This window comes from Deltaproteobacteria bacterium (assembly GCA_016218975.1).
In the GTDB taxonomy this organism is placed as follows: Bacteria; Desulfobacterota; Deferrimicrobia; order Deferrimicrobiales; family Deferrimicrobiaceae; genus JAENIX01.
The window spans coordinates 1-46721 of record JACRCO010000078.1 but is presented as its reverse complement, the minus strand read 5'-3'; the positions used below and the strand labels follow the sequence as shown (position 1 = coordinate 46721).

Genomic DNA, 46721 nt, shown 5'->3' with positions numbered 1-46721 from the left:
CTTCAGGAACGTACGGTCCGAGACGTTGACGATCCTGATCCCCTGCACCTGACGAACCGCCGTGATGATCTCCTGCGCATGATCGATCCCACGCGCCCGCACCGTGATGTCCCGCGTCACCGTGCCTTTCCCGTGACCGGATAGGTCCACCGCGCCGATGTCGCCGCCTACTTCGCCGATGGCGGTCGTCACCTTTCCCAACATTCCCGGCTTGTTCTGGATCTCAACGCGGATCGTGATGCTGTAGCTTTCACTGGGCGACAGAATGGTTGCCATGATATCCTCCCTTTGCCCTGGAAGAGCGGGGACCTGATGTAAGCGGATATTTTAGTGAATCCCTCGTTCTCAACACAAGGAAATTCCCCCGGCGTCGAAACCCTGCCTTGCGGGAAGAACATTTCGCCGGTTTAATGGAATCCTGGCTATATGCAATTGATTCCAATAATCTGTTATAGTTAGTAAGAGCATGCAACCATGATAATGCTTTCATCGAGATACGGGGAACTTCATGCATAACCTCACTTCCGTGGAGGAGAGAACATCGTGGATTCGATGAACGTCGGGAAAAACATCAAGAGCATGCGCAAAAAGAAGGGGCTGACCCTTCAGGAGTTAGCCGAGAAAAGCGGCATCTCCGCAACGGCCATCAGCGCCATCGAGCGGAACGTCTCGTCGCCGACGGTCAACACGCTGGCTTCCATCGGCCAGGCTCTTGGGGAGTCGCTATCCACTCTCCTTGGCGAAAGCGAGCTTTCGTACATCGTGACTCGCGCGGACAAGAGGGTGCGGCTTGCGTCCGAAGTTAGAAACGCGGATTTCCTCAGCCTGGCTTCGGGTCTCCCCGGCCAGCGATTCCTGCCGATGCTGAGCGTCCTGAAGACCGGCTCGTCCAGCGGAGAGGACTACATCACGCATCGAGGAGAGGAATTCTTCCTCGTCGTGAAGGGTGCGCTGGACGTCGAATTGAACGGGGAAATGGTGCGGCTCGAGGAGGGCGACAGCCTTTACTTCCGCGGAAACACGCCGTACCGGTGGCACAATGCCGCGGACAAGGAAACGCAGATACTTATCGTGACGGCCTCCTGAACCCGGCGGGAGGGCACGCGGCACGCCCCTGTTTCACTCCGTTTTTGGGGCAGACCGCCTCCAGACCGCATTCCGCACATTTCGGTTTTCGTGCAACGCAGATACGCCGTCCGTGCCATCCGAGGCGTGTCGCAAATTCCCACCGGTTTCTCTCGGGCACTTTTCCGGAAAGATCCTGTTCGATCTTCACCGGATCCTTCGACGCCGTCAGGCCGAGGCGGAACGAAACCCTTGCGACATGCGTATCCACCGGCAGCGCAGGAACTCCGAAACAGGCGCCGAGAATGATCGACGCCGTCTTGCGGCCCACGCCCGGCAGGGCGGTCAGGGCCTCCATCGTCCCCGGAACTTCCCCCCCGTGCCGCTCGACGATGGCGGCGGCGATCCCGCGGATCGCCTTTGCCTTGTTCCGGTAGAACCCCGTCGGGCGGACGGCTTCCTCCACCTCATCCTGCGGAGCGGCCGCGAGTGCGCGCGGATCCGGGTACCTGCGGAACAGTCCGGGGCTCACCCGGTTTACGCGCTCGTCGGTGCATTGGGCTGCGAGCACCGTGGCGACGAGAAGCCGGAACGGCCCACTGAAGTCGAGCACGATCGCGGCATCGGGATACGCGCGCGCAAGAAAATCGAGCACGAAATGAACCGGAGCGGGAGGACTGCGCGTCGGCAACTCAAACGCTCCTTCTGAAGACGATCACCTCGTATCCCTGGACATCCACCTCGAACGTAACGCCGAGAACGGTGCACGAGAACAATTTTTCGGTACCCATTTCATCATCGCCGGGGGTGATCGCGAACGCCCCCTCTCCGTCCAGCCAGGAAAGCATGGCATGCACCTCCGGAAACGTCATGTCGAACGGGGTGATGATGTTGTAAACTTTTCCTTCGTGGACAATGGGGTAAACGTCGAAATCTTCCGCATCCATGGGGAACCCCTTCGGGGCATTAGCGCTTTACGGCGCCGGTCGGTTTAGTATACGCTGTTAATCCGCATCTCTCACCAGGCGCGCCGCGAAACGGCGACGCCGGAGGTTTTTTCGTCTTGCTCATCCACGACATTCTCGCCCGGAACGCCCGCATCCATCCGGAAAGGGTCGCCCTCGCCGCGGAAGAGGAAAACGTCACTTACCGGGAGCTTGCGGCGCGGGTGGGCCGGCGCTCCGCGGATCTGAAGGCCATGGGGATCGGAAAAGGTGACCGGGTAGCCGTCCTGATGCGCAATTCACCCCTCTATGTCGAACTTCTCTACGCTATCCCCCGTACCGGCGCGGCGATGCTTCCGCTCAACGAGCAGATGATCGCCCGGGAACTCTCGGCGATCCTTCTGCACGCCGACGTCAAGGCCCTTCTGTATTCCGAGGAATTCAAGGCCGTGGCGGACCGGATAAGGGAAGTCTCGCCGTCCCTGACCTGGTTCGTCCCGGTGGGAACGCAGCCACGGGGTTCAGTCCCGGCGGAAACGGAACAGCCGCCGGACCCGCGAACGGCAGACGAACCGCCCCTTTCGGAATTCGACATCGCAATGGTCATATATACCGGCGGCATCTCCGGGACTCCGCGAGGAGCGATGCTTACACACCGGAACCTGATGGCGGCATCCGCATCCGCGGCGCTGGAGCTCGGCCTTTCCCGGAACGACGTTTACCTGTCCTGCACGCCGCTTCCGTTCATGACGGGAACAGGGCGGCTGCTGCGGTTCCAGTACATGGGAGGGACGATCGTCATCCTGCGGGATTTCGACCCCGGGGAGGTGCTTCGGACGATCGAGCACCGCAAGATCACACACCTTCTGCTCACTCCTTCCATGATGGCGCGCATACTGGACTTTCCCGCCGCGCCGGAATTCAATCTCGCGACCCTTCGCATGGTCCTCTACGGAGGAACGTGGATCCCCATTGATCTCCAGAAGCGCGCCATCCGGTTCTTCCGTTGCAGGCTGGTGCAGTCCTACGGGCTGGTGGAATCGGCCGGCGTCCTGACGTTCCTCCATGCCGAAGACCATTCGCTCGAAGAAGGCTCGCCGTACATGCGGACGCTTATGTCGGTGGGCAAGGAGGCCATTGGGGTCGAGGTCCGTGTCGTCGACGAATCCGGGAAGCCGGTCGGCCCCCATCGGATCGGCGAAATCACCGCGCGAGGCCCCAACGTCTTCGAGGGATATTTCCGCGATCCGGGGTACACCGTCTTCGCATTGCGGGCCGGATGGCTTTACACCGGCGACATGGCCTCCGTGGACGAGGATGGATACATCTACATCGTCGACCGGAAGCGCGACGCGCTTTCCGTAGGAGGAATCTGGGTCTATCCGCGGGAAATCGAGGATATCCTATCGGAGCATCCCGATGTGAAAGAGGCAGCGGTCATCGGGCGTCCGGATTATCTCCTGGGAGAAGTTCCCGTGGCCGTCGTCGCCCTGAAGGAAGGGGCAAGGGCGAACGCCGACGCCATCCTTTCCCATTGCAGGGAAAACATGGCAGCATTCAAGGTTCCCCATTCGGTCGATTTCATGGCTTCGCTGCCCAGGAACAGCCAGGGAAAGGTATTGAAAATGAAGCTGAAGGACAAGACCGAAGTTTCCGGACCTACTCGCCGAATACCTCCGCGGTGAACGAGAACAGTTCGGCCCCTTTTTCCCATTCGTCGGCAGGAAGCCCCGCTTTCCGACAGGTGTGGGAAAGGAACTCCTTCCTGTCCCATCCGTATTCCGAAGCCACCTGCGGCAACAGCAACCCGCGCCTCGCTCCCTTTCGGACCAAAAGCCCGTGGACGCCGACCGCCACTTCTTCCGCACGCACGGGGATGAGCGGCGTCAGCACGGATATCTCGATCCTTATGTCTTCCACCTCTCCCGGCCGGACCGGCGAGAACCTCGGGTCCTCGGTGGCGGCCGCCACCGCGCACTCCTGAACCGTCCTGTAAAGCGGGCCTGTCGCCTCGGTGTAGCCGATGCACCCGCGCAGCCGCCCTTCGCGCGTCAGGGTGACGAAGGCCGCCCCGGGCTCCGCAAGCTTCTGCGATTCGGGGCGTTCCTTCGGGACTTTCCCCTCCTTGACGTACGAAGCCGCCGCACGGCGGGCGATCGCCAGCAGTTCCAGGCGTTCCTCTTTCGTCAGATAGGGAGCCATCAGCCCGATCGGGCGAAGATGGCGTCCACGTGGCCGTCGGGCAGGATCAGGTCGTTCAGGTCGCCAAGAATCTCTATCTTTCCCTGAACTCCGAGGAAAACCGGGACGATATCGGGATCGAACTGGCTTCCAGAGCACCTCAGGATTTCGGCGTTCGCCGTTTCCAGGGAGAGAGCCTTACGGTAGGCACGGGTCGAGGTCATGGAGTCGAAGGTGTCGGCAATCGCCATGATGCGGGATTCGAGAGGAATATCCTTTCCCTTGAGATGTCCAGGATACCCTTTGCCGTCGTACCGCTCGTGGTGATGCAGGATCGCGGGAAGAAGCGGGCGGAAATTAGGGATCGGCTCGAGAATCTTCGTAGCCACTTCGGGATGAAGGATGATCTCCTTGAATTCCTCTTCCGTCAGCTTGCCGGGCTTGTTGAGCACGGCCTCGCGGACACCGATCTTACCCAGGTCGTGGAGGATGGCGGCCTGGTGGAGCACGTCGATCTGCCCGGACGCCAGCCGCATCTCCTTTCCGATCGCGACGGAGTACATCGTCACACGCTGGGAATGGCCTCGCGTATAGAAATCCTTGGCTTCCAGCGCCTTGATGAGGGAATCGATCGACCTGATGTACATCTGGTTGATGAGGTCGGTCTGCTCCTTTACCTTCTTTTCCAGGTTAACCTGGTAGTCCTGGAGCTCCCTCTCGAGGGCTTTCTTGCGGATGGAGTTCTCGATAGTGATAAGAAGAACATCGAAGTTGAAGGGCTTGGTTATGTAGTCGCAGGCGCCTATCTTCAAGGCGGAAACTGCGGTATCGAGCTCGGCATGCGCCGACATGACAATTCCGGCCACCTCGGGGAATCTCGTGGTGGCTTCCCTGAGGAGTGAGATCCCGTCCATTTCCGGCATGCGGATATCGGTCAGGAGAACCGTGTAATCGCTCGCGGCCAACCGTGACAGCGCTTCCCTTCCGTTGCATGCCTCGTCCACGGAATACCCTGCTATTTCAAGCCGTTCGCGAACCAGCGTGCGGATGAATTCCTCGTCGTCAACGACGAGGACGGTAACCCCTTCCGGATCGTGGCCGAGCGAAGGACTTCCCATGTGCGCAAGTGTACTCATCAAGAACCTGTTCGGAAACCGCCGATCAAATATTTAATCTTTTTTTTCAACTATTCACCGGATCATACATTGAACCGGACGTGAAATATCTCCCCGTCCCTTAAGATGTACTCTTTCCCCTCAAGTCTCCATTTTCCTTCGGCTTTCGCTTTCGCCATCGATCCGCACCGCAGGAAGTCCTCACTGGCTATGACTTCCGCGCGGATGAATCCCTTTTCGAGGTCCGAGTGTATCCTCCCCGCGGCCATCAGGGCCGTCGATCCCTTCGGGATGTTCCACGCCCGGACCTCGTCTTCGCCCACCGTCAGAAAACTTATGTAATTCATGGCCTCGAACGCGCCGCGCACCAGCCGGTCCCTAGCGCTTTCCGCAATCCCCATTTCCTTCAGGAAGTCCGCCTGTTCCGCCGGGGAAAGCTGGGCAATTTCCTCCTCGATCTTCGCCGAAAGGCGCAGGAGCGGGATGCCGCGTTCCCCTGCGACCCCGTCGAGTTCCGGGTATGCTTCGACGGACAGCTCATTCTCCCCGACGTTCAAAACGAGGATGACGGGAAGCATGCTCGCTAACCGGAATCCCGAAAGCACCCGTTTTTCCTCCGCGGAAAAGGCAACTTGCCGAAGGGGGACCTCCTTCTCGAGAACCGCTATCGCCTTGTGGAGCGTCGTCCATTCGATATCGCGCCTGGCTTCCTTCGCCATCCGCTCTATCCGCTTCTGGGCGATCAGGTAGTCCGACAGCGCAAGTTCGGAGTCGATCGCCCGGAATTCCCTGACAGGATCGAGCCCCGCCGGAGGCGCGGGGTGGAAGTCGTCGGAAAACCCCCGTACGACCACTGCCAGAACGTCCGATCCCTTGATATTCGCAAGGGTGTCAGGCGGGAGCAGTTCCCCTTCTTTCGTATCGATGTCCTCGAATGTTATCGTAATATGCGTCACTTTCCTGGGATGAAAAACCCCCGCGAGCCGGTCCACACGGTCGTCGGGAACCCGTATCGTGCAAAGCCCCGCCGACTGCCCCCGGGAAGGGGCCTCCCCTCCGCTGGCCAGCGCCCGGAAAAGAGTGCTTTTGCCCGACCCGTCCCGCCCGAAGATTCCCACTTTCATCGCCGGTTACACCTCCTGGCCCGCATTTCTCACCGGGGCTCGTCCGGTATCCCGTCGAACATGTCGATTTCCGGCAGGTTCACGCGAGGAAGACGGGACTTCGCGAGCACGAATGTTTCCCTGCGCGCGAACTCGCGGTATCCCTCCCGGGCAAGAATCCTCGCGGAATCCTTCGACTGGGTTCGGTGGCATCCGAACGCTTCGATTTTCGTATCTACATAGGACGAAGTGTCGACGACGGTGGTGATCTCTTTCCGCGGAACGCCCGCGAACGGTACGTTCCAATGTTCCAATATCTCCCTTTCGACCTCGATCCGGTACAACTTCGCGGACGCCCACGCAGTAACTCCGTTCACGAGCTGTCCGGGAAACCGCGAAGGGTCCGCCGCCGCATCGAACGCCTCCGCCGCCGCCCGCGACATCGCCATGTGGTCGGGATGGCGGGACACGCCTTCCGGACCGAAACCGACGACCACATGGGGCCGCACCCGGCGTATCTGCTCGACGCATTTCTCCACGAGGCAGTCCAGTGGTGTTTGGACGAGCCGCCCATCCTCGAAGCCCAGGAAAGCGACTTTCCGTATTCCGAGAACCCCTGCTGCGCACATCAGCTCCGCGGCGCGTACTTCTCCCAGGTGCTCCCTGTCGGTGAGAGGAGGATCCCCCGCCATTCCCGCCTGCCCCTTCGTGGCCACCGCAAGATATACGGCAACCCCCTCGGCCGAATATTTCGCGATGGTGCCTCCCGGCCCGAATGTTTCATCGTCGGGATGGGCCAGCAGGAAGAGCATCTTTCGTTTCAATTTCCGGACGCCTCTGAAGCGATTATTCACGATCGTAAATTTTAAACATAACACAAAGGAACCGAACGGAAGTATCATTGGGGCGAACGCCTGGAGGTCCCCATGAAGCCGATACCCCGCTGCGCCGGATTGCCGGCCGCAGTCCTCATCCTCCTCCTGCTGTGCTCCGCCGCCCTCGCGAATCCGGACATCGCCATCCTCGTCGACGGCCTCCCGCTCGACGCCAAGGGGCTCGCCGTCAAGGACGAGGTGTTCATACCGGCCTGGATCCTGGAAAACTACGCCCATACGAAGGTCAAGTGGACGCGGGGCGGCAACGTGCTCGAAATCCTGACCGCGCCGCAGGGAGAAGCCATCCCCCGGCAGGAAGGAATAATCCTCCTCAGGATCGGGGTCTACCTGAAACCGGAAGGATACGTCCGCGGCAAGGATACCCGCCTGTACCTGCTGAACGTAGACCCAAAGGAATTCACCTTCGCGGATGGAAAAACGCCGGGAGAGCGGGCGCACGAAGCGACGGTCGACCGCATCGGGATCTCGTCACGCCCCGTGCGGGACTATCTCCGGCTCTCTCCGACCGATCGGTTCGCACCCAAGGGATGGACGTTCGTTTCCATGATGCCCAGGGAGGAGGTCATCGAGCTGGCGGCCACCGTGGACCGTTACGAGCAGATGTACAGGACACTCTATTACGACCTGATCACCAACCTCGTCATCGGCAAGGAACAGGCCGTCCGCAGCGCCGTCGGGCTCGACGACTCACTCAAGGGAATAAAGATAGAAAACGTCCCCGTCCGGGAGGACGGGTCGGCGGAAGTGAAGCTGGGAAACGGCATGTACTTCCTGTACGCCCGCATGCTGCACGGGAACGTGCAGATCGTGTGGGACCTTCCGGTGGCGGTTCGCGGGGGAACCACCACTGTCGAGCTGTCTAACCGGAATGCCGCGCTGGCGCAGTGAGCCGCCGCCTTTTCCCTCCGCGGCCGGTATTTACGAGTTGTACCCCGCCTCCCCGTGCTGCGACAGGTCCAGGCCCATGATTTCGTGTTCATCCGCCACGCGAAGCCCCATGGTCTTGTCGAGAACCTTGAACAGGCCGTAACTCACCGCAAACGAGTAGACGAGGATCACGCCTGCGGCCAACGCCTGCACGGCCAATTGCCTGGGATTTCCGTACAGAAGCCCGTTGGCCCCTGCGGAGTTGACCGCGGTAGTGGCGAACACTCCGGTGGCCAGGGTCCCGAGTGTCCCGCCGACGCAATGGACGCCGACCACGTCCAGCGAATCGTCGTAGCCAAGTTTCCCCTTCATCATCACCGCCCAGTAGCACACGACTCCCGCCACGGCGCCGATGGCGACGGCGGAGGCCGGCACTACGAAACCGGAGGCAGGGGTAATCGTGCCGAGGCCCGCGATGCATCCGGAGGCCGCGCCGAGTACGGTCGGCTTGCCACGGTGGATCCACTCGGCGAAAACCCAGGTCAGGGTCGCGGCCGCGGCGGCCATATGGGTATTCACGAACGCGCTCGTGGAGAGGTTCCCCGCCGCAAGGGCGCTCCCCGCGTTGAATCCGAACCAGCCGAACCAGAGGATCGCGGCGCCGAGCACCGTCATCGGCAGGTTGTGCGGGGCAAGGATTTCGAGTCCGTATCCGCGGCGCTTTCCGACCGCGAGCGCCGCCGCGAGAGCGCTGACACCCGCGGTGATGTGGACGACGGTCCCGCCGGCGAAATCGAGCACCCCGAGGTTGCGCAGCCATCCGCCGGTCCCCCACACCCAGTGGGCCACCGGGTTGTACACAAGAAGCGACCACAGGAGGGCGAACACTAAATACGTGGAGAACTTGAACCGTTCCGCGAACGCTCCCGTGATCAGGGCGGGGGTGATGACCGCGAACATCATCTGGTAGATCATGAACGCCTGGTGGGGGACCGTTGCCGCGTAGTCCTTGAACGGGTCGAGCCCGACGCCGTTCAGCGCGAACCACGAAAGGTCTCCTATGACGCCTCCGCGGTCAGGCCCGAAGGAAAAGCTGTAGCCGACGAGCATCCACTCGATACTGATCAGCCCGAGAACGATGAACGATTGCATGACGGTGGCCAGGATGTTCTTCTGCCGGACCATTCCGCCGTAAAAGAGCGCCAATCCGGGGGTCATGAGCATGACGAGCGCTGCGGAGACGAGCAGCCAGGCGGTGTCGCCGGTGTTCATACCTTAATCCTCCTCCGGGCGAGGTGAAGTGGGGCCGATTCGAGGAGAATTGGCAATCCCCATGCCGGGTACGAAATCTTCGATAATGAAGGACATTCGCGGAAGGACGAGACAAGATGAGCTACATAAACGTCGATCGTGAAACGTTTATGAAGTAATAACTACATAATGGGGGCGCCGGGAAAAACCCGGCGTCCCCCCTCCGATAAGGAATGGTCGGCCCCATCACCTCCACGGAGGACCTTGCCCCGCATTTCCCTCCGGACGGTCGCCGCGCCGGCGGATACGGGAACTTAAACCTTATTTCTCACCAGTTGTATCCCGATTCCCCGTGCATGGACACGTCGAGGCCCTGTATCTCGTCCTCCTTGGAAACCCGGAGCCCCATGGTCATGTCGAGCAATTTCAGAAGCCCGAAACTTACCGCGAAGGAGTACACCAATGTCACGGCGACCGCCAACGCCTGGATGGCGAGCAACTTCGGGTTTCCGTACAGAAGCCCGTTCGCCCCCGCCGCGTTGACGGCGGTCGTGGCGAACAGTCCGGTGCACAGCGCTCCGAGCGTGCCTCCAACGCAGTGCACGCCGACTACGTCCAGGGAATCGTCATATCCCAACTTTCCCTTCATCATCACGGCCCCGTAACAGACGGCGCCCGCCAGGAGCCCGATGGCGAGAGCGCCCATCGGCTGCACGAACCCCGCGGCAGGAGTGATCCCGACCAGACCGGCGACGCAACCGGATGCGGCGCCGAGCACCGTCGGCTTCCCGCGGTGCATCCACTCGGCAAATACCCAGGAAAGCGTCGCCGTCGCCGCAGCCGTATGGGTGTTGACGAAGGCGCTGGTGGAAAGGTCGCCCGCCGCGAGAGCGCTCCCCGCGTTGAACCCGAACCAGCCGAACCAGAGGATCGCGGCGCCGAGCACCGTCATCGGCAGGTTGTGCGGCGCCATGTTGTCGACGCCGAACCCCTTCCGCTTCCCGATGACGAGAGCCGCCGCGAGAGCGCTGACGCCTGAGGTGATGTGGACGACGGTCCCTCCGGCGAAATCAAGAGCGCCCAGGTTGCGGATCCATCCGCCGATTCCCCACACCCAGTGCGCCACCGGATTGTAGACGAGCAGCGCCCAGAGAAGCGTGAACACGAGAAAGGTGGAAAACTTGAAACGCTCCGCGAAAGCCCCGGTGATCAGCGCGGGGGTGATGACCGCGAACATCATCTGGTAGATCATGAACGCCTGGTGTGGAACCGTGGCGGCGTAATCCTTGAACGGGGTGAGCCCGACGCCGTTCAGGGCGAACCAGGAAAGGTCGCCGATGACGCCGCCGTGGTCCGGCCCGAAGGAGAAGCTGTAGCCGACGAGGATCCACTCGACGCTTATCACCCCGAGGATGATGAAGGACTGCATGATCGTACCGAGGATGTTCTTCCTGCGGACCATTCCGCCGTAGAAGAGCGCCAACCCGGGCGTCATGAGCATCACGAGCGCCGCCGATACGAGCAGCCACGCCGTGTCGCCGGTATTCATTTGGTTACCTCCCTGGTGACAGGTGATGTTGCCGACGGAACGACGAAACGGCAACCGCCGTGCCAACCGCGATCCCGTGTTATTCAATATGTTTTCCCGAAAGCGCCGAAAACGTACGCACACATTTGTCGCTATACTGACATTATCGTCTCCCGATGAACTTACCGAAGGGCCGCCTTCCCCCGATGGGATGGCAAGGACGCATGCCGTGTTTCGCGGCTGATTCCGTGCGGGAAGGGTGCGGCCCGCGCCCGATTTTCCTTGGTTCGGGAGTTTCCCATGCATTACAATTTCAGAACGACCTATGACTGCCGTTTCTCCCCACAAGGAGTCGAGATGACCGAATCGTTCTGCTCGTCCTGCATACGGGGCGCGAGAAGCGTCATTTCTCTGACGAGGGAATCCCTGTCCCATCAGACCGCACGGCGGGGAGGAAACGCCTCCCTCGGTTATCCGGACACCGCGTACGAACTTCCCGTCGCGTTCGGCCTGACGGATTTGAAGACGACCACGCTTGCGGACGGCGGGAAGGTCCTCGATCGTGCGGAAGGGCTCCTTCGGAATTCCCCGACGCTCGAGAACGCCCTGGAGGCCGGGGCCGCCACACTGCTGGCCGCCGACGTGCTTGGGGCGCTTTCGCACAAGGACGGGAACCCGTTCGCGCCGCCTTCGGTCGGCTTCGTCCCCGACTCGATCCTGCGCAAACTCGGCATCTTCATGGTCGACGGCACGGTGCCGGGAGTCGCGGTGGTCATCGGCAGGGCTTCGGAGCCGGCGGCGGCCGCCGCCATGGTCCGGCAGTTCCAGGAAATCGGGCTCCTCGTCTTCCTGGCGGGAGATGTGGCGCAACAGATGAACAAGGCGGGCGTGAAGCTCGGTGACGACTTCAAGACGTTTCCGCTCGGTCCGCTCCCCGCCGTCATTCACGCCGTCAACTTCGCCGTCCGGGCGGGACTGACCTTCGGCGGCATCGGGCGCGGCCAGTCCTCGGCGATGTACAACTACCTCTCCCAGCGGGTAAAGGCGTTCGTCTGCGCGCTGGGTCCCATGGACGATATCGGGCTCGCCGTTATCGCCGGGGCGATGAAGGCCGGATTTCCCGTCATCACCGACACGAATCTCCCGGAGTTTCCCGGCGCCCTGCTGCGGCGCCCCGCAGGGGAAGAGATGGTCCGGGTCGGCATGGAGGTCCGCGGGATAAAGGCGAAGATCGTGAAGATCCCTATCCCCATCGCGTTCGGCCCCGCGTACGAGGGGGAACGAATCCGCAAAAGCGACACGTATGCGGAATTCGGCGGGGGTCGCGGCCCCGCCTACGAGTTGGTCGTCTCCGCCCCGATGTCGGAAGTTCGCGACAAGGAGATATCCGTCGTCGGCCCCGACATCTCCGATCTTCCGAAGGGCGGGACGCTCCCTCTCGGGATCGTCGTCACTGTCGCCGGAAACCGCATGCAGAAGGACTTCGAATCCGTGCTGGAGCGACGCATACACCGGATCGTCAATTACGGTGAAGGCACGATGCACGTGGCCCAACGGGACACCACGTGGATCCGGATCTCCTGCGAAGCGAAGGACAAGGGATTCAGCCTCGCGGACCTTGGGATGATGCTCTACGCGAAGATGCACGCCGACTTCGAGAACATCGTCGACCGGGTGTCAGTGGCGATCCACACCCTCGATGAGGACGTTAGGAATGGAATGGCGTTCGCCAGGACCGTTTACGCGGAGCGCGACGCGCGTGCGAAGACGCTGACCGACGACGCCGTCGAGGAGTTCTACTCCTGCACCCTTTGCCAGTCGTTCGCTCCGAACCACGTCTGCATCGTCGCCCCCGAGCGGCTGGGGCTGTGCGGAGCGATAAACTGGCTCGACGGGAAAGCGGGATACGAAATCACACCGACGGGGCCTAACCAGCCCGTGAAGAAAGGAGCGGTCCTCGATCCCGTGAAAGGCGCGTGGGACGGGGTGAACGCATTCGTAAGGGAGCACTCGCGCAACACCGTTCCGGGCTTCAACCTCTACTCGATCATGGACGCCCCCATGACTTCCTGCGGCTGCTTCGAGTGCATCCTTGCTGTGATCCCCGAAGCGAACGGAGTGATGGCGGTCAACCGGGAGTTCGAAGGGGCGGAGACACCGTGCGGGATGGGGTTTTCGACGCTGGCGGGATCGGTCGGAGGGGGCGCCCAGACCCCCGGCTTCATGGGGGTGGGAAAGCATTATCTTCTCAGCAGGCGGTTCCTTGCCGCGGAGGGAGGCCTCGCACGCGTCGTATGGATGACGAAGGAGATGAAGGAATACCTGGGGGCCGATCTTGCGGCCCGGGCGGCCGAGATCGGCATGCCGGACCTGGTCGACAGGATCGCCGACGAGACGGTCGCAGTCACACCGGAAGAACTTGTGAAGCACCTCAAGAAAGTGGGGCACCCGGCTCTCTCCATGCCGCCGCTGCTATGACCGTACCGTCGCCCAGGCAGTCCTTTCCGGGTCGGATCCTCCCCGTGACGCTGCCCGCCGGCGAAGGCGGAACGCCCGTGACCGTGGGCGGACAGAACGCGCTCCACCTCGCGCCCGAAGGGGAGAAACCCAACGGGGCCGCCTTCGGGATGGAGGTGCGTACCGGCGGGGGCGATCTGCCTTCCTCCCTCGCCAAGGCATACGAGGGCGGGATCACGGACCCCGCCGCATTCGCGAAGCGCTGCGCGGAAGACTGGAAGGCGCAGTTCATATTCCTCGCGCTGGACGGCTGCCATCCCGACTGCGGCGGACAACCGGCGGAAGAAGGGGCGCGGATCGTACGCGAAGTCCTTTCCGCCGTCTCCTGCCCCGTAATAGTGGGAGGCTGCGGCGAAGAGGGAACCGACGCCGCGCTCTTCCCCGCAATCGCCGAAGCCGCGACACGCCCCGTCTTCCTTTCTTACGCCGACGAAAAGAATTACCGGCTGGTGGGCGGCGCCGCCCTTGCGTACGGCCACGGGGTCGTCGCCTGGTCCCCGATCGACATCAACATGGCGAAACAGGCTAATCTTCTCCTGTCGGATATCGGCGTCCCTCCTGAAAGGATCCTGATCGACCCGCTTACGGGCGGACTCGGATACGGACTGGAATACACATACTCGATCGTGGAACGGATCCGGCTCGCGGGGCTTTCCGGCGACGCCATGCTGGCCCGGCCCGTTCTGTGCCACCTTGGAGACGCCTGGAAGGCGAGGGAGGCGGTCGATGCGTCCGAGGTCACATGGGGCGATGCGGTCGTGCGCGGACGCAGGTGGGAAGAAGCGACGGGGTGGGCATGCCTCGCCGCGGGGGCGGACCTCCTGGTATTCCGGCATCCCGACAACGTCCAGGCATTCCGGGAGGCGGCATGGCGCTGACCGCGCTTGACATCTACAAGCTGCTCCCGAAGACCAACTGCAAGGAATGCGGCTTCCCCACCTGCCTCGCGTTCGCCATGCAGATGGCGGCGGGAAAGGCGGGGATCGACAAGTGCCCTCCCGCGTCCGGCGAGGCGAAAGCGGCGCTCGGCGCGGCCACCGCGCCGCCCCTGCCGCGCGTGGTCGTCGGGACGGAGGATCGCGCGGTCACGCTGGGAGACGAGGTGGTGCTGTTCCGGCACGAAAAGACCTTCTACCACCCGACCGCGATCGCAGTATCCGTCTCCGACGCGCTCGGCGGCGAAGCGCTCGAGGAAAGGCTTCGCGCGGTTTCAGCTCTCACTTTCGAGCGCGTGGGCCAGGTACTCGCGGTAGACATGGTCGCCGTGCGCTTCGACTCCGGAGACCCGGAAAAGTTCGCGAAGACCGCCGCGACGGCGTTGTCGCGATGCGGAAAGCCGCTCGTTCTTTCGGGGACGTGCGCGGCGCTTTCGGCCGCGGTCCGCGAGGTCGGCGAGTCTCGCCCGCTTCTGAGGCCGCCCGCCGGGGACGCGGCCGAAGGCGCAGCGCTCGCCGTCTCGGCGAAGCTCCCCCTCGCCGTGAGCGCCCGGGGGATCGATGGGCTCGAGGGCGCCCTCGCCGCGGCGCGCGCGGCCGGTGTGATGGAACTCGTCGCGGATCCCATGCCCGGGGACGTCGCAAGCGCCGTCGCAGACTCGGTTTTCATTCGAAGGCTGGCCATCGCTCACCGCGCGCGGGAGATCGCCTATCCCACGGCGTTCGACCTCGGACGTGGTTTTCCCCGGCCGTTCGAGGCCGCCTGCCTTCTCATCGCGAAATACGGCTCGCTCCTCGTGCTCGATACCGCGGACCCGTCCGACATCTTCCCGCTCCTGACGCTGCGCCAGAACCTGTACACGGACCCGCAGAGGCCGATCCAGGTGGAACCGGGGATCTATCCCATCGGGAAGGCTTCCCCTGCCTCTCCCGTGCTCGTCACCACCAACTTTTCCCTGACGTATTTCACGGTCCGCAGCGACGTGGAGGCGTCGAAGACGCCGGCGTACCTCTTGATAGCCGAGTGCGACGGGATGTCGGTGCTAACGGCCTGGGCCGCGGGGAAATTCACCTCCGAGAGCATCGCGGGACTGCTTGCCGACAGCGGCATCGCGGCGAAGGTGGAACACCGCACTCTCATCCTTCCCGGGATGGTGGCCCGTCTCTCCGGAAAGCTCGAGGAACTTTCGAAATGGCGCGTCCTCGTCGGACCACAGGAGTCCTCCTCGTTATCCTCATACCTCCGGCGGCTTCCCCCGGCGGCGTTCGCTCCGTCCAATGGGTGACACCGGGAAAGGAACGATACGGTTTCTCCCGGAAGGAGCAACCGCATCGCTGTCCCCGGGAGACACCGTCCTTTCCCACGCAATGCGCACCGGCGTGCCGATCCTTTCGCCGTGCGGCGGAGAGGGGCGCTGTGGAAAGTGCCGCGTCGCAGTTTCGGGAAGCGCAAGCGGCGGCGACGATCCCGGCGTCCTTTCCCATGATGACCTGCGCGCAGGGATACGCCTCGCCTGCCGTTGCGTGCCGCTCGAAGGCGATGTGGACGTCACCGTATTGCCGGAAAGCCGCCCCGCCCGGCTGACCGCGTACATCGAGGGGAAGGACACGGCGGGCGACGGCCCGTTCCTGCCCCTGCACGTCGTCCCGCGGAAAGGCAATCCGCTCGGCGTGGCGCTGGACGCCGGGACCAGCACGCTTGCGGGCGCGCTGATCGACCTGCGCAACGGCGCAGTGCTCTCCAGGGGCGCGGCCGACAACCCGCAGATGGCCTGCGGAGAGGACCTGATTTCACGGATCGTATTCGAAGAGGAGAAGGCCGAAGGGTTTTCCATTCTCCGCAGGCTCCTCATCGCAGGGGTCGACCGGTTGATTTCCGGCCTCCTGCGCTCTTCCCCCGTAGATGGGGAGATCATGGAGGTGGTCTCCGCCGGTAACACGGTCATATCCCACTTTCTCTACGGCCTGTCCCCCTCCCCCGTCCGACGGCCGCCCCACCGCCCGGTGCTAAAGGAGTACCCGTCGAAGACGGGCCTGGAGCTGGGATTCGAATCGGCCCCCTCCGCACGCTTCCGGCTCTTTCCCTCGATAGGCGGATTCGTCGGCGGGGACATAGTAGCGGGGATCCTCGCGTCGGGGATGCACCGTGAGGATGCGATGTCGCTCTTCTACGACGTTGGGACGAACGGCGAGGTGGCGCTCGGGAACAGGGAATTCCGGATATCCTGCTCCTCTTCCGCCGGGCCTGCATTCGAAGGGGGAGAAGTCGCCTGCGGGATGAGGGCGTATCCGGGAGCGATCGATTCCGTCCGCATCGATCCCGCGACGTTCGAGGTGGAATGTACGGTGATCGGCGGCAGGAAACCCGCGGGCATCTGCGGTTCCGGGGTCCTCGACCTGTGCGCCGAGTTGTTCAGGACCGGGCTCGTCGACCGCGCCGGCCGATTCGTGCACCGCGAGGGCGCACCCTTCCGCGAAACGGAACGCGGGAAAGCGTTCGTCGTAGCGGGACCGGACGAGAGCGCCACCGCCTCCGAGATCGCCTTCACCGCGTCCGACCTGAAAAGCGTCGTCCGCACCAAGGCCGCCCTGTGCGCCGCCGCAGACGCGCTCTGCCGGGCGGTGGGCCTTTCGAGAGACAAGGTCGAGAGGGTATTCATCGCGGGAGGGTTCGGCAATTTCCTCGATCTTCGTTCGGCGCTCACGCTCGGCGTCTTTCCGCCATTCCCGCTCGGCAAGTTCGTCCTTCTCGGGAACGCGTCGCTGGCAGGCGCGATCGGCGCCATTCGCAACCGGAAGCGGTGGGAGGAAGCATTGGCGGTCTGCTCCTCGACCGACTACCACGACCTTTCCGCCGACCACGCCTTCATGGATCTCTATCAGCGAGCCCTGTTCATTCCGCATACGGACGCCGAAAGCTACCGCGCGACACTTCCCCCGGAGACCGGCTCGTGAGCGGCGGCCTTTCGCCTTTTCTTCCCACGGGCGTCGGCAGCCTGCCGCACGCCGACCCGGAAACCGCCGTGCGGCTGGTCCTTTCGGCATTCCGCGACGTCCCCTGCTGGCCGCAGCTTCCCCGCCGGACATTCCTCGAATCCATGTACATCCAATATGCGGCCGGCCTGCCCGGGGCGGTCATCGACGGGGACAAGCTTTTCGTGGAGGTCGGGGAGAAGGTCCTTGCCGAAGCCGAGTCCTTTTACGAGCGGTTCCTCGGCGAAGACGCCTCATCCTTCGCAATCCCGGCGGAACGGGCGGCAGGTCTCCATGCGCTCCTTGCATCCGGAGCAGGACGGTATTCCGCCGTCAAAGGACAGGTAACGGGCCCCCTCTCCTTCGGTTTGATGGTCACGGACCGGGACAAGAAGCCCCTTTTCTACGATCCCGTCGGCCGCGATATCCTCGTGAAGCATCTTCTGCGCGTCGCCCAGTGGCAGGTTTCTGCGCTCTCGCGCCTCTCTTCCGAAGTCATCATGGTGCTCGACGAACCGTATCTCGCCTCGGTGGGATCTTCCCTCCTTTCCCTCGGGAGGGAAGAAGTGGTCGGATGCCTGAACGAGATCTTCGACGGCCTGCCCGGAACGCGGTGCGGGATACACTGTTGCGCGAACACCGACTGGGGGCTCGTCCTCTCGTCCCGGACGCAATACCTGTCTTTCGATGCGTACGGGTTCGCGGACTCGCTGCTGCTGTACCCGAAAGAGGTGAAGGCATTCCTCGACCGTGGGGGTAAGCTCGCCTTCGGGATCGTCCCCACTTCCCCGGAAGGGATACGCTCGGAAACTCCCGTCACGCTGGCGGACAGGATGGATGCGATTTTCGGCAATTTCGAGGCGCGGGGGATCGGCCGCGGTGATGTCGTCCGCGCAGCGGTCATCACTCCCGCCTGCGGGCTGGGCACTCTGCCGGAAGAGGATGCCGAAAGGGCGGTCATGCTGACCTGCGAACTATCCCGCCTGCTTCGGCGGCGTTTCGCGGGAATAACGGAATGAGCCTCCTGATCGCCGTCGCGGGAAAGGGAGGAACGGGGAAGACCACCTGCTCCGCCCTTCTTCTGCGCGCGCTGCTCGCATCGGGAGTCCGCCCGCTGCTGGCGGTGGACGCCGACCCCAACGCCAATCTTCACCTCCTACTCGGAATCCCGCCGCCTAAAGGGCTCGGCTCCATCAGGGAAGAACTGCTGGATTCCCCCGGCGGCGCGACTTCCAAGGAGGAACGGCTCGAGGCGATGGTCCAGCAAAGGGTCTCGGAGGGAAAGGACGTCGACCTCATATCGATGGGACGGGGAGAGGGACCGGGCTGTTACTGCTTCGTGAACAACCTGCTTCGCAGGTCGCTTGCGCGCCTTGCGGGCGGATACGCCGCTGTGGTCGTGGACAACGAGGCGGGGATGGAACATCTCTCCCGGCGCAACCTCCGGAGCATCGACCACCTCGTCCTGGTCGCCGACCCTTCTCCGCGGGGATTGGCCGCTGCGTGCGCGGTCCTGGAATTGGCTTCCGATCTCTCCCTTCCCGTCGGGAAAGCCTGGCTGCTTCTCAACCGGCCGTATGCCGCAGGCGCATCCGGGAAACCATCGGCCTTTCCCGCGCCGCTGCTCGCCGAGATCCCGCATGATCCGTCGCTTCCCGGCTGGGAGGACGCAGGCCGTTCCTTCCTCGACCTCCCGGACTCCTCGCCCGCCGCAGCCGCCGTAGCCGGCGCGATCCGCGGTCTGCTCGCCGGCAGGACGAATTGAAGATCCTGTTCTCGGTGCAAGGCCGGTACGGCGAGCGAATTGCGGAAAATGTCCGCGCATACGGTCCGGCGAATTGGGAGATCCGCGTGCTCACGCTTCCCGCGAGGCTTCCGATCGTGATCGACGATCCGGAAGAGTTCCTTCCGGCAACCCTGCCGGCGGCGGACCTGCTTGTTTCCCTCCACGAAAAGCCGGGCGCGGCGGAGCTCATACCGGACATCGCCGGGCGGTGCGGCGCCAAGGCTGTCCTTGCCGCGGTGGACGACCGGTCGTCATGCCCGGCGGGGCTGGAAAACCAGGTACGGAAGCGGCTCTCCGCCATGGGCGTCGCCGCCGCCTTTCCGCGTCCCCTCTGCGGGTTCGACGGCGGACCGGATCCGCTGCTGCGGGAATTCTCCGCGAAGTTCGGGCGGCCGAAGTTCCGTATCCTGAGGGACGGCGAACGCGTCGGGTCCGTCGAGGTGCTGCGGGACGCTCCCTGCGGCTCCGCGAAGTTCGTCGCCTCCATCCTCGGCGGCACGCGTGTCGCGGAGGCGCCCGATACAGGTGCGCTGCGCCACCACCATCATCCCTGCCTTGCGTCGATGGAGATCGACCCCGACCTCCAGGACACGATCATGCACCTGTCGGGATACATCGTCCGCGCCGCGATCAAGTCGGCGTTGAAAGAGTAGCGGAAGGAAAAATTAGCCTAGGACGAACGGTCGAGGACGTCCCGCACGATGCGGGTCAGCTTGTCGGCGCGGTACGGTTTCGGCAGGAAAGCGGACGCGCGTGACGTCTCCCTTGACGGGTGCCCGCTGGACATTATGACCTTGGCTCCCGGGTTCATCCCGCGGATCCGCTCCAGGACCTCGCTCCCCGACAGGTACGGCATCGAAAGGTCCAGGATCGTGAGGTCGATCCGGTCGCGGTGCGCGGAATACAGGTCGGCGGCCTCCTGGCCGTCCGCCGCGACCAGCACCGAATAACCGTGCACCTCGAGAACCTGCCGGCCGAGCGTGCGAATCATCTCCTCGTCGTCCACGAGAAGGATCGTCTCCTTGCCCATTTTTTCCCTGGCGACTTCCCCCGCCCGGGATTTTTCCTCCTCCGCCCCTGCTTCCGCCCGCGGCAGGTACGCGTGGAACGTGGTCCCCTTGCCCGGCCGGCTTTCGAGGTTTACCCAACCCTCGTGCTGCTTGACGATTCCGTACACGGTGGAAAGACCGAGTCCGGTGCCCCTCCCCAGCTTTTTGGTCGTGAAGAACGGCTCGAACACCCGGCGCTGCGTCGCCTCGTCCATTCCCGCCCCGTTGTCCGAAATAGACACGACGACGTAGTCGCCCTTGCGCGCGTAAGGGTACTGGCGGCAATACTCGTCGCCCACCGTGAAGTTACTCGTGACTATCCGGATCCTGTATCCGCCGTCGGGCGGTTCCCCGGACTGCTTCCCTTCCGCCCGCTCCATGATCGCGTCCCTGGCGTTCACGCAGAGGTTCATCAGGACCTGGTGCGCCTGGTTGGGGTCGGCCATCGCGAGCCATAAGCCATCCGCGGCGCAGATATCCATTTCTATTCGCCGGTCGATCGTCTGTGCGACGAGATCCGCAACCTCACGGCCCACCTTCCCGAGATCGATCGCCCTCCTTTCCGAGGGGGACCGCCGTGAAAAGTCGAGAAGCTGCCGGACCATATTCGCCGCCCGCTCCGACGCCTTGATCGATTCCTGCACCGGAATCGCCGCGAGCGACTCCGGCGGCACGACTTTCGCGGCAAGATCGAGGTTGCCCATGATTCCCGTGAGGATATTGTTGAAGTCGTGCGCGATGCCTCCCGCGAGCGTCCCCACCGCCTCCATCTTCTGCATCTGTATGATCTGCCGTTCGAGGCGGCGGCTTTCCGTGACGTCGGTGCCCGTGGCGACGACCGAAATCGCGTTTCCCTCCGGGTTCCTCAAGAGGGCATGATTCCAGACGACCAGCCGCTCCTCCCCGGCGGTGGTCACGAGAGGAAATTCCACGTTCTGCGAAACCTCGCCTTCGACGATCCGGTCGAAGTTCCTTCGGTAGGCCGCCCGGCACGAGCCGGAAATCAGGAGGCCCGCCATCTCCTGGCCGGAGACCTGGCTCCACGCGTAGCCCGTCATCTCTTCGAACTGACGATTTATCAGGACGATTTCGCCCCGGGGATTCATCTGGGCGATGAGGACCCCGGCGATGTCGAGCATCTTCTCGGAGAAGTCACGCTGCCTTCGCAGGTCCTCCAGGACCAATTTCCTGCCGGTGATGTCCCTCAGGATTATCATGCCGAGCGGACCGTCGTACTTCGGAAAGAAGTTCGATTTCCTGTTGGTCCTTGCCAGCCACGTAACGGCGAGTTCGCCGAAGAATACGGAACCGTCCTTCCTGGCTATCTCCGCTTCCCCCTTGAACCTTCCTCCCTCCCCGGTGCCGCATCGCAGGACGCCGGAATGTTCCGGGCAAGCCTCCGGCTCCTTCAGGATGATAGCCGGATCCGCCCCGACCAGTTCCTCCCCATCCGGATAGGCAAGCATGGACGACGCGGAAGGATTAACCCGCACGATCCGCCCCCCCCTCACAAGGATCACCCCGTCCCTTTGCGTCCTCAATAGATCGTCGTAGGCGCTTTTCGCAGCTACGAAGAATTCGTGCCTCCTCGCGCTCTGGATCGCCTGGCCGACGCGGTACGCAAGCGCGAGGAACCCTTCGATTTCCAGGCCGGAGAACGCGGACCGCGAGTCCGCATAAACGGTCAGAGCCAGAGCCGGCTGCCCGCCGGATTCGATGCGGACGGAAACGGCCCTGTGTATGCCGCCTTCCGACAGAGCGCTTTTCCACTCGGCCATCCCCGGATCGGCATCAACCCGGTTGACGACGCATGGCTTGCCGGTCCGCAGCGCCGTTCCGGTGACGCCTTGACCCTTTGGGGTGTCGTCCCAGCGGATCCCCGCTTCGAAAAGGAAGGCCTCGCCCTTTCCGGCGGATTTCACTATCCGCACGCTGCCGTCGGGCTCTCCGGAGCCGATCCAGGCGAGACGATACCCTTTCTGCCGGCACAACACCTCGCACACGACGGACATGATCCGGTTCTCGTCGAGAATTCCTACCAGGGAACGGTCGACTTCGGAAAGCAGCATGAATCTTCCTTCAAGCCGCTCCTTAAGGAGGAACCACCGTTCCGTCAGCGCGAATCCGCAGACCAGCAGGAGGGCTACGAGAAGGGAGATGGTTTCGATTCCCGAATCGAGAATGGCCTGGTCCGGGTCGTAATATCCCGCGAACAGCGTGGAAAGCCGAAGTCCGCCGAGGATGATCAATGCAACGGAAACCAGCAGCCAGGGGCGGCCCAGCCGCCGATGGTAAACGAACCGGACGGAGAGGAACGCCGCAAGGAACTGAAGCGCGGCGGAAATGGCAAGAATGGCGGCCAAAAAACCTCCGGGAAGCCACCCCCGGCTTCCCAATACTTGATCGCTATTATTCCACTATTTAATTGACGCCCGCGACAATTAATTGCCTTTCCGTATTCCCCGGCGGCCAGTAAATATATGCAAAACAATCGGTTTTTTTGCAGGCAAAACACGTAGATGGATATGCGGTCGAATCGGGTGCGATCCGGAATTATCGAAAAACGGGAATTATTTCCGGTTGGTATATTCGGATGAACCGAATCGCGGAGTCGGGTATTCTTAGGATGAAACGGCGCAATGGAGGAAACGATGGGACGACTTGTTCATACTTCCCGCATCTCGATCACGCGCGAAAAGGGCCCGACCCGGAAGGCCGTGATCGAAGGCTTCGCGGAGCCTGTGTACTACGGCGTACACGGAGGCATCAAGCATTTCTACAAGGTCGAGCCGGAAAAGGAGCACGCTGCCACGCTGGATCACATCGTCGGCGCCGTCGGCGGCTGAATGATGGGCACGCTGGCCACGGTGCTGGCCGGTAAAAAGATCCCCACATTCGGCGACCGGTACCGTGCGGACGTCGAGGGAGACATCGAGGACGTCGACGGCGTCCTGAGGATAACTAAAATCCGGGTAAAGTACACCATGATGGTCCCCAAGGGAAAAACCGGGGAAGCCCGCGATGCGCTGGCGACATATATTACGGCCTGTCCGGGCGCCATGAGCGTAAAGGGCGCCATCGAGCTGAGCGACACCGCGGAAATCGCCGAACTTCCGGAATAAGCGGCTCGTCGCGGAGCCCCGCATAGAGCCGGCGCCGATAAGGAGAACAATCGTATGAAAGCCGCAGTATGCGAATCGTTCGGAAAACCGCTGGTCATGTCGGAGCTGCCCGTTCCGGATCCGGGCCCGGACGAAGCGCTGATCCGGGTGGCCGCCTGCGGGGTATGCCACAGCGATCTCCATCTCGTCGATGGAGACTGGAAGGACTGGGGGACGCCCCTGCCAATCGTGCCCGGCCACGAGGTGACGGGAATCGTGGAGAGGACGGGCGCAGGCGTGAAAGGCCTCTCGCCGGGCGACAGGGTGGGTGTGCCGTGGATGCAGTACGCCTGCGGCGATTGTCCCCCGTGCCGCGCCGGAGCGGAAATGCTCTGCGCGGTCCAGAGAAGCACCGGCGTCACCGTGAACGGCGGCTATGCCGAATACGTCACGGCGCCGGCGGCTTTCACGCACATGATACCCGAAGGGCTCGACCTCGTGGACGCGGCGCCGCTTCTTTGCGCAGGCATCACGGTTTTCGCGCCGTTGCGCCGGGCGGGCAACCTTGCGGGGAAAACCGTCGCGGTCGCGGGGATCGGCGGCCTGGGACACCTGGGCATACGGATGGCGTCGGCCATGGGAGCGACGGTCGTGGCGATTCTGCGGGGTGAGGAGAAATACGGCCTCGCGCGCAAGATGGGCGCCCGGGAGATTGTCGACACCGAAAAGGAAAAAATCGGGAAACGCCTCTCCGCAATGGGAGGAGCGGACCTTATCCTGCTGACGGGAATATCCGCAAAGCTGTTCGAGCAATGCATCCCGGGCATCGGGCCAAACGGAACGCTGGTGGTTCTGGCAGCCATCGCGGAAAAAGCGTCGCTGATCCCCGCCGGGCTCATTACGGGGCAAAAAAATATCTGCGGCTCCGTCATCGGCACGCGGGACGACATGGATGCCATGCTGCGATTCGCCGCCGATCACGGAATCGCCCCCATGGTGGAGCGCCATCCTCTCGATAATGCCAACGAGGTCCTGCAAAAACTGCGCGTGGGGAAAGTGCGCCTTAGGGCAGTCCTGATTCCTTAGTGCTTCACTTCATAAATACGGTAACGCACAGAGAGCGTCGATGCGCCGCGCCGGCAAGGCGCGCGACTGAGGCATACCGTTGAGTATGGTGAAGGAGCGCAACGAAGCAGGCCTCCCCTTTACACCCTCACTTGACGATCTTCCATGTTCCGTCCGGCTGCCTGCACGCCGTTCCGTATGCCTGGTGCTCCTCGCCTCCGATGATGACCGTCTGCTGATACTCCCTGCAATACCGCCCTTCGGCCGTCCTGTACGTCTTCTTCGGAGTGATCGAGCCTGAATGCCCGCTGTCCGGATTTCTCCACGAGCCGGGCTCGTCGGTCCTGTTATGCTCAAGGCTGTACTGCGCGGTCCTCTCCATCTCGACGCGGTCCGCCCTGTCGAGGGAACTGCCGATTTCCCGGCCGATCAGCGCGCCTGCCATCGTGCCGACGGCGACCCCGAGAAGCCTTCCCCTCCCGCTGCCGATCTGCGAGCCCACCAGCGCTCCCGTGGCGCCGCCGATGAGGGTTCCTCCCGTTTCCTTGGGCCCCATGGTGTTTGCGCATCCCCCAAGCGCCAAGGCCAATATGATCGGTGCGATAACGGCTATTTTCATTCTCATGCCTCCTCGCTGCATCTTCCTTTATTAATGCGAAACCTGCCCCCTTCGATGCGAAATCCCCTCAAAGGGATACGCATTCCGAATGACGATTATTCGGATATCGCTCCGAATATCGTTCAGGCGGCGGATTTCTCCATATCCCGGGTGTATCTTCCGTAACGCGCCTCACCGTTGCAACGCGCACGGTGCAGGAAGGCTCGCTGCGCTTTGGCGGCGTTTGCGGGGTCCCCCTTCCATGCACTGAGGACCGGGTCCTGAAGCGCCCTGCCGAAGGAGAAGCTGAGCTCCCAGGGGTGGTTTCCGAGGGTGTTCATCAGGCTCAAGTGTTCCGTTGCAGCTTCCGGGCTCTGTCCGCCCGACAGGAAGACGATGCCCGGAACGGGAGGCGGAACGTGGGGCCGCAGCCAGCTCGCGGTGGCGAGGGCGACCTCCTTCGCGCCGGCCTGCACCGGGCACTCCTTGCCCGACAGGACCATGTTCGGCTTGAGGAGGATCGCTTCCAGGCTGACGTGGTGCTCGGCCAGTTCGATGAACAACATGGCAAGCGTCGCGGCGGTCGCCTCACCGCACCGCTCTATGGTGTGAGGACCGTCCATGAGCACTTCGGGCTCGACGATCGGAATGAGACCGCCCCCCTGGCACAATGCGGCGTAACGCGCAAGCGCATGCGCGTTCGCCTTCAGGCAGGCCATGGTCGGGATGCCGTCGCCTATGGAAATTACGGCGCGCCATTTGGCGAAGCGGGCGCCGAGGGAACGGTATTCCGCGAGCCGTTCCCGCAAGCCGTCCAGCCCTTCCGTAATTTTCTCTCCTGGAAAACCGGCAAGCGGCTTCGCCCCCAGGTCTACCTTGATCCCGGGAATAATCCCCCTTCGTTCAAGCAGTTTCGGGAAGGGCAACCCGTGCCGGGTCTTTTGCCGGATCGTTTCGTCGAAAAGGATCACGCCGCTGATGAATTCCTCGATCGCCGGAGTCGTAAAAAGGAGTTCCCGGTATGCCCTCCGATTTTCCTCCGTGGATGCGACTCCCACGCTTTTAAACCGTTTCTCGATGGTCGGAGCGCTTTCGTCCGCGGCCAGGATTCCCTTGCCTGGGGCGACGAGGGATCGTGCGACGTTTTCCAGTTCTCTGTCCGGCATCGTTACGCACCTCCCGGCAATTGAATTCGTTTTTAGATTCCGCAAGATCGAATTATGTTTCACCTCATGGACAGCTAATTGCATTATTTTACATCATACTGCCGAAACAAAATATTATTTAACGGGGGGGGGTGAGCAAGTTGAATTCGCAATACATACTTTTGGAGCCGCAATTCCCCACCTGGTTTAATATGCAATCGCTTTCAGATGAACAGGCCCGCGGCTGCCTACTGTTTTATGCGGCTTTCTCCCGGATTTTCATCATTGCTACCCTGTAGAGTTCCTCGGTTTCGTACCAATCTTCGGCGTGCACGTCGTTCACGTGCCGCATAATCATCTCCATAACCGAGTCTTCCGTATCTCCGTGGACGACGAAATCGCAATCCATCCCGATCTCCCTGCAATTTATCGATATGAACATATCGTTTCTCCGGCCGTCGTTTTCCGCAGGCGTTGAACACTGCCCGCACGTTTTCTTGTGATGCGGATCGATCCCCGTGCGGTTCCGCATGGAAAAAATCCGTCCTGAACCTACCGGAATACAACAAGGGTGGAAATGCGGGCCAGTCTATATGCCTTCGAGCAGTTCCATCAGGCGGGAGACGTCCAGCGGTTTCACGAGGAAGGCAAGCGGCTTCAATTCCTTCGCCGCATTCACCGTTTCCTCGTCGTTGTAGCCTGTCATGAAAATCACGGGGATGCCGAGGCGGCCGATGATCTCCTTCGCCGCCCCGAGCCCGTCGATGGAGCCGTGGATGCTGATATCCATCAGGATGACGTCGGGCCTATGGGCTTCCGCCGCGCGTATGGCGTCTTCCCCGCTCGTCACCATGTCCGTCACCCGGAAGCCCCATCGCGGAAGCGTTTCGGAGAGAGCCATCGCGTTTATGATCTCGTCCTCGACGATAAGGATGCTCTTGGCCAAGATTCATTTCCTTTCCTGTTGTTCGAATCCGCCGAAAAGGAAGACGAATTCCGTTACGGGTTCCCGCCGGAGCTCCATCTTCCCCCGAAGTTGCCGCACCGCAAGGTTGTACACCAGCTTCAATCCGAGCGAATCGACCCGGGCCGGGTCGAGGCCGGGCGGCAAACCCGGCCCGTCGTCCCTGTAAATCAACTCCACGCCCCCGCGGCCCCGTTTAAAGGACAGGAAAATGGTTCCCGGTTCACCATGCGGAAAGGCATGTTTCAGCGAATTGGAAACCAGTTCGTTGATGACCAGTCCGCAAGGCAGGGCGTGGTCGAGGGCAAACCTGAGATCGTCGAGGTCCAGTTCGGTCTTCACGGGCCCGCCGCTCCCCTGGTGGGCAAGCAGCAGGGAGCCGGCAAGGTCCCGCACGTAATCTTTCATGTTAAGCGAGGAGACGTTCCCGGACCGGTAGAGCTTTTCGTGCACGAGGGCCATGGCCCGGATCCTGTCCTGCGTGTCCGCCAGCGCGGCAAGCAATATCTTGTCCGACGACGCCGCGGCCTGGAGGCTGATGAGGCTCGCGACGACCTGCATGTTGTTCTTCGTCCGGTGCGCGAGTTCCTTCAGAAGGATTTCCTTTTCCTCCAGCGACGACCGAAGCGCCTCCTCCATCCTCTTGCGCTCGGTTATTTCGCGGGCGACGTGCACCGCGCCGACGACATGTCCCTGCCTGTCGATCACCGGCGTAGTGCTGACAACGAAGTCTCCCCCGAGACGGGGTTCATGCACTTCGGCGACGTGCTCCCGACCATCCTGGCAGGTCATTATATGAGGACATACGGTGGGCGGCTCGCCGACGCCGTGGACGGCCTCGTAGCAATTCTTTCCGACGCATTGTTCCGGCCTCAACCCGAGCCTGTCCGCCATGGCTTTATTCACGCGGACTATCCTGTGCCGGCAATCAAGGAGCGCAATAAGATCGGGAACCGTGTTGAAAGTCTGTTCCCAGTCTTCCGTCGCACGGCGCAGCGCCTCCTCAGCCCGCTTGTGCATAAGGGACTGGGAGATCGCCGCGGCGAGGGCTTCCAGCGCTTCCATATGCTCCGTGTTATAACCCCCTTCGCGGTTCCCCACACACACCATCCCGACGGTGCTTCCGCCGTGGATCAATGGCACACCGAGGAAGGCCGTCAGACCGGGATGCCCCTCCGGGATGCCGATGCTGTCCGGGTGAGACGCCGGCTCGTTCGTGAAAAAGCTTTTTCCGTGGATAATCACCCTTCCGTACAGGCCGTGGACCTTGAAGTCCCAAGGTGGCATGCGGTGCCCGGTTTTATCCCGCATCCTGCATACTTCCCATCCCGGGTCGCTTATGGCGAGGTCGTGCAGAAGTCCGTCCGGGCCGATCTCGCCGATGAAACCGAACCTGCTCCCGGTCACATCTTCCGCGACGGACAGGCACTTGCGCCCGAACTCCTCCTCCGTCGACGGGACCATGGTTTCGTGGAAGATCCTATTGATCCCGTTAAGGGCCCGGTTCCGGAGCCCGATGGCGCTCTCGACAAGTTTTCGACCGGTTACGTCGCTGAACGTTACTGCGAAATACCCCTTGTGCGGGCTGAAGGCGGAGACGTCGTACCACCGCTTCAGCGCTTCCGAATAGCTTTCGAACCGGACCGGATCGCCGGTCATGGCGACATTTCCGAATTTTTCGATCCAGCCGACAGGCTCCTTTTCGATGCCCGGGATTACTTCCGTGGCACGTTTGCCGAGGACGTCTTCCGCATCGAGGCCGGTCATCTTTTCGAAGTTGTCGTTGACCTGGAGAATCACGCAATCCGCCGGCTTCCCACGGGAATCAAGGACGATCCGGCAATAGGCGAATCCTTCTGACATGTTGCTGAAAAGTGATGCGAGCTTTTCCTCGCTCCGTTTCAGATCATCCTTCGCGGTCCGGGCTTCCGAGCTCTCGATGACCTCCCATCTTCCTGCGTCCCTGACCAACGCGAACCTGTGGTTCTTGACCGCCTCCATGAGACCCAGCGCGTCGAACGAACCCCTGGGATACGCAAACACCGCGATCACGTTGTTCCCGGAAATGACATCCGTACCGCAAGGATTGAAAAATTTGCCGCCATCCTTGCGGGGAAGGAAATCGCACGCGAGCCGGAGGCCCTCGAACCCCGCGGCGATCGCCTTGTCGAGCCCGGAAATGACGACTTTGCCGGACTTTCCTCCCCTCGCCTGCCACCGGCGGAACGGAACGATCGCCATCTGCCCCGCGGCTTCACGAGCGCCGAAATCGGGAACGGCTTTCGCCAGCGCTTTTCTCATATCCGATTCGCGCAGCGCCCCGGAGGCGACCCAGACGCATGACTCGTTGTTTTCCAGGCCCGCACTGAAGTAAGGGACGAGGACGTCCAGAAGATCCTTCTTTGTACGATAGAACTGGCAGAAGTGGCTCCCCCAGGGCAGGTAGCCTGCGGACGGAATCCCTGTTTTCCGGCGGTCCGGATTGGGGGAATGCACGGGTTATTTCCGTCGTCGGGTCAGGCCCGGGGGATCTGTCCGAACGCCGGCCGGTTGACGACCTGCCACCTGCCTTCGTTGATGGCCAGCGCGAACTCGTGGTTTTTGACGACGTCGATGATCTCGGCCGGCCCGCATTTTTTAAGGGAGTAAGTGCAAAGAACCAGCAGTTTCGTGCCGCCTATTACGTTGTTGATCTCCGCCTCGTAGGTTGCGAAGTCGTCCCAGTCTTTCTTGTTGTCGAGCCAGTAGGGGTTGCCGCTCACCCTCATTCCGGAAAAACCCGCCGCCAACGCCTCGTCATGTTTCTCCATCCACATGCGGAGCGTCCGCTTGAGGTCGAAGCTGCCCCCCTTCAAATACCAATCAGTATAGGGAAAGACTTCTATCTGGCGCCTGGCAAGGTATTTTCCGAAGTCGGGCACGTTTTTCTTCAAAGCTCTCAATACGTCATCGGTGGTGAAAAACTCCGACGTCACCCAGACGCAGAACTCGTTGTTTTCAAGTCCCGCCCTGAAATACGGGACAAGAACGTCCGTGAAATCCTTCCTTGTGCTGTAGAACTGGCAGAAATGGCTGCCCCACGGCAGATCTCCGACCACGGAAATTCCGGAATCCCTTTTTTTCGCTGGAGACATCAACGGGCACCTCCCGGCTGGAGGGCTTAACGGGCACTTTTTTCGCCCACCATTGGAATGGCTTGAGTATACCCGCACGGCATTATGAATGAAACGGGAAATCCGCACCCATGCGTTATTTTGCAACGCTTGCAGGCATCAGCCTGCCGCCAGGTTCCGCCGCGGCGGATACGGCATTTCCCACTCCGTCACGCCCGGTCGGGCTTCCCCGCGTGGTAATCGCTTGTGACTCGTTGACAAGCGGCTTCTCAATGGATATATAAAGCGAGTTTCGCCTTCTTGCCTCAGTTCCTGTCGATACGAATTCGCAGTAAAAGCAGCGGCATCCCGGAAGTCACAACGATAAGGAGGAACCATGAAAGGCACCAGGATCGTGTGGATTTTGGCTGCAGTGCTGGCGCTTGCCGCCGGCATCGCGGTGAACCCGTGGGAAGCGACCGCCGCCGACAAGCCGGCGGGGTTGACACAGGAGGATTGCATAAAGTGCCATTCCGGTCCGCCCGCGGACGTCGCGGCCGCAGGCGAAAAGCACAAAACGGACGTAAGCTGCCTCGATTGCCACGCAGGCCACCGCCCTGCAAGCAGAAACAACATCCCCAGGTGCAGCCAATGCCACGAGGGGAAACCACACTACCAGTTGAAGGCGTGCCTTGAGTGCCACAAGAACCCTCACCGCCCCTTGAATATCTCGCTCGGGTCGAAGGTCACCGAGCCGTGCCTGACCTGCCACGCTGACCAGATCAAGCAGCTCAAGGGGACGCCGAGCAGGCACACATCGCTGTTCTGCACGACATGCCACGATGTCCACCGCAAGGTCCCCGAGTGCGTCAAGTGCCACAAGCCGCACTCCGCCGAGATGGCGCAGGCCGATTGCAAGAAATGCCACAAGGCGCACAACCCGAAGACGGTGACGTACGGCGTCGAAGTCCCGAACAAGGATTGCGGCGCATGCCACAAGAAGGCGATCGGGCTTTTGGCGGCATCGCAGGCCAAGCACAGGAACGTCGCCTGCGTGCGGTGCCATTCGGACAAGCACAAGAACGTCCCGACATGCGACAAGTGCCATCCGCAGAAGCATCCGGCCGCGATCATGAAGAAGTTCCCCAAGTGCGGGACCTGCCATTCCGTAGCCCACGACCTGAACCACTGGCCGGAGTCGGCCGGGGCGGTGAAGGAAAAGCAACCTGCGAAGAAGGCGCCCGCAAAGAAGAAAAGGTAACGACGATAGGCAAAACCTGTTGGCGGAACGGCCCGGGGGGAATCCCCCCGGGCCGTTTCAGGGCCGGATGACGGAGGTGGCCGGGAACGAGCCTACTGCACCTTCACGAACATCGTCTTCGGGGCTCCGCAGACGGGGCAATTTTCCGGCGCGTGCCCGTACACGGTATTCCCGCAGACATCGCAGACGAAGATGTCCGTGGAGGCGAGGTCCTTCCCTTTTTTAAGGCTCTCAAGCGCTTCCGAATAAAGGTCGTAATGAATCTTCTCCACGGCCAGCGCGTTCCGGAAGGAAGCCGCGGCTCCGGAGATCTTTTCCGCCTCCGCCTCTTTCAGGAACGCGGGATACATCTCCTTGAATTCATACCCCTCGCCGTTGATGGCGGCCTTAAGGTTCTCCGCGGTGTCCTTAACTCCGTTCATGACCCGAAAATGGGCGTGGGCATGCACCGTTTCCGCTGCCGCCGCTGCGCGGAACAACCTTGCGATCTGGGGATATCCGTCGGCATCCGCCTTCTTTGCGAAGGCCAGGTACATCCGGTTGGCCTGACTTTCGCCGGCAAAAGCATCTTTCAGATTTTTTTCGGTCGCCATACGCTTCTCCTTTTCGATGGAAGTAAGTTCGCCCTTCTCCTTCGCGAGCCCAAAGCCGAACTTATACTTTCAACTTTTTAATTCAGACATTCGTATTTATTAATAAAAAAGGAGTCGTCAAGCGACCGGGGCTTCCACTCGGTTCCACAGCTCTGCCGTCGCCACGCTATTCGATGCAAGGATACGCCGGGAAGGTTCAAAACGGACCTAAGCACCACACCTGGCTCTTAACCGAAGAACTTATGGCGGTCGCGACGATTTGCAGCCATACCCGCCTCCACCGCCTCGCTACGAACCCCGGTGAAAAATGCGTGCTATGGGGGACACTTGGCGCAGACGGAACGGAAGAGGGACGTGCTCAGGTACCTGTCTCCGCGATCAGGCATGAGGACGACTATCGTGCCGTCGCCGATACTCTTCGCAGCTTCCATCGCCCCGGCCACGGCTGCACCGCTCGACATGCCGACGAAGAGTCCCTCCTCGACCGCAAGGCGGCGCGACATCTCGAATGCCGGTTCGTCGTCCACGACGATCTTGCCGGACAGGTTCTCCTCACGATAGATGGGGGGGACGATCGCTTCCTTCATGTTTTTCAGACCTTGTATCTTGTGGCCCAGGCGGGGTTCGACGCCGATCACCAGGGCCTGCGGCTTTTTCTCTTTCAGGAACCGGGCTACGCCCATAAGCGTCCCCCCGGTTCCCATGCCTGCCACGAAACAATCGGCATCTCCATCGGTTTGGGCAAGAACCTCGGGACCCGTCGTCTCGTAGTGGGCTCGCACGTTATCGGGGTTGGCGTACTGGTTCGGCATGTAATATCGCTCAGGGTTATCCTGCAGGATACGGTGCGCAAGGCGGATGGCGCCGTCGGTCCCCTCTTCCGCCGGCGACAGTACAAGGTCCGCCCCGTAAGCCGAAAGCACCGCCCGTCGTTCGACGCTTACGCAGGCTGGCATAGCGAGCTTGACGCGGTATCCCTTCGCCGCGCCGAACATTGCGATGGCGATCCCCGTGTTCCCGGAAGTGGGCTCCAGGATCGTTTTCGCATGCGTAAGCTCGCCGCGCGCCTCGGCCCCGGTAAGCATGTACAGGGCCGGCCGATCTTTGACCGATCCGCCCGGATTGTTCCCCTCGAGCTTCGCCAGTATGCGCACCCGCGGGTTCCGGTTGATCGATTTCAATTCCACCAGCGGCGTCGACCCAACGGCGGAGCGAAGGTCGTGGCGGCTCATTTGCTTGACGGTCGTCTGCATTATCCGCCTCTCCAAAGCATGAAAGTGAGCTAATGATACACAAAGTTGCGCATTACGGCGAGATGAACCCCGGCAGTTGGCCGGGTTCCCTTCCGGCCCTGAATCCGTTTTCTGCGGATTTGTATCACAAGTACATATGGGATGGTTTTTAAAATCAGTCGAACCGGGCGTACATGGTGCTCATGGAGGAATGCCCGCGGGGTTCGGCGGCGAGGGAAGCAACGGCGAGGCGAACCAGGCTTCGAACCGGCGTCCGGGGCCGGCGGAGAGCGGCGGGCGCGCCGGCTGGCTGTATACTTTGAATTCTTTTCTGGAGCGCGCGTTCACCGAGGCGGACCGGGCTACCGGTTGTTGACCCCCCTGAGTTTGGGCGGGCGGTCTGCCCGCCAAACTCAAGGGTCCGACTTACTGATGTTTCCCCATCCCCATCGGGGACATGACGATATCTTTTTTCGTGCTATCCACGATCGCGAAAAGTTCCTTCTGCTCCTGCTCCGGCACCTTGAACTTGTACAGGACCGCCTTGAAATCGACCAGCATCGACTGCCATTCCTTCTCGGATATATTGAGATGCTGGTGGGATTCCTTCATCCCCCGGCCCGTGTACTTTTCGGGGCCGCCGGCCGTCTGGCATACAAGGGAAGTTACATGGTACTTGAGGTAGGACCTGGGAACCCGGTCCCTCGCTTCCTTGATCTTCGGATTGGCGTTAAGCACGTCGTCAACGTACAGGAGTTCCAGGAATTCGTCGACGACCGGGGCTATGTTATAAACCCCGCCAAGCCGATCATACAGGGATTTTTGGGTTTTTTCCCCGGCAAGCGTGGATTTCGGATTCAACAGGGTGACCATCAACATGGCCGACAAGAGGATTCCGAGCCGAAAGATCCTGAACCTACGCATTTTCGCCTCCTTTCATGCCGCGAAAGCCGCAGCGTTCTTCGCGTTGGTGATCGATAAACGATTGCCGATTCATGCCATGCGGAAACCCGGATCCCGCCGCTTGGCGACGACGGCGCCGATGGCTCGCGCGACACGCTCACCGGCCGGCGCGAGACGTTCGACGGTGATGGCTCCCGCCTCGCGACGAACCGTGGTGAGAAACGCGGGCTAGTCGTACTCGTCGTGGCGGCGGAACCAGAGGCCGCCGGTCTCGTTGCGCCCCTTGGGAGCACGGTCGAGCCACTGGTACATGCCCCAGAGGCCGTCCAATCCGCGCGCATACGCGGAATAGGTGTGATAGACGACGCCGTCCTCGAGCGCGAACGCGCTCATGCCGGGAGTCTCCCGGATGTACGTTGCCCAGTCCGTGCCGACTGTCGCCGCGAGCTTCGTTCCTTCATCAGTCACCGTCTCGCTCGTCTCGATCTCGATCTCGCGTGAGCTGACTCCGCCCTTGCGGTAGTTGTATTCGATGTTTCCCGCGCGCTGCTGCTCTTCCGTGAACGAGACGCTGAAGTCGTAATTGAAATCGCTGCCTCCCGAGGAGGCCCATGGGAAGCCCCATCCCATCCGACGCTTATACGCCTGCAGCGTCGCAAGCGGAGCACGCGACACCGCCCAGAGCATAACGTCATGGTTGGCAAGGTGGACGACGAACCCGTTGAAGCCGTCCGCGACCGCCGAGCAGGACGGACACCCCGCCGTGTAGTCGGGCCCGAACATGAAGTGGTAGACGATGAGCTGCGAGCGCCCTCGGAAGAGGTCCGCCAGCGAGGCGCTCCCCTCGTCGGTCTCGAATCGATACTCCTTGTCGACCCGAACCCACGGCAGCTCCTGCCGCCGCCGCGCCAGCTCGTCGCTGCGGCGCGTGAGTTCCTTCTCCGCCGTGAGCAGCTCCAGCCTCGCCACGAGCCACTCCTTACGTGTCCCGGTCATGTGTGTCGTCGCTTTTATCTTCCTTGCGGGATCCCCCATGATTCATTCTCCTTTCAGGTCGCCTGCAAACGCGCATTCCGTTAACTCGATTCGAGTGAACCCCCGAGTTCTGTCGGTTATTGCCTGTTTCTTTAGATGGCGTGGACAAGGCGGTGAATTCAGTAAATCTCAAGAGATTGCGGCACCCGATTCTCCCGCTTCCTCCTTTCTCCGGCAAAGAGCATCTCGTCGTTGCGGGACGCCATCCAAACGCTTACTGGAGGGCGATATGGATGCAATTCCAGAAAGGATTCTCACGATCAACCTGATCTTCAGCACCGCGGTCTTTTACATCGGCGCCCGGATCTATGTTCTGCCGAAGGTCGGAGAATTGAGTCCGCGGGCGATCCTGATCCCGATCCTTATACTGCATTCCCTGCGGCACCTCGGCCTGATGTTCCTGGCCAGGGGCGCCACCTACCCGGGTATGCCCCTGCAGTTCGCATATCCCGCGGCGATCGGCGATCTTTTCACCGCCGTCCTGGCGTTTGTCGGCATATTCGCGGTTGCGGGAAATCGCGAGGGCAGCCGGTTTCTGGTCTGGCTGTTCAATATCGTCGGAACGACCGACCTGCTTCTTGCGATCACCCTGGCCACGATCTACGGGGCGCCCGCTTTCATGGGCGCGGCCTACTGGATACCGGCGTTCTGGGTGCCGGCACTCCTCGTCAGCCACTACGTCGTGTTCGTCGTGATGCTGGCCGGGCGGCGGGCGCAGATCCACGAAGCGTTCAGACGGCGGATCGATGCTTCGGGTTCGCCGCGGGTTCCGCGAGCCGGGGCCGCCTGATCGACCTCGGGACTTGGCTCAGCGCTCGCCGGGCACGACCGTGTCGGCCGCGTCGCATATCGCATGGCACTCGATCATGCAGATCGCGTGGACCAACTCGCCGTTCTCGACATCTTGCCGACGGAGGAGGTTTGGGAACGCGCCGATGCCAGGCTCGCGCTGAACTTCTGGCCCTGGTCGTTACTAGCCCAGCCCGAACCGCTTCCGGAACGCATCCTGGTGGCCGTCCCCGAAGCCATCGTCGACGACGCCCTCGGGGGATGGGGCACTCCTTCGTCCATATTCCCTCCAGAGGTCCGTGAGGCTTATGTAAGACTTCCTCAGGATCCGGACCATGCACACGCAATTTGCGAGGGGTATCGGGCCGCAGCGACCATCGACCGCGAGCACGACAGGGCAGTGCGCGTGAGTGGCCGGCGCATTATTTGCCCTATTCTGGCGATCTGGAGCGATCGTGGAGCGATAGACAACTGGTACACCGAGGAGGGTGGCCCCGTCGCGATTTGGAGCGCGTGGGGCAACAATGTCCGGGGTCACTCGATTGATGCCGGTCATTTTTTCCCGGAAGAAGCCCCCGAACAAACCGTCGAAGCTCTCGAGCGTTTCTTCGGCTCCGCGGGATTCGGTCGATCAAAGGCATAAATCGATAATTTATGGCCGGGATAGGTCGAAGCGATCTTCGAGCTCCGGCGACGTATAGGGAGGGCTCCATTTCCTGTCCGTCTTAAAACTTTTCGCGAGCCATATTTGAGCCAGTCGGCCCGTTATTACCGTCCCGGTGGTCAGGTGGATCCTCGCCAATCCCTTCGGGTCATCTGTGAGAGAGGCCTCTTTCTCAAGGTAAGCAAGTGCGGCCTTCATCAATCCCGCATTCAGACATTCGTCGACCAGGCCGCGCAGTATGCCGCGTATCTGCCCCGGATCTTCCACTTTCGAGACGATTTTCTGGTAGATCGTGTCCGCATCTTCGATGGAGACGCAACGCCCATCCTGGAAAACATAGCCGTTCACGTTCTCCGGGATCTCGTCGGCCATCTGGCTCTCCTTCCTGCCCAGCGCGGAGTCGCCCGTCCGCTCCCACGCACCCTGAACCCCAGGCAGCCCCCATCGGACGCGCCCGGTCGCGCACGTCAACTCTCCCCGACAACGGTCTCCATGAACTCCCGGGGGGTCAGGATTTTCAGGCCCTTTGGCAACGCAGACACTCGTGCCGGCACGACCGCGAGAAGGTCCTTGTCGCCGGTGATCAGAAAGTGTGCTCCGACAACCACGCAAAGCGAAAGATAGGCGTCATCCTTGGGATCTCGGCAGATCGCCACGTTTCTTTCGGGCTCCGCCATTCGGCAGAGGGTTTGGAAGCGCTTCCATAAAGCCGACAAGGTCTTCGTCTTATCGACCCCCAGTTTCGAAGACAAACGCTCGATCGTCCCCCCTATCTCCGCTACAATGGGCGGGGAAAGATAGACCTCCCCGACCGAGAACGCCTTGCCCACGGCGGTCAGAGGCGTCCCGCCGAAGGCCGCTGAGACAAGGACGTTGGCGTCGACGACGATCCTAACCATGGACGGCTTTTTGGGCTGCCTGGAGCGCCCGTAACGCTTCCTCCTTCGACACACCCGCCTCTTTCAGTACCATCCCGATCTCGAGGAGCAGATCCTCGGGGGAACCCTTCCTCACTGGCACGACCCGAGCGATCGGCTTGCCATGCCGGGTAACTACGACTTCTTCCTTCTTCCCGAGCAAGCCGGTCAATTTCTCTTTGAACTCCCTCACCCCCACGAACTTCAAACTTGCGGGTCTCGGCATAATGTTCCCTCCCTTGTGGACACATTCATGGTCCATATTCACATGAACCAGGCGAAAAGGCAACACGCGCCGTTGTGGACGCATGGGACCAGAGGTGATTCGGAAGGTTCAGTTGTCGGATGTCGACGCTACGGCAGATTTGGAGGTCGAAATAAAAAAGGGACCCAGGACCGCAGTAAGGCGACCGGGGGCCGGACATCCCCCACCACCCCTTCCGTTTCAACACCCGACGTGTGCATGGGTTACGGGTTGCATCACATCACGCGGCGTATATACTGACCGAGAAAGACCGCCGAAACCGGCGTTGCGCGAAGTCGTACTGACGTGCAGCGTGCTGAACCGGAGGTCTCCTGCAAAGCGGCGACCGTAACAAGATTGTCTGGACACCTGACGAGCACATCCTTCCGATGCACAGCGTGCAACGAGGCTCGCGTATCGGCGGCGCATTTATCGTGTTGTTCTCGCTTGCCTGGTGCGGAGCACTTTACGCCAGCATCATCATGGGCGCCATCAAGAAGGGGGTGAATACCCCCATGACCCTCTTTCTGCTGGTTTTCTCCCTGCCGGGACTGGTGTTTCTTTACGCGGGGCTCTCTTCGCTGTTCGGTCGTACCGTGGTCACCTTGAGCAGCGACACCGTGGAGGTGTTACGCAAGGGAGTGGGACGTTCACGCTGCTGGAAGGAACCGCTGAAAGCCTTCACCGGTGTGCTCCGCCGCGCCGTCCGCCACCAGTCCAATGACGGTCCGGACTACACCGAATATCAGCTTCTGCTCGCGCACAGCAACCCGCAGAAAGAGGTGCGGCTGTTCAACTCGCTTTCCTCGGCGGGTTGGGATTCTGCCTGGCACAGCTTTGCCGACCTGCTGAGATTGCCTCTGTTGGATGAGTCCGAACTGGGGATCTACCAGGTGGGGGGCAAAGCGCCCGTGCGCAAGACCTCTACCCCGGAAGGTGCGAGCATGGTCCGGGTGGATGCTCGCGGCATCGAGGTGCGCCCCGAATACGGCGGCTACCGATTCCGGTTCAGCAACGCCTGGACCGCCTGGCGCGGCGCTCTGGGGATGCTGATCGCCGGCGGGACCGCAGCTATCGCCCGGATGATGCAGCCGCAGTATCCGAACGACACCCTGCTGGTGGTATTGACCTGGGTGATGATCGGTTTCGTGTTGATCTCCTTCGGCTCGCTGCTGAGCTTGCTACGCGGCCACGAGGAACTGACCGTTACCCGCGACCGGGTCGAATACCGCCGGTGGTCCGGCCGCAACGACCGGTACAGGTCGGCGACAATGTACCTGCCGACGGCGGAGATCCGGTCGGTTACGGTCAAATCCGACCCGCTGGTCCGGGGCACACTGGCGGCAGTGATCATCGAGGGTACGGGCGATTCGATACGGCTTGCCTCCTGGAAGGCCTTCCGGGTCAAACTGGAGCTTATGCGCGGCATCGCCGCCGCCTTGGGCGAGGTGACCGGCAAGGGGGCAGGCGCCTTCCAGCCTGATATCGTGCTGCCCGGCCTGCGGCAGACCCAACGGCACTCGGCCGTGCTCCTGATCGGCGCCATTGCTGCCTTCTTCGCAGCGATGGTTCCACTGATGTGGCTGGCCTTTCATGACCGCCCGACGGAGCAAGTACCGCGCCGGGCCGCCGATGTGGCTGGCGTGAAGCCCCCACGCGACCGATCTGTGAGCACCGAGAGCAGTCCCGAAGGCGCGGAGACGATCCGGCTGGAGATGAAGAGTCTCCAGCCGCAGCAGAACCGGGTCGCAACCCGCTCCGAGAATGCCCCTCTGCCCCTCTCCAGCACATCAACGGCAGGGCTCCGCAATCTGCCGGAGGATCATGGTGAGGTTTGGTATGGCAAGCTGTCTTTGGGAGAGGAACCGCAACACTTCCCCATTGTGCTGGCCGCCGGTGCACCGGCGCGATTGTGGCTGGATCGCAACCGCAATGGAGATCTTTCCGATGACGGGCCACCGATTCAAAGTCGTGGCACCAGCGTCTTTGCCGCGGAGGTGCAGGCAACCGTCGCGCCGATCGAGAAGCCGTTGTCGCTGTGGCTCTATACCAATGATCGGCTTTGGAAGGAGCGGCAGCTCACTTTCTACAACCGCACCCAGCTGGTGGGCCGGCCGATCGTCGGAGGGCGCGAGTTCCTGGTGGTGGTCGCCGAACGTGGCCGCCACGACGGCAACTTCAGTAACGACGGTATCTATGTGGATATTAATCGTGACGGCAAGATCGATCCGTCCAGCGAGTACGTCCCCCCCGGAGGGGGCGTGTCGCTGCTGGGACGCCGCTACCGATTTGAAGTGCGCTGATGGCTTGGTCGAGGGAAAGGAAGCGGATATGAGAATAAAACGCACAAAGGATGCTTTTATTCAGCAAAAAACAGGTCTTTTTGGATTTTATCTACAATTTGTTTTTGTAGCATTTGTTTGCCTGGGATTCTCCTCATGTAAGGAAGGTAGTCCTTCGGCAGAGATTCATTTTTCCCCTGACGGATCAACCATAGCATACACGTACGCCGACCGGATTGGCCTGCCTTTACCACCGGAAGTGCCGACCATCTATTCTACTGTTTATCTGCAATGGTGTCCTTCGGATCAGATAAAATTATGCCAGTCTATGAAAATCGATTCGTACGGTAAATCGTTTGGTTCGTTTGTGCAAAATAAATTCGGGCTGTTGTTCTCTCCAGATTCCAGGCACATCGCCGTTAAAAGTCCGCGCTATCTGGAGGTTGTAGATCTTGAAAGTCAAATACGCCATCGCCTTACAAGCCCCGACGAGCTTGTCACGTCCATGGGGTGGCTCGGCAACAAAGAAATGGTATATGTCATCCATAAAAAAACCGGAACCGAAAAACACGGTGTCGACAGTACCCGACAAATCTTGCGTCATACCGTTGGAGAATCACCGGGAAAACGTCTGTTGCTCCATGAACAACTCGACTATCGCGGGAATTATCATGAATATGTATCACCGACCGGTGAATACGTTGTTTTCATGTCTCAGGGCTATTCGAATGGGGTTTTTTGTCTCCTGAACGTACAAACCGGGAAGGTGGAAACTTTCAGTGAGAAAAAGTCCCAATGCCAAGCAGTTTCATGGAAGCCGGACGGAACCTGCGTTTTCTGTTTAAGCAGCAAGAAAGCGATGCTGCTGTATCCAAAAGAAGGCCGGATAAAAGATCTCAGTGACGATTATGACAATGCCTTCCGCCGGCATTTGGAATTTGCACCGGAAATCGCCCCCCGGTGGACCCCGGATGGCAGGTTTATTGTTATCAATTCAACCAAGATGGGAGGATCCCTGGTTTGTCCTGATCCGTGGCGCGTGGTTCCCATAGGAAAACTGCTGGTGGGATATCTGGAGGAGAAGGAGAACCAGCGGGTTTACAGCGATCCTCCCGACAGCTACCCCTTACTTTATGTTCAACCGTATCCGGGTTGGGTAAGGATCTGGCTCTGTTTCATCACGGATAAAAAACCCACCATGCGCGGGGAGACGGTCGTGCTGGAACGAACGAATTATCTGGTGGATTATGAAGGACAGCGATTCATGCCCATGAAACCTTCGTTCAGCCCAGGCCGGGCATGGACGATTAAACCCGACGGTAAAAAGAAGGTCTATTTCAACGATATGATCCCCAGGGCTCTATCCCTGGAAGAAGAACCCGTTCATTTTCCCGGAAATAATTAGTTGTCCCAGACATTCATGCAACCACCGGTTCAACGAAAAAAGGGAACCGGCGTGAGGACATAACCAGGGACATTCCTGCACTTTCTTATTCCGGGATGCGGGAGAGGAGCCTCCTTTCCTGCATATCTACGCAATCTTCACCAGAAGACGTTTCCCCAATGCCGCGGCCACCTTCTCAAGGGTTGAGAGCTTGATATCCTCGGCGTGATTTTCAATCCTGGAGATTGCCGTCTTCTTGGTTCTCAGGCGGGTGGCCAGCTCCTCCTGACTGAGCCCCGCCGCTTCGCGCGCCTCCCGCAGCGTCCCGCCTATCTTAAAACGCGCGTATCCCTCATCGAATCCTTCGGCGAACTCCCGGTCACGCTTCTTCCGCTCTGCGACGTATTTCTTCAGGTCACTCATGGCGCTTGTGCCTCCTGAAATAATCCCGCTTGCAGGTCTCCGCCTCCTCGATTTCCTTCGCGGGTGTCTTCCGGGTCTTCTTCACGAACCCATGCGTGAGCACCAGGACAGAGCCGGCGGCGTGGAAACAGATGATCCGGTACTCGTTGGAACCGAACTGCATCCTGCACTCCCAAATGTCGTCCGAACCAACCAGCTTCTTGAAGTAGGTCGCGTGCAGGATGCCAGCTCTTCCACCAGCATGAGGACCCACAAGACTTTCTGGGCAACCTTGCCGGGAAGGGAATCGAGGAATTCCTTGACCGGCGTCTTGCCGTCTTCCGCTTGATAGAACCGGACGATCTTGCCTATAGGGAGAGGTTAACCTACATGTTAACCATAGTCAACGGCCGAGTAGGATAGCGAGAGGAAAAAAGTTCCGCGAGCCATAAATGAGCCAGTCGGGCCGATATTACTAATAAAGGGAACCTGGCGCGAAGCCATCATCGGGGACATTCCTGCACTTTCTTATTCCGGGATGCGGGAGAGGAGTGTCCCCGGCCGGCGATGGTGCCGAAGGGGGGACTTGAACTCCCACGGGTTTCCCCACCAACCCCTCAAGCCGCCCTAATCCTTTGGTAAACATAAATATCTTGGCTTATCGCATAGTTACAGCCGTGCCAAAATTACACATTCGGTAAATTCAGGGAGATGTCCGTAAGCTTCCCGGGAAAATGGGCACAAATGAGCCACTCGAGTCGCGCGGGATCACACCGCGAACAGTACCGACACGTGTCCAATTTTGCGAGCGGAGTCGCGCGAGCGAATGACGATGTCGACATCCCGGTCGAGCAAGGTGATAAACCGAACGAGCCGCTCGGACGAAAAACGACTCAGCTTGTAGTTCCTCAGGTCAGAGACATGCGGCTGCGGAATGCCGAATCGCGTCGCGACCGCGGCCTGACCAAGAGGATGTTCGTCGATCAATTCGTTCAGGCGAACCGCGAGCTGCACACGTAGCTTCCGGTCCTCAGAATCGGCAAAGCCGAGGTCCTAAAAAACGTTCCCAGCGCCTGCCGCGACCGTTTCACGCTTTCTTCCCGGCATACCTCACCTCGTAGTCTTCCGCGGCCGCCCGAAGTCGACTGTGAATGCGGTCTTGATCGACTCGGGCCGCGCGAATCCCGGATGGAGACTTCTTCTGGAAGCGGTGCAACACATAGCCCGCTTCCGCGAATCGGACCGTCTGGCTGCCCGGTCACTGTTGGTACCGAATCGATCCGCGGGGCAACAAGACGGGGGTGGATGCGCAATTCCATCCGCCGCTGGAGCGGCTGGCCTTTCTAAAAAAATGACAATCTGGAGGCCGATCTGCCGGAGATCCGGCCCGAGCCGCTGCCGGCTGTGATCCGGGTGCTGACGACTTGCGTCATGGTGGAAGAGGTGTACCCGCGCTTTCCTCCTGCGCCAGATAGGCGAGTCCCCACGCGCACATTGCGTCCATCACCGGAAGGAAGCGGATCCCGATCGGCGTCAGCGAGTACTCCACCTTGGGAGGCACGACCGGGTAGACCTCACGATGCACCAGACCGTCGCGCTCCAGCTCGCGGACCTGCTGGGTGAGGGTAGCCTGGGCGATATGCGGCAGCGCGCGTTGCAGTTCGTGGAAGCGTTTCGTCCCCTGGCCGAGGTGATAGAGGACGAGGATCTTCCACTTGCCGCCGATCATGTTCTGGGTGGTGACGACGGGGCAGCGGATGTGTTTCGAGGTATTGCGGGCCACGTCCTTCCTCCACGGTATGGTTTTTATTGGTATATAACATTTATATTCGTACTTGTCATTTTCGTACCGTCGATTACCCTCGTATCGGGTCACCAATTCGCGGTTCATACCAGCCAGGGAGGTACCAATTGAAAATCGTCGGAATCGTCGGGAGTCCCCGTCGGGGCGGAAACACGGAGACGCTGGCCGGCGCGGTGCTCGCCGGTGCGGCCGCCGCCGGAGCGGATACGGAAACCATCCGGCTGACCGACCTCGCGATCAAGGGATGCCAAGCCTGCATGTACTGCCGCAGCCATGAGGAGTGCGCCACTCGGGACGGCATGCAGGACGTGTATCGCGCCATCGAGGCGGCGGACAAGGTCGTGATCGGCTCCCCCGTCTACATGTTCCAAATGTCGTCGCAGACGAAGGCGTTCATGGACCGCCTCTATCGCTACCTGAACAACGATTTCACGTCGCGAGTGCGCAAGGAGACGGTGCTTGTCTTCGCGCAAGGCGACCCGGGCCTGGAGGCCTTCCGTCCGTACTTCGACCACGTCTCCAACGCGTACTCCCTTCTCGGTTTCCCTGTCGTGGCCACCGTGGTCGGAGGCGGGACGAACGAGGCGGGCGGCATCGCCAAGGATTCGGAAACCATGGGGCGGGCCCGTGCGGCCGGAGCGGCGTTGGCCGGCACCCATTGATGTAGAACGGGAGTCCGTATAAACTTCCACCGATGTACTGCCGCAGCCCCAGCCGAGTTCCGCTTGATCTCCCGGCATAGTCCTGTCCATCGGCATATCCTTCTTGATCGCCGCGTTCTCGCGCGATTCAGCGACGTCTGCGAGAAGCAGTTCTCCAGCCTCGTGTCCAATCGGGATCGGATCGCCCGGTATCTCTCGGAGGTACTCGAAGGGAAGGATTGAGTTTCCAACCCAGCACTGGAAGTGCAGGCCCCGGGCCCCAGGATCCCACCCGCCAGGGGCTGCCGTCCTCGTCAGACAACCTAGGTTACGCCGATATCCCCTTGCCGCCAGTCACCGCAATTCCGGCAATTTCCAACTGATTAACTTATAGTTACCTTCCCTCTTGGCTTGATCTTAACCTACGGTTTACACCCTGCCCGCGTTTAGACGGATCGACTCAAGGCCAGACGAAGGAGGAAACGATGTCGAATGAGGGACAGGGCCGACGATCGGGTTGCTCGGCAGGCGAGTGGAGCGACGTGGACATCGAAAACCGGCTGCTCCACGTCCGCTCGAAGGAAACGTGGAACCCTAAGACTGATAATTCCGCGAGGACCATTCCGCTGTGCGCCCCCGCATTGGAGGCGTTGCAGATGGCGCGGGAGCGGGCAGAAAAGAAGAAAGTGAAGAACTCGCTCGTCTTTCCTGGGAGGAAAGAGGGGCCGTTGACCGATATTCGGGACAGCCTGAACGGTGCCTGCAAACGCGCCGGCGTCCCGCACATCCGCGTCCACGGACTTCGGCATACCTTCGGGTCACAAATGGCCATGGCCGGAGCGGACCCTTTTGTCATCATGAAGGCGATGGGGCACGCGGATATCAAGACGACTATGATTTACGTGTCACTCGGAAAGAGCCACATCCGGGATCAAGTGGAGAAACTGAACACGATCCCGATTCCAAAGAGTGACTATGTCTCCGGTAAAACCTGTTCTCAGAATCGGTCGCCCAGATAACCGGGGAGATAGCTTAGGTCTGTTCTCCCACCAATTATTGGTTCTCCGGGGTTTTTAAGTCAGATCTACAGGCTGACGACCACCGAGATCCACGACTCCTCCATGTCGAAGGAAGCCAATAAGCCATCGGCACGGCCGCCTTATCAATCCGGGGATACGCGATGCCTGATTGGTGTTGACCCGCGGAAGACGTATCTATTCGCTCGCTGAGGAGCATCCCGTGGTACATCCAGAAAGAGGTCAGCAAAATGCATCGCAATGACTCCGTTTGTTCTTGACGGAGCTGTACTATCAACGACTACGAATCCCAGGCACTTGCGATTGGCCATGTCTGCCTGGTTGAGCAAATCCGGCGAGCTAATCTCACTCACCCAGACGTATTTCGGGTAGTCGAGGACCAATAGTTTCTCGCCAGCCTGTCGCCGAATGTGTCCCAGCCTCATACCCAATTGGATTTCTTGTTGCAGCATCACCGATCGCATCAGGTATGTACGGTATTCTCGTTGTTTAAGCCAAGGGCTGAATTCCGGTCGCATTTGCGGAAGGAGATCACCGAGTGTCTCACCTGACTTCGTAACAGGTTCCTTAAGGACACCGTCTATGCATTCCGTCGCCATCAGCTCCGCCTCTTCGCCTTTTAGCGTCACTTCCGGAGGGGCAACGGTGATGACAGTTCGAACGTCGAAAAATGACAATTTGTCGACGTCCTTGGCGAACAACAGCATCTCCTGATACGGACCGTTGGCGTCGTTGTTGATAAAGAAAGATGGAATCCGCTGAATAGCGACAGTAGCACTGGTCGCAGTATGGTCATATGTGTGCCCGATCGCGACGACGGCATGGTTCGAAGTACCAAGAATTACAGGAAGACCGCTTTCGATATACCGGTACGCGATGTCGGCAAGCTTGGCAGTTCTCCGAAGGTCCTTTGAAGCTACTTCTTCTGCATCGCTACCCGAATTGATAGGGAAGGCAGGATCGACATGGCGTGAGCAAGGGTCGACGTTCTCGCGCATATACATTACCGCAGGGAAACCCATGCCTTGAAGCGCGTCTAAAATTTGGATTGGCGTTAGTCCGCTTTCAGCTGGGAGGGGACGTCCCATAGCCATATTGGCCTTTGCGAGAGCGTTAATTTCGGATGGGAGAAATTCGCGGCAGTTGAACTGTTGGCTCATATAACGCGCCAGCATCCACAGCGATGCCTGTGCACATGCTCCGACTTGGGTATCCTGTGGAGTTGACCCGCTTTCGTGGACACTATAATCCTTTGAGGAGGAGGTGTCCGTCATGCCGAAATCACGCCCGCCGTATCCCCCGGAATTCAAGCGTCGGATGGTCGAATTGGTCCGCGCCGGGAGAACCCCCGAGGAACT

General features: G+C 60.8%; 45 protein-coding genes and 3 pseudogenes. 20 read left to right on the top strand and 28 right to left on the bottom strand.

Annotated features, from left to right (window positions below):
* Window positions 1–276, bottom strand: a 276-nt coding sequence (locus tag HY896_11660; GenBank protein MBI5577004.1) for an ACT domain-containing protein, incomplete at its 3' end; no start/stop codon positions are given.
* 267 nt (window positions 277–543) lie between these two features.
* Between HY896_11660 and HY896_11655 the strand changes: the two genes are divergently transcribed.
* A complete protein-coding gene (locus HY896_11655) occupies window positions 544–1086 on the top strand; it encodes a cupin domain-containing protein (protein ID MBI5577003.1) in 543 nt (180 codons plus the stop codon).
* Here HY896_11655 and nth read toward each other — a convergent pair.
* Together nth and HY896_11645 are read right to left on the bottom strand one after the other, a co-directional pair.
* Complete coding sequence (gene nth, locus HY896_11650) at window positions 1067–1756, bottom strand: endonuclease III (protein ID MBI5577002.1); 690 nt, start codon at window positions 1754–1756, stop codon at window positions 1067–1069. The two genes, HY896_11655 and nth, sit on opposite strands and share 20 nt — an antisense overlap.
* A 1-nt stretch (window position 1757) precedes the next feature.
* Window positions 1758–2012 carry a hypothetical protein gene (locus HY896_11645; protein ID MBI5577001.1) on the bottom strand — a complete coding sequence of 85 codons (255 nt, stop codon included), beginning with the start codon at window positions 2010–2012 and terminating at the stop codon, window positions 1758–1760.
* Window positions 2013–2128: 116 nt separating this feature from the next.
* On the opposite strand from HY896_11645, the gene HY896_11640 reads away from it, so the two are divergent.
* Window positions 2129–3694, top strand: a complete 1566-nt coding sequence (locus tag HY896_11640) for an AMP-binding protein (protein ID MBI5577000.1) — start codon at window positions 2129–2131, stop codon at window positions 3692–3694.
* Here HY896_11640 and amrA read toward each other — a convergent pair.
* The 4 genes from amrA to HY896_11620 all read right to left on the bottom strand — a co-directional run bounded on the left by amrA (window position 3669) and on the right by HY896_11620 (window position 7232).
* A complete protein-coding gene (amrA, locus tag HY896_11635) occupies window positions 3669–4211 on the bottom strand; it encodes an AmmeMemoRadiSam system protein A (protein MBI5576999.1) in 543 nt (180 codons plus the stop codon). The genes HY896_11640 and amrA overlap by 26 nt on opposite strands.
* Complete coding sequence (locus HY896_11630) at window positions 4211–5326, bottom strand: response regulator (GenBank protein MBI5576998.1); 1116 nt, start codon at window positions 5324–5326, stop codon at window positions 4211–4213. Before HY896_11630 ends, amrA begins: the two co-directional genes overlap by 1 nt.
* 62 nt (window positions 5327–5388) lie before the next feature.
* Window positions 5389–6429, bottom strand: coding sequence for a redox-regulated ATPase YchF (gene ychF / locus HY896_11625; GenBank protein MBI5576997.1), 1041 nt, complete (start codon window positions 6427–6429; stop codon window positions 5389–5391).
* Window positions 6430–6458: 29 nt separating this feature from the next.
* Window positions 6459–7232, bottom strand: a complete 774-nt coding sequence (locus HY896_11620) for a PIG-L family deacetylase (GenBank protein ID MBI5576996.1) — start codon at window positions 7230–7232, stop codon at window positions 6459–6461.
* A gap of 102 nt (window positions 7233–7334) precedes the next feature.
* Here HY896_11620 and HY896_11615 point away from each other — a divergent pair, with 102 nt between their 5' ends.
* Window positions 7335–8192: a hypothetical protein gene (locus HY896_11615; GenBank protein ID MBI5576995.1), complete on the top strand. Its 858-nt coding sequence runs from the start codon at window positions 7335–7337 to the stop codon at window positions 8190–8192.
* A 30-nt stretch (window positions 8193–8222) separates the two neighbouring features.
* On the opposite strand, the gene HY896_11610 is transcribed toward HY896_11615, so the two are convergent.
* Window positions 8223–9443 (bottom strand): ammonium transporter, encoded by a 1221-nt coding sequence (locus tag HY896_11610; GenBank protein ID MBI5576994.1) that lies wholly within the window; start codon window positions 9441–9443, stop codon window positions 8223–8225.
* 307 nt (window positions 9444–9750) lie between these two features.
* Entirely contained in the window at window positions 9751–10971 is a 1221-nt protein-coding gene (locus tag HY896_11605) for an ammonium transporter (protein ID MBI5576993.1), read from the bottom strand.
* A 304-nt stretch (window positions 10972–11275) separates the two neighbouring features.
* Here HY896_11605 and cdhC point away from each other — a divergent pair.
* The 7 genes and pseudogenes from cdhC (at window position 11276) to HY896_11570 (ending at window position 19814) form a co-directional block, all read left to right on the top strand.
* Window positions 11276–13428: pseudogene (gene cdhC, locus HY896_11600) on the top strand (CO dehydrogenase/CO-methylating acetyl-CoA synthase complex subunit beta).
* Window positions 13425–14345: an acetyl-CoA decarbonylase/synthase complex subunit delta gene (locus tag HY896_11595; GenBank protein MBI5576992.1), complete on the top strand. Its 921-nt coding sequence runs from the start codon at window positions 13425–13427 to the stop codon at window positions 14343–14345. The pseudogene cdhC and the gene HY896_11595 overlap by 4 nt, the downstream one beginning before the upstream one ends.
* Window positions 14336–15688, top strand: a complete 1353-nt coding sequence (locus HY896_11590) for an acetyl-CoA decarbonylase/synthase complex subunit gamma (protein ID MBI5576991.1) — start codon at window positions 14336–14338, stop codon at window positions 15686–15688. The genes HY896_11595 and HY896_11590 overlap by 10 nt, the downstream gene beginning before the upstream one ends.
* A complete protein-coding gene (locus HY896_11585) occupies window positions 15681–17357 on the top strand; it encodes a DUF4445 domain-containing protein (protein ID MBI5576990.1) in 1677 nt (558 codons plus the stop codon). Before HY896_11590 ends, HY896_11585 begins: the two co-directional genes overlap by 8 nt.
* Window positions 17354–18394 (top strand): methionine synthase, encoded by a 1041-nt coding sequence (locus HY896_11580; protein ID MBI5576989.1) that lies wholly within the window; start codon window positions 17354–17356, stop codon window positions 18392–18394. Before HY896_11585 ends, HY896_11580 begins: the two co-directional genes overlap by 4 nt.
* Entirely contained in the window at window positions 18391–19140 is a 750-nt protein-coding gene (locus HY896_11575) for an AAA family ATPase (protein ID MBI5576988.1), read from the top strand. The genes HY896_11580 and HY896_11575 overlap by 4 nt, the downstream gene beginning before the upstream one ends.
* Window positions 19137–19814 (top strand): hypothetical protein, encoded by a 678-nt coding sequence (locus HY896_11570; protein ID MBI5576987.1) that lies wholly within the window; start codon window positions 19137–19139, stop codon window positions 19812–19814. Before HY896_11575 ends, HY896_11570 begins: the two co-directional genes overlap by 4 nt.
* A 17-nt stretch (window positions 19815–19831) precedes the next feature.
* Here the strand turns inward: HY896_11570 and HY896_11565 are convergent, their stop codons facing one another.
* The gene (locus tag HY896_11565) at window positions 19832–22573 is read right to left on the bottom strand and encodes a PAS domain S-box protein (protein MBI5576986.1); all 2742 of its coding nucleotides are present in this window, start codon (window positions 22571–22573) and stop codon (window positions 19832–19834) included.
* 276 nt (window positions 22574–22849) lie between these two features.
* Here HY896_11565 and HY896_11560 point away from each other — a divergent pair, with 276 nt between their 5' ends.
* The 3 genes from HY896_11560 to HY896_11550 are packed head-to-tail and all read left to right on the top strand — an operon-like array spanning window position 22850 to window position 24397.
* Window positions 22850–23056 (top strand): hypothetical protein, encoded by a 207-nt coding sequence (locus tag HY896_11560; protein MBI5576985.1) that lies wholly within the window; start codon window positions 22850–22852, stop codon window positions 23054–23056.
* On the top strand, window positions 23057–23332 hold the full coding sequence (locus HY896_11555) for a hypothetical protein (protein ID MBI5576984.1): 276 nt from the start codon (window positions 23057–23059) through the stop codon (window positions 23330–23332).
* Window positions 23333–23386: 54 nt separating this feature from the next.
* Window positions 23387–24397: an alcohol dehydrogenase catalytic domain-containing protein gene (locus HY896_11550; GenBank protein ID MBI5576983.1), complete on the top strand. Its 1011-nt coding sequence runs from the start codon at window positions 23387–23389 to the stop codon at window positions 24395–24397.
* 127 nt (window positions 24398–24524) lie between these two features.
* Here HY896_11550 and HY896_11545 read toward each other — a convergent pair whose 3' ends face one another.
* The 6 genes from HY896_11545 to HY896_11520 all read right to left on the bottom strand — a co-directional run bounded on the left by HY896_11545 (window position 24525) and on the right by HY896_11520 (window position 30217).
* Entirely contained in the window at window positions 24525–25001 is a 477-nt protein-coding gene (locus HY896_11545; protein MBI5576982.1) for a glycine zipper 2TM domain-containing protein, read from the bottom strand.
* A 116-nt stretch (window positions 25002–25117) separates the two neighbouring features.
* Window positions 25118–26140, bottom strand: a complete 1023-nt coding sequence (locus HY896_11540) for a fructose-bisphosphate aldolase class I (GenBank protein ID MBI5576981.1) — start codon at window positions 26138–26140, stop codon at window positions 25118–25120.
* Window positions 26141–26375: 235 nt separating this feature from the next.
* Window positions 26376–26651, bottom strand: coding sequence for a DUF1059 domain-containing protein (locus tag HY896_11535; GenBank protein ID MBI5576980.1), 276 nt, complete (start codon window positions 26649–26651; stop codon window positions 26376–26378).
* 57 nt (window positions 26652–26708) lie between these two features.
* On the bottom strand, window positions 26709–27065 hold the full coding sequence (locus tag HY896_11530) for a response regulator (protein MBI5576979.1): 357 nt from the start codon (window positions 27063–27065) through the stop codon (window positions 26709–26711).
* 3 nt (window positions 27066–27068) lie between these two features.
* A complete protein-coding gene (locus tag HY896_11525) occupies window positions 27069–29579 on the bottom strand; it encodes a GAF domain-containing protein (protein ID MBI5576978.1) in 2511 nt (836 codons plus the stop codon).
* Window positions 29580–29599: 20 nt separating this feature from the next.
* Window positions 29600–30217, bottom strand: a complete 618-nt coding sequence (locus tag HY896_11520; protein ID MBI5576977.1) for an MEDS domain-containing protein — start codon at window positions 30215–30217, stop codon at window positions 29600–29602.
* 355 nt (window positions 30218–30572) lie between these two features.
* Between HY896_11520 and HY896_11515 the strand changes: the two genes are divergently transcribed.
* Window positions 30573–31436: a cytochrome C gene (locus tag HY896_11515; protein ID MBI5576976.1), complete on the top strand. Its 864-nt coding sequence runs from the start codon at window positions 30573–30575 to the stop codon at window positions 31434–31436.
* Between the two features lie 92 nt (window positions 31437–31528).
* Here HY896_11515 and HY896_11510 read toward each other — a convergent pair whose 3' ends face one another.
* The 4 genes from HY896_11510 to HY896_11495 form a co-directional block, all read right to left on the bottom strand.
* On the bottom strand, window positions 31529–32029 hold the full coding sequence (locus tag HY896_11510) for a rubrerythrin family protein (GenBank protein ID MBI5576975.1): 501 nt from the start codon (window positions 32027–32029) through the stop codon (window positions 31529–31531).
* A gap of 314 nt (window positions 32030–32343) precedes the next feature.
* A complete protein-coding gene (locus HY896_11505) occupies window positions 32344–33261 on the bottom strand; it encodes a cysteine synthase family protein (protein ID MBI5576974.1) in 918 nt (305 codons plus the stop codon).
* A 426-nt stretch (window positions 33262–33687) separates the two neighbouring features.
* Window positions 33688–34185 (bottom strand): group 1 truncated hemoglobin, encoded by a 498-nt coding sequence (locus HY896_11500; protein ID MBI5576973.1) that lies wholly within the window; start codon window positions 34183–34185, stop codon window positions 33688–33690.
* Between the two features lie 207 nt (window positions 34186–34392).
* Entirely contained in the window at window positions 34393–35160 is a 768-nt protein-coding gene (locus tag HY896_11495; protein MBI5576972.1) for a DUF899 domain-containing protein, read from the bottom strand.
* A gap of 268 nt (window positions 35161–35428) precedes the next feature.
* Between HY896_11495 and HY896_11490 the strand changes: the two genes are divergently transcribed.
* Window positions 35429–35989 carry a hypothetical protein gene (locus HY896_11490; GenBank protein ID MBI5576971.1) on the top strand — a complete coding sequence of 187 codons (561 nt, stop codon included), beginning with the start codon at window positions 35429–35431 and terminating at the stop codon, window positions 35987–35989.
* 63 nt (window positions 35990–36052) lie between these two features.
* Window positions 36053–36631 carry an alpha/beta hydrolase gene (locus HY896_11485; protein ID MBI5576970.1) on the top strand — a complete coding sequence of 193 codons (579 nt, stop codon included), beginning with the start codon at window positions 36053–36055 and terminating at the stop codon, window positions 36629–36631.
* A 9-nt stretch (window positions 36632–36640) separates the two neighbouring features.
* Here the strand turns inward: HY896_11485 and HY896_11480 are convergent, their stop codons facing one another.
* Genes HY896_11480 through HY896_11470 form a run of 3 tightly spaced genes read right to left on the bottom strand, consistent with a single transcriptional unit; the run spans window position 36641 to window position 37795 of the window.
* Window positions 36641–37123 (bottom strand): hypothetical protein, encoded by a 483-nt coding sequence (locus tag HY896_11480; GenBank protein ID MBI5576969.1) that lies wholly within the window; start codon window positions 37121–37123, stop codon window positions 36641–36643.
* On the bottom strand, window positions 37120–37551 hold the full coding sequence (locus tag HY896_11475) for a putative toxin-antitoxin system toxin component, PIN family (GenBank protein MBI5576968.1): 432 nt from the start codon (window positions 37549–37551) through the stop codon (window positions 37120–37122). The genes HY896_11480 and HY896_11475 overlap by 4 nt, the downstream gene beginning before the upstream one ends.
* Window positions 37544–37795, bottom strand: coding sequence for a type II toxin-antitoxin system prevent-host-death family antitoxin (locus HY896_11470; GenBank protein MBI5576967.1), 252 nt, complete (start codon window positions 37793–37795; stop codon window positions 37544–37546). The genes HY896_11475 and HY896_11470 overlap by 8 nt, the downstream gene beginning before the upstream one ends.
* 407 nt (window positions 37796–38202) lie before the next feature.
* Here HY896_11470 and HY896_11465 point away from each other — a divergent pair, with 407 nt between their 5' ends.
* Window positions 38203–40116 (top strand): hypothetical protein, encoded by a 1914-nt coding sequence (locus HY896_11465; protein MBI5576966.1) that lies wholly within the window; start codon window positions 38203–38205, stop codon window positions 40114–40116.
* A gap of 28 nt (window positions 40117–40144) precedes the next feature.
* Entirely contained in the window at window positions 40145–41500 is a 1356-nt protein-coding gene (locus HY896_11460; GenBank protein MBI5576965.1) for a PD40 domain-containing protein, read from the top strand.
* Between the two features lie 126 nt (window positions 41501–41626).
* Here the strand turns inward: HY896_11460 and HY896_11455 are convergent, their stop codons facing one another.
* From HY896_11455 to HY896_11440, 4 genes and pseudogenes are all read right to left on the bottom strand, one after another.
* Window positions 41627–41902 carry a helix-turn-helix transcriptional regulator gene (locus HY896_11455; GenBank protein ID MBI5576964.1) on the bottom strand — a complete coding sequence of 92 codons (276 nt, stop codon included), beginning with the start codon at window positions 41900–41902 and terminating at the stop codon, window positions 41627–41629.
* Window positions 41895–42253 (bottom strand): annotated as a pseudogene (locus HY896_11450) (type II toxin-antitoxin system RelE/ParE family toxin). The gene HY896_11455 and the pseudogene HY896_11450 overlap by 8 nt, the downstream one beginning before the upstream one ends.
* A 396-nt stretch (window positions 42254–42649) precedes the next feature.
* Window positions 42650–42988: pseudogene (locus tag HY896_11445) on the bottom strand (XRE family transcriptional regulator).
* A gap of 322 nt (window positions 42989–43310) precedes the next feature.
* Window positions 43311–43610, bottom strand: a complete 300-nt coding sequence (locus tag HY896_11440) for a helix-turn-helix transcriptional regulator (GenBank protein MBI5576963.1) — start codon at window positions 43608–43610, stop codon at window positions 43311–43313.
* Between the two features lie 182 nt (window positions 43611–43792).
* Here HY896_11440 and HY896_11435 point away from each other — a divergent pair, with 182 nt between their 5' ends.
* A complete protein-coding gene (locus tag HY896_11435) occupies window positions 43793–44347 on the top strand; it encodes a flavodoxin family protein (GenBank protein MBI5576962.1) in 555 nt (184 codons plus the stop codon).
* A 521-nt stretch (window positions 44348–44868) separates the two neighbouring features.
* Window positions 44869–45345: a tyrosine-type recombinase/integrase gene (locus tag HY896_11430; GenBank protein ID MBI5576961.1), complete on the top strand. Its 477-nt coding sequence runs from the start codon at window positions 44869–44871 to the stop codon at window positions 45343–45345.
* Window positions 45346–45488: 143 nt separating this feature from the next.
* Here HY896_11430 and HY896_11425 read toward each other — a convergent pair whose 3' ends face one another.
* The gene (locus HY896_11425) at window positions 45489–46637 is read right to left on the bottom strand and encodes a hypothetical protein (protein MBI5576960.1); all 1149 of its coding nucleotides are present in this window, start codon (window positions 46635–46637) and stop codon (window positions 45489–45491) included.
* Between the last annotated feature and the right edge of the window lie 84 nt (window positions 46638–46721).

What these genes read in the sequence shown, in the direction of transcription:
- HY896_11470 (MBI5576967.1), bottom strand. Translation starts at nt 37,795, where the DNA reads ATGCCGAGACCCGCAAGTTTGAAGTTCGTGGGGGTGAGGGAGTTCAAA.
- HY896_11595 (MBI5576992.1), top strand. Translation starts at nt 13,425, where the DNA reads ATGACCGTACCGTCGCCCAGGCAGTCCTTTCCGGGTCGGATCCTCCCC.
- HY896_11610 (MBI5576994.1), bottom strand. Translation starts at nt 9,443, where the DNA reads ATGAACACCGGCGACACCGCCTGGCTGCTCGTCTCCGCAGCGCTCGTC.
- HY896_11540 (MBI5576981.1), bottom strand. Translation starts at nt 26,140, where the DNA reads ATGCCGGACAGAGAACTGGAAAACGTCGCACGATCCCTCGTCGCCCCA.
- HY896_11495 (MBI5576972.1), bottom strand. Translation starts at nt 35,160, where the DNA reads ATGACCGGGACACGTAAGGAGTGGCTCGTGGCGAGGCTGGAGCTGCTC.
- HY896_11515 (MBI5576976.1), top strand. Translation starts at nt 30,573, where the DNA reads ATGAAAGGCACCAGGATCGTGTGGATTTTGGCTGCAGTGCTGGCGCTT.
- HY896_11585 (MBI5576990.1), top strand. Translation starts at nt 15,681, where the DNA reads ATGGGTGACACCGGGAAAGGAACGATACGGTTTCTCCCGGAAGGAGCA.
- HY896_11615 (MBI5576995.1), top strand. Translation starts at nt 7,335, where the DNA reads ATGAAGCCGATACCCCGCTGCGCCGGATTGCCGGCCGCAGTCCTCATC.
- HY896_11460 (MBI5576965.1), top strand. Translation starts at nt 40,145, where the DNA reads ATGAGAATAAAACGCACAAAGGATGCTTTTATTCAGCAAAAAACAGGT.
- amrA (MBI5576999.1), bottom strand. Translation starts at nt 4,211, where the DNA reads ATGGCTCCCTATCTGACGAAAGAGGAACGCCTGGAACTGCTGGCGATC.
- ychF (MBI5576997.1), bottom strand. Translation starts at nt 6,429, where the DNA reads ATGAAAGTGGGAATCTTCGGGCGGGACGGGTCGGGCAAAAGCACTCTT.
- HY896_11505 (MBI5576974.1), bottom strand. Translation starts at nt 33,261, where the DNA reads ATGAGCCGCCACGACCTTCGCTCCGCCGTTGGGTCGACGCCGCTGGTG.
- HY896_11630 (MBI5576998.1), bottom strand. Translation starts at nt 5,326, where the DNA reads ATGAGTACACTTGCGCACATGGGAAGTCCTTCGCTCGGCCACGATCCG.
- HY896_11550 (MBI5576983.1), top strand. Translation starts at nt 23,387, where the DNA reads ATGAAAGCCGCAGTATGCGAATCGTTCGGAAAACCGCTGGTCATGTCG.
- HY896_11590 (MBI5576991.1), top strand. Translation starts at nt 14,336, where the DNA reads ATGGCGCTGACCGCGCTTGACATCTACAAGCTGCTCCCGAAGACCAAC.
- HY896_11605 (MBI5576993.1), bottom strand. Translation starts at nt 10,971, where the DNA reads ATGAATACCGGCGACACGGCGTGGCTGCTCGTATCGGCGGCGCTCGTG.
- HY896_11575 (MBI5576988.1), top strand. Translation starts at nt 18,391, where the DNA reads ATGAGCCTCCTGATCGCCGTCGCGGGAAAGGGAGGAACGGGGAAGACC.
- HY896_11545 (MBI5576982.1), bottom strand. Translation starts at nt 25,001, where the DNA reads ATGAGAATGAAAATAGCCGTTATCGCACCGATCATATTGGCCTTGGCG.
- HY896_11520 (MBI5576977.1), bottom strand. Translation starts at nt 30,217, where the DNA reads ATGTCTCCAGCGAAAAAAAGGGATTCCGGAATTTCCGTGGTCGGAGAT.
- HY896_11535 (MBI5576980.1), bottom strand. Translation starts at nt 26,651, where the DNA reads ATGCGGAACCGCACGGGGATCGATCCGCATCACAAGAAAACGTGCGGG.
- HY896_11440 (MBI5576963.1), bottom strand. Translation starts at nt 43,610, where the DNA reads ATGATCGGCGGCAAGTGGAAGATCCTCGTCCTCTATCACCTCGGCCAG.
- HY896_11500 (MBI5576973.1), bottom strand. Translation starts at nt 34,185, where the DNA reads ATGCGTAGGTTCAGGATCTTTCGGCTCGGAATCCTCTTGTCGGCCATG.
- HY896_11485 (MBI5576970.1), top strand. Translation starts at nt 36,053, where the DNA reads ATGGCACTCGATCATGCAGATCGCGTGGACCAACTCGCCGTTCTCGAC.
- HY896_11425 (MBI5576960.1), bottom strand. Translation starts at nt 46,637, where the DNA reads ATGACGGACACCTCCTCCTCAAAGGATTATAGTGTCCACGAAAGCGGG.
- HY896_11475 (MBI5576968.1), bottom strand. Translation starts at nt 37,551, where the DNA reads ATGGTTAGGATCGTCGTCGACGCCAACGTCCTTGTCTCAGCGGCCTTC.
- HY896_11510 (MBI5576975.1), bottom strand. Translation starts at nt 32,029, where the DNA reads ATGGCGACCGAAAAAAATCTGAAAGATGCTTTTGCCGGCGAAAGTCAG.
- HY896_11490 (MBI5576971.1), top strand. Translation starts at nt 35,429, where the DNA reads ATGGATGCAATTCCAGAAAGGATTCTCACGATCAACCTGATCTTCAGC.
- HY896_11555 (MBI5576984.1), top strand. Translation starts at nt 23,057, where the DNA reads ATGATGGGCACGCTGGCCACGGTGCTGGCCGGTAAAAAGATCCCCACA.
- HY896_11560 (MBI5576985.1), top strand. Translation starts at nt 22,850, where the DNA reads ATGGAGGAAACGATGGGACGACTTGTTCATACTTCCCGCATCTCGATC.
- HY896_11645 (MBI5577001.1), bottom strand. Translation starts at nt 2,012, where the DNA reads ATGGATGCGGAAGATTTCGACGTTTACCCCATTGTCCACGAAGGAAAA.
- HY896_11465 (MBI5576966.1), top strand. Translation starts at nt 38,203, where the DNA reads ATGCACAGCGTGCAACGAGGCTCGCGTATCGGCGGCGCATTTATCGTG.
- HY896_11455 (MBI5576964.1), bottom strand. Translation starts at nt 41,902, where the DNA reads ATGAGTGACCTGAAGAAATACGTCGCAGAGCGGAAGAAGCGTGACCGG.